46 protein-coding genes (1 of these 46 only partly in view) are annotated in these 57,003 nt (G+C 72.4%); 21 read left to right on the top strand and 25 right to left on the bottom strand.

Annotated elements, in window-relative coordinates:
- Positions 1 to 12: 12 nt before the first annotated feature.
- Positions 13 to 1,374 carry an FAD-dependent oxidoreductase gene (locus QWZ14_RS20850; protein ID WP_290318792.1) on the bottom strand — a complete coding sequence of 454 codons (1,362 nt, stop codon included), beginning with the start codon at positions 1,372 to 1,374 and terminating at the stop codon, positions 13 to 15.
- A gap of 380 nt (positions 1,375 to 1,754) precedes the next feature.
- Here QWZ14_RS20850 and QWZ14_RS20855 point away from each other — a divergent pair, with 380 nt between their 5' ends.
- Complete coding sequence (locus QWZ14_RS20855; protein WP_290318793.1) at positions 1,755 to 2,444, top strand: acyltransferase family protein; 690 nt, start codon at positions 1,755 to 1,757, stop codon at positions 2,442 to 2,444.
- Positions 2,445 to 2,518: 74 nt separating this feature from the next.
- On the opposite strand, the gene QWZ14_RS32105 is transcribed toward QWZ14_RS20855, so the two are convergent.
- On the bottom strand, positions 2,519 to 2,731 hold the full coding sequence (locus tag QWZ14_RS32105) for a hypothetical protein (RefSeq protein ID WP_377753343.1): 213 nt from the start codon (positions 2,729 to 2,731) through the stop codon (positions 2,519 to 2,521).
- On the opposite strand from QWZ14_RS32105, the gene QWZ14_RS20860 reads away from it, so the two are divergent.
- The 5 genes from QWZ14_RS20860 (at position 2,687) to QWZ14_RS20880 (ending at position 7,374) form a co-directional block, all read left to right on the top strand.
- Positions 2,687 to 2,857, top strand: a complete 171-nt coding sequence (locus QWZ14_RS20860; RefSeq protein ID WP_290318794.1) for a hypothetical protein — start codon at positions 2,687 to 2,689, stop codon at positions 2,855 to 2,857. The two genes, QWZ14_RS32105 and QWZ14_RS20860, sit on opposite strands and share 45 nt — an antisense overlap.
- 302 nt (positions 2,858 to 3,159) lie before the next feature.
- Positions 3,160 to 4,509 (top strand): oligosaccharide flippase family protein, encoded by a 1,350-nt coding sequence (locus QWZ14_RS20865; protein ID WP_408903734.1) that lies wholly within the window; start codon positions 3,160 to 3,162, stop codon positions 4,507 to 4,509.
- A gap of 130 nt (positions 4,510 to 4,639) precedes the next feature.
- Positions 4,640 to 5,335 (top strand): transposase, encoded by a 696-nt coding sequence (locus tag QWZ14_RS20870; protein ID WP_290318796.1) that lies wholly within the window; start codon positions 4,640 to 4,642, stop codon positions 5,333 to 5,335.
- Positions 5,336 to 5,400: 65 nt separating this feature from the next.
- A complete protein-coding gene (locus QWZ14_RS20875) occupies positions 5,401 to 6,564 on the top strand; it encodes a DegT/DnrJ/EryC1/StrS family aminotransferase (protein WP_290318797.1) in 1,164 nt (387 codons plus the stop codon).
- 75 nt (positions 6,565 to 6,639) lie between these two features.
- Entirely contained in the window at positions 6,640 to 7,374 is a 735-nt protein-coding gene (locus tag QWZ14_RS20880) for a DUF1194 domain-containing protein (RefSeq protein WP_290318798.1), read from the top strand.
- Here QWZ14_RS20880 and QWZ14_RS20885 read toward each other — a convergent pair whose 3' ends face one another.
- A complete protein-coding gene (locus QWZ14_RS20885; RefSeq protein WP_290318799.1) occupies positions 7,375 to 7,797 on the bottom strand; it encodes a DUF3775 domain-containing protein in 423 nt (140 codons plus the stop codon).
- A 234-nt stretch (positions 7,798 to 8,031) separates the two neighbouring features.
- Here QWZ14_RS20885 and QWZ14_RS20890 point away from each other — a divergent pair, with 234 nt between their 5' ends.
- Together QWZ14_RS20890 and QWZ14_RS20895 are read left to right on the top strand one after the other, a co-directional pair.
- Entirely contained in the window at positions 8,032 to 8,409 is a 378-nt protein-coding gene (locus QWZ14_RS20890) for a hypothetical protein (protein ID WP_290318800.1), read from the top strand.
- A gap of 61 nt (positions 8,410 to 8,470) precedes the next feature.
- Positions 8,471 to 9,196, top strand: coding sequence for an aspartate/glutamate racemase family protein (locus QWZ14_RS20895; protein ID WP_290318801.1), 726 nt, complete (start codon positions 8,471 to 8,473; stop codon positions 9,194 to 9,196).
- 8 nt (positions 9,197 to 9,204) lie between these two features.
- On the opposite strand, the gene QWZ14_RS20900 is transcribed toward QWZ14_RS20895, so the two are convergent.
- The 3 genes from QWZ14_RS20900 to QWZ14_RS20910 are packed head-to-tail and all read right to left on the bottom strand — an operon-like array spanning position 9,205 to position 11,515.
- Positions 9,205 to 9,948 carry an FkbM family methyltransferase gene (locus QWZ14_RS20900; protein WP_290318802.1) on the bottom strand — a complete coding sequence of 248 codons (744 nt, stop codon included), beginning with the start codon at positions 9,946 to 9,948 and terminating at the stop codon, positions 9,205 to 9,207.
- Positions 9,945 to 10,850 (bottom strand): VOC family protein, encoded by a 906-nt coding sequence (locus tag QWZ14_RS20905; protein WP_290318803.1) that lies wholly within the window; start codon positions 10,848 to 10,850, stop codon positions 9,945 to 9,947. The genes QWZ14_RS20900 and QWZ14_RS20905 overlap by 4 nt, the downstream gene beginning before the upstream one ends.
- Entirely contained in the window at positions 10,847 to 11,515 is a 669-nt protein-coding gene (locus tag QWZ14_RS20910) for a glutathione S-transferase (protein ID WP_290318804.1), read from the bottom strand. Before QWZ14_RS20910 ends, QWZ14_RS20905 begins: the two co-directional genes overlap by 4 nt.
- 132 nt (positions 11,516 to 11,647) lie before the next feature.
- Here QWZ14_RS20910 and QWZ14_RS20915 point away from each other — a divergent pair, with 132 nt between their 5' ends.
- From QWZ14_RS20915 to QWZ14_RS20925, 3 genes are all read left to right on the top strand, one after another.
- On the top strand, positions 11,648 to 12,970 hold the full coding sequence (locus QWZ14_RS20915; protein ID WP_290318865.1) for an aspartate aminotransferase family protein: 1,323 nt from the start codon (positions 11,648 to 11,650) through the stop codon (positions 12,968 to 12,970).
- Positions 12,971 to 13,141: 171 nt separating this feature from the next.
- Positions 13,142 to 14,188 carry a CobW family GTP-binding protein gene (locus QWZ14_RS20920; protein WP_290318805.1) on the top strand — a complete coding sequence of 349 codons (1,047 nt, stop codon included), beginning with the start codon at positions 13,142 to 13,144 and terminating at the stop codon, positions 14,186 to 14,188.
- Complete coding sequence (locus QWZ14_RS20925) at positions 14,185 to 15,219, top strand: WD40 repeat domain-containing protein (RefSeq protein ID WP_290318806.1); 1,035 nt, start codon at positions 14,185 to 14,187, stop codon at positions 15,217 to 15,219. Before QWZ14_RS20920 ends, QWZ14_RS20925 begins: the two co-directional genes overlap by 4 nt.
- 99 nt (positions 15,220 to 15,318) lie before the next feature.
- On the opposite strand, the gene QWZ14_RS20930 is transcribed toward QWZ14_RS20925, so the two are convergent.
- Positions 15,319 to 16,497: a mandelate racemase/muconate lactonizing enzyme family protein gene (locus QWZ14_RS20930; protein WP_290318807.1), complete on the bottom strand. Its 1,179-nt coding sequence runs from the start codon at positions 16,495 to 16,497 to the stop codon at positions 15,319 to 15,321.
- A gap of 137 nt (positions 16,498 to 16,634) precedes the next feature.
- Between QWZ14_RS20930 and QWZ14_RS20935 the strand changes: the two genes are divergently transcribed.
- Both QWZ14_RS20935 and QWZ14_RS20940 read left to right on the top strand, forming a co-directional pair.
- Positions 16,635 to 17,411 (top strand): enoyl-CoA hydratase, encoded by a 777-nt coding sequence (locus tag QWZ14_RS20935; protein WP_290318808.1) that lies wholly within the window; start codon positions 16,635 to 16,637, stop codon positions 17,409 to 17,411.
- A gap of 109 nt (positions 17,412 to 17,520) precedes the next feature.
- Entirely contained in the window at positions 17,521 to 17,844 is a 324-nt protein-coding gene (locus QWZ14_RS20940; protein ID WP_290318809.1) for a hypothetical protein, read from the top strand.
- Between the two features lie 30 nt (positions 17,845 to 17,874).
- On the opposite strand, the gene QWZ14_RS20945 is transcribed toward QWZ14_RS20940, so the two are convergent.
- On the bottom strand, positions 17,875 to 18,843 hold the full coding sequence (locus QWZ14_RS20945; RefSeq protein WP_290318810.1) for a Bug family tripartite tricarboxylate transporter substrate binding protein: 969 nt from the start codon (positions 18,841 to 18,843) through the stop codon (positions 17,875 to 17,877).
- Positions 18,844 to 19,103: 260 nt separating this feature from the next.
- On the opposite strand from QWZ14_RS20945, the gene QWZ14_RS20950 reads away from it, so the two are divergent.
- Positions 19,104 to 20,087 (top strand): Bug family tripartite tricarboxylate transporter substrate binding protein, encoded by a 984-nt coding sequence (locus QWZ14_RS20950; RefSeq protein ID WP_290318811.1) that lies wholly within the window; start codon positions 19,104 to 19,106, stop codon positions 20,085 to 20,087.
- 40 nt (positions 20,088 to 20,127) lie between these two features.
- Here QWZ14_RS20950 and QWZ14_RS20955 read toward each other — a convergent pair whose 3' ends face one another.
- A complete protein-coding gene (locus QWZ14_RS20955) occupies positions 20,128 to 21,189 on the bottom strand; it encodes an alpha/beta hydrolase (protein ID WP_290318866.1) in 1,062 nt (353 codons plus the stop codon).
- A gap of 140 nt (positions 21,190 to 21,329) precedes the next feature.
- Between QWZ14_RS20955 and QWZ14_RS20960 the strand changes: the two genes are divergently transcribed.
- Positions 21,330 to 22,295, top strand: a complete 966-nt coding sequence (locus QWZ14_RS20960) for a Bug family tripartite tricarboxylate transporter substrate binding protein (RefSeq protein ID WP_290318813.1) — start codon at positions 21,330 to 21,332, stop codon at positions 22,293 to 22,295.
- A 59-nt stretch (positions 22,296 to 22,354) separates the two neighbouring features.
- On the opposite strand, the gene QWZ14_RS20965 is transcribed toward QWZ14_RS20960, so the two are convergent.
- From QWZ14_RS20965 to QWZ14_RS20975, 3 genes are read right to left on the bottom strand one after another with little or no spacing between them, the layout of a single operon-like run.
- Complete coding sequence (locus QWZ14_RS20965; RefSeq protein ID WP_290318814.1) at positions 22,355 to 22,747, bottom strand: hypothetical protein; 393 nt, start codon at positions 22,745 to 22,747, stop codon at positions 22,355 to 22,357.
- 20 nt (positions 22,748 to 22,767) lie between these two features.
- Positions 22,768 to 24,255: an ATP-binding protein gene (locus QWZ14_RS20970; RefSeq protein WP_377753334.1), complete on the bottom strand. Its 1,488-nt coding sequence runs from the start codon at positions 24,253 to 24,255 to the stop codon at positions 22,768 to 22,770.
- Positions 24,252 to 24,971: a response regulator gene (locus QWZ14_RS20975; protein WP_290318815.1), complete on the bottom strand. Its 720-nt coding sequence runs from the start codon at positions 24,969 to 24,971 to the stop codon at positions 24,252 to 24,254. Before QWZ14_RS20975 ends, QWZ14_RS20970 begins: the two co-directional genes overlap by 4 nt.
- Before the next feature lie 224 nt (positions 24,972 to 25,195).
- On the opposite strand from QWZ14_RS20975, the gene QWZ14_RS20980 reads away from it, so the two are divergent.
- Positions 25,196 to 25,873 (top strand): DNA-3-methyladenine glycosylase family protein, encoded by a 678-nt coding sequence (locus tag QWZ14_RS20980; RefSeq protein WP_290318816.1) that lies wholly within the window; start codon positions 25,196 to 25,198, stop codon positions 25,871 to 25,873.
- A 25-nt stretch (positions 25,874 to 25,898) separates the two neighbouring features.
- On the opposite strand, the gene QWZ14_RS20985 is transcribed toward QWZ14_RS20980, so the two are convergent.
- The 11 genes from QWZ14_RS20985 to QWZ14_RS21035 form a co-directional block, all read right to left on the bottom strand.
- Positions 25,899 to 28,037: a molybdopterin-containing oxidoreductase family protein gene (locus QWZ14_RS20985; protein ID WP_290318817.1), complete on the bottom strand. Its 2,139-nt coding sequence runs from the start codon at positions 28,035 to 28,037 to the stop codon at positions 25,899 to 25,901.
- Between the two features lie 73 nt (positions 28,038 to 28,110).
- The gene (locus tag QWZ14_RS20990; RefSeq protein ID WP_290318819.1) at positions 28,111 to 28,473 is read right to left on the bottom strand and encodes a hypothetical protein; all 363 of its coding nucleotides are present in this window, start codon (positions 28,471 to 28,473) and stop codon (positions 28,111 to 28,113) included.
- 71 nt (positions 28,474 to 28,544) lie between these two features.
- The gene (gene hydA, locus QWZ14_RS20995) at positions 28,545 to 30,035 is read right to left on the bottom strand and encodes a dihydropyrimidinase (protein ID WP_290318820.1); all 1,491 of its coding nucleotides are present in this window, start codon (positions 30,033 to 30,035) and stop codon (positions 28,545 to 28,547) included.
- Between the two features lie 131 nt (positions 30,036 to 30,166).
- The gene (locus QWZ14_RS21000; protein ID WP_290318821.1) at positions 30,167 to 31,573 is read right to left on the bottom strand and encodes an alpha,alpha-trehalose-phosphate synthase (UDP-forming); all 1,407 of its coding nucleotides are present in this window, start codon (positions 31,571 to 31,573) and stop codon (positions 30,167 to 30,169) included.
- Positions 31,570 to 34,353 (bottom strand): malto-oligosyltrehalose synthase, encoded by a 2,784-nt coding sequence (gene treY / locus QWZ14_RS21005; protein ID WP_290318822.1) that lies wholly within the window; start codon positions 34,351 to 34,353, stop codon positions 31,570 to 31,572. The genes QWZ14_RS21000 and treY overlap by 4 nt, the downstream gene beginning before the upstream one ends.
- Positions 34,353 to 36,383, bottom strand: a complete 2,031-nt coding sequence (malQ, locus tag QWZ14_RS21010; RefSeq protein ID WP_290318823.1) for a 4-alpha-glucanotransferase — start codon at positions 36,381 to 36,383, stop codon at positions 34,353 to 34,355. Before malQ ends, treY begins: the two co-directional genes overlap by 1 nt.
- Positions 36,380 to 38,194: a malto-oligosyltrehalose trehalohydrolase gene (gene treZ, locus QWZ14_RS21015; RefSeq protein ID WP_290318824.1), complete on the bottom strand. Its 1,815-nt coding sequence runs from the start codon at positions 38,192 to 38,194 to the stop codon at positions 36,380 to 36,382. The genes malQ and treZ overlap by 4 nt, the downstream gene beginning before the upstream one ends.
- Complete coding sequence (gene glgX, locus QWZ14_RS21020; RefSeq protein ID WP_290318825.1) at positions 38,191 to 40,293, bottom strand: glycogen debranching protein GlgX; 2,103 nt, start codon at positions 40,291 to 40,293, stop codon at positions 38,191 to 38,193. Before glgX ends, treZ begins: the two co-directional genes overlap by 4 nt.
- A gap of 1 nt (position 40,294) precedes the next feature.
- Positions 40,295 to 42,451: a 1,4-alpha-glucan branching protein GlgB gene (gene glgB / locus QWZ14_RS21025; protein ID WP_290318826.1), complete on the bottom strand. Its 2,157-nt coding sequence runs from the start codon at positions 42,449 to 42,451 to the stop codon at positions 40,295 to 40,297.
- Positions 42,448 to 45,699, bottom strand: coding sequence for a maltose alpha-D-glucosyltransferase (gene treS / locus QWZ14_RS21030; RefSeq protein ID WP_290318827.1), 3,252 nt, complete (start codon positions 45,697 to 45,699; stop codon positions 42,448 to 42,450). Before treS ends, glgB begins: the two co-directional genes overlap by 4 nt.
- 1 nt (position 45,700) lies before the next feature.
- Entirely contained in the window at positions 45,701 to 49,126 is a 3,426-nt protein-coding gene (locus tag QWZ14_RS21035) for a maltotransferase domain-containing protein (protein WP_290318828.1), read from the bottom strand.
- A 247-nt stretch (positions 49,127 to 49,373) separates the two neighbouring features.
- Between QWZ14_RS21035 and QWZ14_RS21040 the strand changes: the two genes are divergently transcribed.
- From QWZ14_RS21040 to QWZ14_RS21060, 5 genes are all read left to right on the top strand, one after another.
- On the top strand, positions 49,374 to 49,559 hold the full coding sequence (locus QWZ14_RS21040; RefSeq protein WP_290318829.1) for an AtzG-like protein: 186 nt from the start codon (positions 49,374 to 49,376) through the stop codon (positions 49,557 to 49,559).
- Positions 49,556 to 50,953, top strand: coding sequence for an AtzE family amidohydrolase (locus QWZ14_RS21045; protein WP_290318830.1), 1,398 nt, complete (start codon positions 49,556 to 49,558; stop codon positions 50,951 to 50,953). Before QWZ14_RS21040 ends, QWZ14_RS21045 begins: the two co-directional genes overlap by 4 nt.
- A gap of 92 nt (positions 50,954 to 51,045) precedes the next feature.
- The gene (locus QWZ14_RS21050) at positions 51,046 to 51,285 is read left to right on the top strand and encodes a cupin domain-containing protein (protein WP_290318831.1); all 240 of its coding nucleotides are present in this window, start codon (positions 51,046 to 51,048) and stop codon (positions 51,283 to 51,285) included.
- Positions 51,286 to 51,329: 44 nt separating this feature from the next.
- Positions 51,330 to 52,676, top strand: a complete 1,347-nt coding sequence (hemN, locus tag QWZ14_RS21055; protein WP_290318832.1) for an oxygen-independent coproporphyrinogen III oxidase — start codon at positions 51,330 to 51,332, stop codon at positions 52,674 to 52,676.
- A gap of 95 nt (positions 52,677 to 52,771) precedes the next feature.
- Positions 52,772 to 54,532, top strand: coding sequence for a PAS domain-containing sensor histidine kinase (locus QWZ14_RS21060; RefSeq protein ID WP_290318833.1), 1,761 nt, complete (start codon positions 52,772 to 52,774; stop codon positions 54,530 to 54,532).
- A gap of 16 nt (positions 54,533 to 54,548) precedes the next feature.
- On the opposite strand, the gene QWZ14_RS21065 is transcribed toward QWZ14_RS21060, so the two are convergent.
- The gene (locus tag QWZ14_RS21065) at positions 54,549 to 54,908 is read right to left on the bottom strand and encodes a response regulator (RefSeq protein ID WP_290318834.1); all 360 of its coding nucleotides are present in this window, start codon (positions 54,906 to 54,908) and stop codon (positions 54,549 to 54,551) included.
- 241 nt (positions 54,909 to 55,149) lie between these two features.
- Positions 55,150 to 57,003, bottom strand: partial view of a xanthine dehydrogenase family protein molybdopterin-binding subunit gene (locus QWZ14_RS21070; RefSeq protein WP_290318835.1) — the 3' portion only. The gene runs 516 nt beyond the window's last position; 1,854 of the gene's 2,370 nt are visible here — the last part of the coding sequence; its start codon lies off the right edge, out of view; it ends in the stop codon at positions 55,150 to 55,152.

Here is a 57,003-nt window from a genome sequence, read left to right on the forward strand (position 1 = left end):
GCACCATGCCCGTCAGCCTTCGCGCATAATCCAGGTTAGATGCTCTAAGTGACCTTGACGGCGGACATCAGAGCGTTGCAACGCGGCTTCGGCCTCCAAGGTGGAGACACGCGCCGTGGGTTGATAGTTGAAGCCGCCATGACGGCCAAATGACTCAATCCCCCAGTCTTTAAGCACTTTGATGGCTTTCAATGCCTCCAGGTCCGCCCGCCCTCGATAAATCGGGTAGGCGTTCTCGAGAAATTGGTGTCCCTCAAGAATGAGATCGCCGGTGAAAAGCCGATTAGCGGTCACGTGGTTCCGAAAATCCTGCTCGGCATCGGCGACTATGCCATTAATATGAGTGGAAATTACTTCGACAGCAAAATATTCTCGATTACCTGCACGCCCATAGAAATCCGAGTAGACTGTCAAGCGCTTCCAGGCGCCCTCGTAAGAAAAATTATAGAGTATCGATTCGGCGAAGCCACGGTCGCCGGAAAAGCTAAAATACAAAGTGAGCAGTGTAATCGTCTGCAAGTTGTCTGATGTTGGTAGACCGCAGAGGCCTTCGATCTTCGGGATCGGGATCGTTGAAATGACGCGATCGGCCAGGATGGCTCCATCGTCCAGGCTGAGGCAGAAACCATCGCTGCGTCGTTCGAGGCGCTGCATCCTGGCACTTGTGACAATGGTTGCTCCGCGTGCGGCCAGTTGCGCAGCGGCGATCCCATAGAGTTTGCCGAAGCCCTCGCGTGGACGGGCAAGCTGACGGTTGGATGGCAGGGGGGACGGCTTGGACCGTACGAGGCGCGCCAGAACGGCTCGGAGCGAGCTGTGTTCGCTGATCCAGCCCATTCTTTTCCGGGCAAGTTCTATGCCGATTTGATCGGAGGGGACGCCGTAGAACCGCGTCATGTAGGAGTCGAGTCCGGATCTCTGCAGGAGTCGATCACCGATCCAGTATTGGGCGAATTCCTTGGCGTTCCTCATGGTGCGCCTGAAGAGCCGCGCATACAACACCGACCCGAGTATTCTCGAGATCTCGACGGGCCCCGCTGCCAGGATGTCATCCTTCACTGAGATCGGGTAGTCGGTGACGATCCCCTGCGGGATCAACCTGCTCCAGCTTGGCTCGATCGGGACATAATGCTCCAGCAGTTCGGGGAAATGCTGCAGCAGTGGCGAATCATCCTGAAAAATAAGGCTTCCGATATCGAATGTGTAATCGCCCGAAGACCAGTCGATGTGATTGCCGCCGACGTGGGCATATTCTTCGACAATGATCACGCGGCAACAGCCTTGATTCAACAACACGGAGGCCGATACCAATCCGGAAATCCCCGCGCCCAGCACAATCGCATCGCATCTGTTTGTCGCAGCAGTTGCAGACACGGGCGCAGATCCTTCCCTAATGGAGACCGGTTCGGTCGAATGACGTTCCTGCCTGCCGCCCCAAAGGAACAGCCAGCAGGCTTGCCGAGTTTTTGAGGCTAAGGAAGTGCCTGCCTACGATGTTACTGCCTGTCCTGCATCTCGGCTGGCCATCCGTATGGATATCCGCGCGCCATACCCAGCACCCTGGTGCAGCCCGGCTTGACGGGCTTGCTGTGGCCTGCCGTGCAGGATGGTCACGATCATGTCCTATACATGGTACAGTAAGAACTGATACAGAAAACTTCGGACGCAGCGATGCCCCTTAACTTCTAAAGCGAAAACTGCACAACGTCTACACTTTTAGGTGGCATAATCCACGCCTTGCAGCCAGCAAGGCGTTGAACGGCACGGCCTACGAGTGGGTCACCACTACCCTTTGGTCCGGACAAATACAAATCATGATAGTGCATGCCCGATATGAAATATTGGATGGTTTAAGAGGCGTTGCCGCCGTCGGGGTCATGCTTTTCCACCTATCAATAATCGGTCTTCCGCTCGCGCAACACGGTTATTTGGCCGTGGATTTCTTCTTTATCTTGAGTGGCTTTGTGATGGCCCACGCCTATGAGGCCAAGCTGACAACCATGAGATTTACCGCGTTTCTTCAGTTGAGGCTGATCAGGGTCCTACCGCTGAGCATATTTGGGCTTTTATTTGGAAGCCTGTATTTCGTCTTAAGGAATGCCTCGCAGAACTCTTCGATGTATAGTTTTGGTGATATCCTGTCCGGAACGCTGTTCAACGCTCTGCTTCTGCCAAAGCCCTGGATGACTCCGGCACCCACGGATACGATCTTTCCCTCCAATACGCCTCTCTGGTCTTTGTCTCTCGAGATGCTGGTCAATATTTTCTGGGCTCGCTCCCTTTTCAATGCCCGATCACACACCTTGGTTTTATCATGCTCTGTTCGGCAGCGGCGTTTGCGTTTTTCACCTTCTTTCATGGCACGGCCGACCTTGGAGCCACCTGGCCGACATACCTCGGCGGTCTGTCCAGGGCGGTGTTTGGATTTCTTGCCGGGATCATGATATGGCGCCACCGCGCCCTGACCGATAAACCTGCCCCATATGCCATACTGCCCATCCTGGCACTAATTGGCATCCTATTCGCACCGGACCTGAGCCCGCTTTTCGATATCCTTGCCGTGGTCGTCGTATTTCCGGCGATCGTGTTCTTTGCATCCTGCTCCGATCATGAGTTCAAAAGTTAAGGTTTCAGTTTTCTGGGCAACATCTCCTTTCCGCTTTATGTGGTGCATGTTCCGTTGCTGATGTTCGCAGCCGGCCTGGCGAAGCTGTTCGACATCGGCAACCACGTCACCATGATATCCGCGCTCGTGGTGCTGACCTGCATCGTCAGCGCATTCGTCCTGGATCGGTACTACGATCGCCCGTTGCGCAGATACCTGACCGGAAGGTGGTTGCAGTCCGGCAGGTCGTGATGCGCTTCAAAGGCGCCATCCGGCCTGATCCGCCATGCGGATCGCCGGTGCCGCTCAGCCAGCCGCGGCCGGGGGCGATCGGGCGCTTCGTCCCGCGCCGCCGTCTCACAGAGGATTTTTCGAACCCCGACCGCACGCGGCCCGCAGTCCGCCGCCCCATGATATGAGGGCGGCGCCAGGCCCGCCGACGGGCCCTGACTGAGCCATCGTCAGTGCCGTCACACCCGGGAGTTTGGATGCTAACCGTCAAGACCGTCAGAGGCGCAATGTTCCTTGCGCTGTCGCGCCTGATCGGCCGGCTCATCGACTTTCTCACGCTGCTCGTCCTCGCCAGGCTTCTCACCCCCGCCGACTTCGGCATTGCCGCCCTGGCCATGACGCTCGTCGCCACCATCGACATGGTGCTGGAAGTCCCGGTCACCCAGGCGCTCATACGGCTCAAGCACATCGACAAGTCGCACCTCGATACCGGCTTCACCATCGGCATCCTGCGGAGCTGCCTCCTGACGACGGTCATCCTCGCCCTGGCCTGGCCCTTTGCGATGCTCAACGGCGACCCGCACCTCGCCCTGATCGTGGCGTTCATGGCGGCCGGGCCGGCCGTGCGCGGCTTGGTCAGCCCGACCATGACCCACTTCCTGCGGGATCTCCGGTACTCCCAAACCGTGATCATCGAGGTATCCGGCAAGCTCTTCGGTATGACGGCGGCGATACTCGTCGTCCTGAACGGCGGCATGTACTGGGCCATTGTGGCGAATTATTTGGTGACCTCGGTCGCGGCCGTCGGCATTTCCTACATCGTCTCGCCCTACCGACCGGCCATCAGCCTCGCCCGGCTGTCAGACTTCTCCGGCTTTGTCGGCTGGCTCAGCCTGTCGCAGACCGTCGCTGCGCTGAACTGGCAGGGCGACCGGTTCCTGGTCGGCGTCCTCGCCGGCAAGGAATGGCTCGGCCGCTATGCGATCGCCAACGACCTGGCCGTCCTGCCGACGCAAAGCCTGATCGGTCCCGCCATGCAGCCGGTCATGGCCGCCTTCGCCAGGATCAATGCGGAGCCCGAGCGGCTGCGGCTCGCCTTCGTCAAGACCATGCGCTTCACGATGATGATCTCGACGCCCGCCTGCATTGGCATCGCGCTCACCGCCGACCTGCTGATCGAAACCCTGCTCGGGCCGAACTGGCAGGAAGCGGCGCCGCTGCTGCGCCTCCTGGTGCTGTCGGTGATGCCGGTCCCCTACTACCAGTGCCTCTATTCCCTCGGCCTGGCCCTGAACCGGACCAAGACGATCTTCCGCCTGAACCTCATCGATCTCGGCCTGAAGGGCCTGCTGCTGCCGGTCGGATTCTTCCTCGCCGCGGTCCCGGGGGCCTGCGTGGCCAGGATCCTCGTCTCCACAAGCATGGTCTGCTGCAACGCCCTGGTGGTGCGCCGCCTCCTTGGTCTCGGCATCCGGCAGCAGCTGCGGAGCCTCTGGAAGATCGCGGTGGCGATCACCGCCATGATCGTCGGTGTCATCCTCCTGCGCTACGCCCTCCGCCCGGCCGGGCTGCCGGCACTCGCCGAACTGCTGACGGTCTCGGCCGCGGGCGCGGCGCTCTATGGCGCGACGCTGGCACTGCTCGGGGAACGCTTCCGGCTCAACGCGCTGTAGCGCATCTCCGCCGACCGGCGCCCCGGGGTGCCACCGGCCTCCCGCCCACGGCCGACCGTCATGCCACCGTGGTTGAAATTAGGATATTTTTCCTCTACACTCCGCCCCCCCGGCCGCGGACACCCCACCCATGCCCATCCTCCCCGCCACCTTCCCAACCCGCGCCGACCTCATCCACCGCATCTCCCTCGCCCCCCTGACCAACCTCACCACCCCCACCCCCTGGGCGCCCCTCACCGACGCTGAATGGGACCACATCGCGCCCTTCCTGGCCGCCATGAACTGCGGCCTCAGCCTCTCCCGCCGCCCCGGCCGCCCGCCGGAGGACACCCGCGCCCGGCTCGACGCCATCTTCCGCGCCGTCACCCTGAAGCACCCGAAGGGCGGCCGCGGCTGCTGGTCCCAGCTCCCGGAAGGGCACGGCAAGCCGGATACCGTCAGCCGCACCTATCGCCGCTGGGCCCATGCCGACCTCTGGGCCCGCCTGCTGGTCGAGGTCGCCTGCCCCACCGCCGCCCCCGTCCTGCGGCGCCTCACCTATCTGGTCTGCTGCGCCTACCGCCGCGCCATCCGCCTCATGGGCACGCTCCGCGCCATCCTGCTGGCCCGCCGCGCCGGGCTGCATTCGGCCCTGCCCGGTCCGAGCTGCCTGCTGCCGGACCCGGATTTGTCCGAACACCTCTGGCCCCTCGTCCCTGCCATCCTCGACCGCGTCGTCGCCGAGCCCGGCTGGCGCCCGCCGCCCGGGGCGCTGCGCGGCCTGGCGGCGCTGCACCGCTTCGCCGCCGGCCGCCGCCGCCTCAGCCGCTGGATGGAGCCGGCCTGAGCGATGTTGCAGCGCGAAACCCCGCTTGATTTTGCCCGCAGGCCGCTTGCGCCTAGAACCGCGCGATGAACGCACCGCGCCCCATCGCCTTCTTCGACATGAAGGCCCAGCAGTCCCTCATCCGGGCCGAGATCGACGCCGGCATCGCCCGCATCCTCGACCACGGCCGCTTCATCCAGGGGCCGGAGGTGGATGCGCTGGAAGAACGGCTGGCCGCCTTCTGCGGCGCCAGGCACGCCGTCGGCGTCTCCTCCGGCACCGATGCGCTGCAGATCGCCATGATGGCGGAGGGCATCGGCCCGGGCGACGCCGTCTTCCTGCCGGCCTTCACCTACACGGCGACGGCCGAGGTCCCCCTCGTCCTCGGCGCCACGCCGATCTTCGTCGACGTCGATCCCGGCAGCTACAACATCGACCTCGCCGACCTCGAGCGCCGGCTGGCGCTGGTGCAGCGGGAAGGCCGCCTCCGCCCCCGCGCCGTCATCGGCGTCGACCTCTACGGCCTGCCCGCCGACTGGCCGGCGATCGAGGCGCTCTGCGCGAAGCACGGCATGTTCGCGCTCGACGACGCCGCCCAGGCCTTCGGCGGGGCGCTGGGCAACCGCCGCCTCGGCACCCATGGCCATGCGACGGCCTGCAGCTTCTACCCGACCAAGACGCTGGGCTGCTACGGCGACGGCGGCGCCATCGTCACCGACGACCCGGCCCGCGCCGAGCTGTACCGCTCGCTCCGCACGCACGGAGAGGGCAAGACCCGCTACGAGGTCCAGCGCACCGGCATGAACGGCCGCCTGGACAGCATCCAGGCCGCCATCCTGCTGGCCAAGCTGCCGCTGCTGGAGGGGGAGCTGAAGGCCCGCGCCCGGGCCGCCGCCTGGTACGAGGCGGCGCTCGCCGGCCACCTCCGCACCCCGCAGGTGGCCGAGGGCGCGACCAGCGCCTGGGGCATCTACACCATCGCCCTGCCCGATGCCGCCACCCGCGGCCGCGTCCAGGCCGCCATGCAGGCCGCCGGGGTGCCGGGCGCGATCTACTACCCGAAGCCGCTGCACCACCAGCCCGCCTATGCCGCCGCCCATGCCGGCGGCATCGCCGGCGGCCCGCCGCCGCTGCCGGTCTCGGAACGGCTCTGCGACCAGGTGCTGTCGCTGCCGATGCACCCCTACCTCGGCGAGGCGGATGTCGCCCGGGTCGCCGCCGCGGTGCTGGCCGGGCTGTCATCGCCGTGATCGCCGTGGTTCGCTCTTGAACCCGGGGGCCACGGCGCGCTTCCATGGCCGCTTCGGGTCATGGAGGCTCCAGGCGTGCCGCAGCCCCTTCGCCACCGCCGCCGCCCCCTCCTCGCCGCGGCCGCGGCGGCCCTCGCCGCCGGCCCGGCCCGCGCCGCCGGGGAGCCGGTCGATGTCCTGCTGGTGCTCGCCGTCGACGTCTCCCGCTCGGTCGACGAGGACGAGGCGCGGCTGCAACGGGAGGGCTATCGCAGCGCCGTCGCCGACCCGGCGGTGGTCGAGGCGATTCGCGGCGGCATGATCGGCGCGGTGGGCCTCGCCTATGTCGAATGGGCCGGCGCGGAGTACCAGCGCTTGGTCCTGCCCTGGCTTCGCATCGCCGGCGCCGCGGATGCCGCGGCCTGGGCGGAGCGGCTGGCCGAGGCGCCGCGCGCCTCGCTCTCCTGGACCTCGATCTCGGGGGCGCTCGACTTCTCGCTGAAGGTCCTGGCCGACGCCCCCTTCGAGGCGACGCGCCGGGTCATCGACGTCTCGGGCGACGGGGTGAACAACAGCGGCGGCCCGGTGGATATCGCCCGCGACCGCGTGGTGGCCGAGGGCATCACCATCAACGGCCTGCCCATCGTGAACGACCGCCCGACCTACGGCCGCATGCCCAGCGTACCGCTCGACGACTACTACCGGGACAACGTCATCGGCGGCCCCGGCGCCTTCGTCATCGTCGCCGAGGATTTCCTCAGCTTCGGCCTGGCGGTGAAGCGCAAGCTGATCCGCGAGATCGCCGGGATGCCGGGGCCGGCGGCCGGATGACTAGCGCTCGACATCCTCGATCGACAGCCCGAAGGCCGCCACGCCCTCGGCCAGCATGTCGCCGAGCATGTCCATGCCGACCAGGTACTGCCCGGTGCCACCGCCCTCGTTGCGCTCATGCGCCAGGCGCAGCGCCTCGTCCCATTCGTCCGGCGTGTAGTCGCCCCGTCCCGTCCAGGCGAGCGCAATCAGCGCGGCCTGCTCGTCCTGGTTCAGCCCCTCGATGAAGGCGACCAGGGTTTCCTCGGTCATGTCGTCCGGGTCGTCCTGGAGCAGCGCGGCCTCGCTGTCGTCGTCCTCGTCGAGCTGCTCCGGGTCGCCTTCCTCCAGGCCCTGGATGGCCCGGGCATGGTCCACGATGGTGGCCACGGTCTCCAGGCTGATGCCCAGATCGACATCATCGTCGTCGGTCAGTGGTGCCATGGCCTCGTGCTCCCCCTACAGCCGGCCGCGGATTCAGGCGGCTTGCGGCACTCTAACCCATCGGCCGCGCCGCGCATAAGCCACCGGAACGGCACGGGTTCCCCGCCCGACCGCCGGTCCGGACCGCGCATCCCAGGCCCGTGACACACGGCAGTGGCATGGAACACCCCATTCGCATCGACGTTCGCTGCAGACGGCATCTTCAGACTTCCCCCCAATGAAAGGCCGCAAGCTATGGATTTTCATCGCGGAAATTGGTTTTGCCGAACCCTCGGCGCGGTCGGCCTCGCCCTCGGCGTGGCGCTCCCCGCCGGCGCCGGCGAGCCTCAGCTGGACGTCCAGGCCCCCGCCCTGGTCGCCCCGAGTTTCGGCTGCGGCGCGGCGCCCACCACGGCGGCGCTGTTCAATACGGTTGCCGCCCACCGGCCGACGGCCCAGCGCCGCGCGCGGCGCCAGCACGCCGGGGCCGCGCGACGGGCCCCGCCTGCCCCCCCGCAGGCGGATCCGCAGCCGAGCCTCAGCCAGGCCTATTTCACCTGCTCCAGCACGCCGCTGATCGCCGTGCCGGTGGGCACGGGCTGGCTGGCGGTCGGGCCGCTCCGCCGCAGCTGAGGCGGCCGGTACCGCACCGGCGCGGTCCGCGCCATGCTGGCGGACCCAGAGAGGCCGCTGCATGACCCGCATCCTCGTCGTCAACAGCAACACCACCGAGAGCGTCACCGCTCGCATCGCCACCGCCGCCCGGGCCGTGGCGCCGCCCGGCGTCGTCATCGACTGCGTCTCCGCCCCCTTCGGCCTGCCGCTGATCGTCACCCGCGCGGATTGGCTGGTCGCCGGGCCGGCGACGCTGGCGGCGCTGGCCACCCGGCGCGGCGGCTACGATGCCGCGGTCATCGCCTGCTTCGGCGACCCCGGCCTGGATGCGGCCAAGGAATTGCTGGATGTCCCGGTGCTCGGCATCTCGGAGGCCGCCTTCCATGCCGCCTGCATGCTCGGCCGCCGCTTCGCCGTGGTCAGCTTCACCGCGGCGCTGCGGCCGATGTTCGAGGAATGCCTCGACCACCACGGCCTGCGGTCGCGCTGCTGCGGCTTCCGCATGGGCCCGGCCTTCAGCGGCGACCCCGGCACCGTCGCCGAGGACCGCCGCGCGCTGCTGATAGGCCTCTGCCGTGAGGCGGTGGAGCAGGATGGCGCGGAGGTGCTGATCCTGGCCGGCGGCCCGCTGGCCGGGATGGCGCCGCTGCTGCAGCCGCATGTGGCGGTGCCGCTGGTCGATGGCACCCAGGCGGCGGTGCGGCTCGCCGTGGCGCTCGCCGGCCTGGCGCCCCTGGACCAGCGCCGGCGCGCCCGGCCGCTGACCGGCTATGCGCCCGAGGTCACCAGGCTCTACGGCGGCTGAGGCCGGCTTCAGCCGGTGATCCGCGCCGGCTCCAAGCTGGCATAGACGTCGCCGCTGTTGGCCGCTGCGGCCAGGCCGGCGATCCACTCCGCCATGGCGGCGGCGGCCAGCGGGCCGGCATGGGCGAATTCCATGCCCTCGCCGAGGCAGGCGTTGAAGTGCCGGTAGCCCAGCGCCGCCAGGCGCTCGAGGCAGTCCCGCGCCACGCCGCGCTGGATGGTGGTGAACTCGAAGGACAGGGCCCGCGGCGCCGCCGAGAGCCCGGCCAGCGCCGCCGCCTCGTAGCCCTCGACGTCGATCTTGATGAACTCCGGCGGGCCATGCGCCGCCGCCAGCGCATCCAGCGTCACCACCGGCAGGACCAGCGCGGCGTCCCAGCGCTGGCCCTCCCAGCCCGGGGCGCCATCGGCGGCGGCGATGAACGCCGGGCTCGCCGTCGCCACGGTGGGGTTGGCGGTATTCAGCCGCAGCACCGCCTCCCCGGCGCCGGCGCCGACCAGGGCGGCGATGCGGGTGACGCCGGGGTCGCGGCCGAACATCAGCCGCAGCGCCCGGGCCAGCCGCGGCTGCGGCTCGACCGCCACCACCCGGGCGCCCAGCCGGCGGAAGCTGGCGCTGCGGTCGCCGACATGGGCGCCGATGTCGAAGGCCAGCTCGCCGGGGCCGAGGAAGCGGCGGTGGAAGGCATCCAGCGCCGCCGCCCGGCCCGGGGCGTAGTAGGTCCGCAGGCTCTGCCCGATGGCCGTCCTCACGCGGCGAAGACCAGCGCGGCGCCGCCGGCATGCTCCGGCGGCACCAGCAGCCCCTCGCCCCAGAGCCCGGGGGCCGGCAGGGCGGGAATCCCCTCGGCGGCCAGCAGGGCGGTGACGGCGGCATTGGCATCCCCGGTGCGGACCACCATCCCGGCGATGCAGGGCGAGGCCGGCGCCCGCACCCCCGGCAGCACGGCGGGCAGCGCCTCGGCGGGCAGGATCCGGAGGCTGGTCGGCAGCAGCGGCGCCTCCGGCCCGGCGGCGCCGGCGAGGCCGGGCAGCGCCAGCAGGTAGCCGCCGGCCGGGTCCGGCTCCAGCGGCAGGCCGGCGAGGCGGGAGAGGCGGGCGGCGGTCTCGGCCGGGGTGTCGCTGGCGAGGATGACCGATTCCAGCGCCACGGCGCCGTTGCGGTGGCCCATCCAGCGGGGGTCCCAGACCAGCTCCGCGGTCAGGTGGCGGATCAGCTGCAGCCGGCCCTCCGGCGCATCCGGCAGCGGCAGGCGGGCGAAGCGGGCGGTCGGGCCGCCGGCCTCGACCGGGCGTTCGAGCATGGAGATGCCGGGGATGGGGATGCCGGCCTGGCGCAGGCGGGCGAGGTTGGCGGCCTCGTCCTCCATGGCGAGGGCGATGATGTGGAGGCCGGCATAGCGGGCGAGGAAGCCGTCCAGCCCGTTGGCGAAGCGCCCGGCATCGAGGATGGCGATGAGTTCGATGTAGCCGTGCCGGAGGAAGGCGCAGCGGTTGCCGCTGCCGAAGAGCTCCACCGGCCCATCGGGGCTCCGCCGGCCGGACTGCTGGGCGACGGGCGAGAGGGCGAAGCCGAGCCGCTCATAGGCGGCGGTCAGCGGCCCGAGGTCGCGGGCGGCGACGCCGACGTGGTCCAGGGCGACGGCGGTGGTCATGCGCGGGGCGCCCCCGGCGGGTTCTCGTACTTGTCGAGCCGCCAGGCGGCGGGCTCGGCCGCGGCCTCGGCGTACCAGCGCGCGAGCAGCGGATGCGCGCGGACGGCGGCCATGTAGGCACGGGTCTCCGCCGCCAGCTCCGGCGCCCAGGTGAGGAAGCGCGTCACCACCGGGGCGTACATGGCATCCGCCAGGGTGAAGGCGGCGCCGCAGAGGAAGGGGCCGCCGGAAAGGGAGATCGCCTCCCGCCAGATGGCCTCGATCCGGGCGATATCGGCCAGCGCCTCGGGGCTGCGGCCGCCGCCGGCGAAGTCCCGGCCGAGGTTCATCGGCATGGCCACCCGCAGCCCGCGGAAGCCCGCATGCATCTCGGCCGCGATCGCCCGGGCATGGGCGCGGCGGGCGGGATCGGCCGGCCAGAGGCCGGGAGCCTGCTCGGCGCAGTATTCGGCGATGGCGATGGTCTCCCAGACCTTCACCCCGCGATGCTCGAGATAGGGGACGAGGCCCGCCGGGGTCGCCGCCCGGATCGCCGGGGACGGGCCCTCGCCCATCTCCAGCACCACTTCCTCCACGTCCAGGCCCGCCAGGTGGACGGCCAGCCAGCCGCGCAGGCTCCAGGAGGAATAGCGCTTGCTGCCGATGAAAAGGCGTCCGTCAGGCATGGCTCGGGGCTTCCGGGGCGAAGGTTGCGGCGATTTCCCTATCACGCCCCGCCCGCCGGGGCACCGCCCGCTTGCCCCCCGCGGCCTGCGGGTGTTTTTTAGGGCATCGGCCGGAGCCCCGCGATGAACGAGATGAACGTGCCGCGTCCCAATAACCTGGACGCGTACTGGATGCCCTATTCCGACAACAAGTACTTCAAGGCCAATCCGCGAATGATCGCGCGGGCCGAGGGCATGTCCTACTTCACCGCCGATGGGGCCGAGATCCTGGACGGCACCGCGGGCCTCTGGTGCTGCAACGCCGGGCATGGCCGGGTGCAGATCAAGGAGGCGATCCAGAAGCAGGCCGCCATCCTCGACTACGCCCCGACCTTCCAGCTCGGCCACCCCATCGCCTTCGAGGCCGCGGCGCGGATCGCCGAGCTGACGCCCGACGGCATGGACAAGGTCTTCTTCACCAACTCCGGGTCCGAGAGCGCCGACACCGCGCTGAAGATCGCCCTCGCCTACCACAAGGCCCGCGGCGAGAGCAGCCGCGTCCGCCTCATCGGGCGGGAGCGGGGCTACCACGGGGTCGGCTTCGGCGGCATGTCGGTCGGCGGCATCGGCGGCAACCGCAAGCAGTTCGGCGCCCTGCTGCCCTATGTGGACCACCTGCCGCATACCCATGGGATCGAGGCCAACCGCTTCGCCCGCGGGATGCCGGAGGAAGGCGCCCATCTCGCCGACGCGCTGGAGAACCTGGTCGCGCTGCACGGCGCCGAGACCATCGCCGCCGTCATGGTCGAGCCGATCGCGGGCTCGACCGGCGTGCTGGTGCCGCCCAGGGGCTATCTGGAACGGCTGCGGGCGCTCTGCACCAAGCACGGCATCCTGCTCATTTTCGACGAGGTCATCACCGGCTTCGGCCGCATCGGCACCAATTTCGGCGCCGAGCGGCTGGGCGTGACCCCGGACATCATGACCATGGCCAAGGGGCTGACCAATGCCGCGGTGCCGATGGGCGCGGTCGCGGTGCGGAACGGGGTCTACGACGCCATCGTGGAGGGGGCGCCCGGGGGCATCGAGCTGTTCCACGGCTATACCTATTCGGGGCATCCGCTGGCCGCCGCCGCCGCCATCGCCACCATGGAGCTGCACCGCGAGGAGGACCTGCCCGGCCGGGCGCGGGCCATCGAGCCGCTGTGGCAGGAGGCGACCCATAGCCTGCGCGACCTGCCGAACGTCATCGACATCCGCGACTACGGGCTGATCGCCGGCATCGAGCTGGCGCCGCGCGCCGGCAAGCCGGGGCACCGGGCGATGGAGGTCTTCCGCCGCTGCTTCGATGCCGGTGTGCTGATCCGGGTCACCGGCGACATCATCGCCCTCTCGCCGCCGCTGATCATCGAGCCGAAGCACATCGACCGGCTCTACGGCACCCTCGGCGAGGCGATCCGCGCCGAGGCGGCCTGAGGCGCCGGGGCCGCCGCACCGGGGCGCGGCGGCCCCTTCCCAGGCCCGTCCGGCGGCGGTGGCGCTCCGGGGCGGGGCCCGGCGGTCGCAAGGCGGCCACCCTTTGCCCTTCCGGCCCGGCCGCCCCATATTCCCGCCCGACCCGATCCACCCCCCCTTGCGGAGCCCCCGATGAGCGACGCCACCCCTGCCCCGACCCCTGCCGCGACCCCTGCCCCCGTTCCCGTCACCGTGCTGACCGGCTATCTCGGCGCCGGCAAGACCACCCTGCTGAACCGCATCCTCAGCGAGAACCACGGCAAGAAATTCGCCGTGGTCATCAACGAGTTCGGCGAGCTCGGCGTGGACAATGACCTCGTCGTCGATACCGACGAGGAGGTCTTCGAGATGAACAACGGCTGCATCTGCTGCACCGTGCGCGGCGACCTGATCCGCATCATCAACGGGCTGATGAAGCGGCGCGGCCGGTTCGACGGCATCATCGTCGAGACCACCGGCCTCGCCGACCCGGCCCCGGTGGCGCAGACCTTCTTCGCCGATGAGGACGTGAAGCGCTCGACCAAGCTCGACGCCATCGTGACCCTGGTGGATGCGAAGAACCTGCCGGCGCGGCTGGCCGACAGCAAGGAGGCGGTCGAGCAGATCGCCTTCGCCGACATCATCATCGTCAACAAGATGGACCTGGTGACGGATGCCGAGGCGACGGCGCTGGAAGCCCGGATCCGCGCCATCAACCCCTATGCCGAAATCCGCCGCAGCACCAAGTCCGAGGTGCCGATCGAGGCGGTGATCGGCCGCGACGCCTTCAGCCTGGAGCGCATCCTGGAGCGGGAGCCGGAATTCCTCTCGGGCGAGAACGAGCACGACCACGACGGGGACATCAACTCCGTCAGCTTCGAGGTCTCCCGCCCGATCGACCCCGAGCGCTTCAACGCCTGGATCAGCCAGCTGCTGGCCCAGAAGGGCCAGGACCTGCTGCGGACCAAGGGCATCCTCAGCTACGAGGGCGACGACCGCCGCTTCGCCTTCCAGGCGGTGCATATGATCGCCGACGGCGACTACATCGGCCACTGGAAGGACGGCGACCCGCGGAGGTCGAAGCTGGTCTTCATCGGCCGCGACCTGAACCGCCCGGTGCTGCGCCGCGGCTTCGAGGCCTGCCAGGTCGGGGACCCGGCGAAGGCGCCGGCCGAGGTCGAGGGCTGGAGCCCGGTATGAGCGAGAGCGAATACGCCGAGGCCGATTTCCTGCTGGCCGCGCGCGGCCATACCCAGGAGCTCGGCGCCTGGGTGGTGGACCTCGCCTTCAGCAAGGACGGCACCTGCGGCCTCGGCCTCGGCGACGGCACGGTGCGCATCGTGGCACCCGGCGGCACCGACTGGGCGACGGCCGCGGCGCATGACGGCGCGGTGCTGTCGCTGGTCGCCGATGCCAAGGACGGCTTCCTCAGCGGCGGCGACGACGGGCGGCTGGTGCGGACCGCGGCCGATGGGACGGTCAGCGAGATCGCCAGTCTCGGCACGATGAAATGGGTGGAGCATGTCGCGGCGCACGAGAGCGGCCTGCGCGCCGCCAGCGTCGGCAAGCTGCTGCATGTCTTCGACGCCAGGGGCGAGAAGCTCAAGACCCTGACGCACCCCAGTTCGGTCGGCGGCATCGCCATCGATGCCAAGGGCAAGCGCATCGCCGCCAGCCACTACAACGGGGCGAGCCTGTGGTTCGTCGCCGCCAGGGAGGACAAGCCGCGGGTGCTGGAGTGGAAGGGCAGCCACGCCGGCATCGTCCTCAGCCCGGACGGCACCCATGTGGTGACCGCGATGCAGGAGAATGCGCTGCACGGCTGGCGGCTGGCCGACAACCAGCACATGCGGATGTCGGGCTATCCCTCGAAGACGCGGTCCATGGCCTTCACCGCGCGCGGCCGCTGGCTGGCGACCAGCGGCGCCGACAGCGTGGTGATCTGGCCCTTCTTCGGCGGCGGCCCGATGGGCAAGGCGCCGACGGAACTCGCCGGCGGCGACGGCGTGCTGTGTTCGGCCGTCGCCTGCCATCCGCAGCATGAGGTGGTGGCCGCCGGCTTCGCCGACGGGCTGCTGCTGCTGGCCGAGATCGGCTCCGGCAAGATCGTGCCGGTGGCGCCGCCGGGCCATGGCGGGATCTCGGCCCTGGCCTGGAATGCCGCCGGCAGCCAGCTCGCCTTCGGGACCGAGACGGGCTTCGCCGGCATCGTGGACCTGGCGCGGCGCTAGAGCAGACCCCGGACGGGTGCCATCACCCGGAAGGGGTGATCTGCCCGCCAAAACAAAACCTAGCGCAGGTCCTGTGAGCCTTGGCGAACGGGACCTGCGCTAGACGTCCTTGAGGACGTCCCAGAGGTCGGCCTTCTGCTCGAAGCCGATCCCCGGGACGTCCGGCATGCGGATGCGGCTGTCCTCGACCGGCGTCGCATCGGCGAAGCCGCCGAAGGGGGCGAAGACCTCCGGGTAGCTCTCGTTGCCGCCGAGGCCGAGGCCGATGGCGATGTTCAGCGCGAACTGGTGCCCGCCGTGGGGGACGCAGCGGCGCGGCGACCAGCCGTGCTCCTGCAGCATCGCCAGGGTGCGGAGGTACTCGACCAGGCCGTAAGAGAGCGCGGGGTCGAATTGCAGAATGTCGCGGTCCGGGCGCAGCCCGCCGTGGCGGATCAGGTTGCGGGCATCGAGCATGGAGAAGAGGTTCTCCCCGGTGGCGAGCGGCCCGCTGTAGTGCTCGGCCAGGGTCGCATGCGTCGCGTAGTCGAGCGGGTCCAGCGGCTCCTCGTACCAGCGCAGCTTGTAGGGCTCGAGCGCGGCGCCATAGGCCAGCGCCGCATGCAGGCCGAAGCGGCCGTTGACGTCGACGCAAAGGCGGGAGCCGTCGCCGCCGAGCAGCTTGAGCACCGCCTCGATCCGGCCGACGTCCTCCTTCAGCGCGGCGCGCAGCGGCGTGCCGGGGGCGCCGCCGATCTTCATCTTCACCACGCTGTAGCCGAGGTCGAGGTAGCGTTGCATCTCCTCGACCAGCGCATCCTCGCCCTTGCCGGGGTAGTAGTAGCCGCCGGCGGCGTAGATCCAGGCGGTGTCGTCGGCCTCGCCGCCGCGGTAGCGATCGGCCAGCAGCCGCCAGAGCGGCTTGCCCGCGAGCTTGGCCGCGGCATCCCAGAGCGCCATGTCCAGCACGCCGACCGCGACGCTGCGGTCGCCATGGCCGCCGGGCTTCTCGTTCTTCATCATGCTCGCCCAGGCGCCGGCCGGCTCCAGCCCGCCGTCGGCATGGGACAACGCGGCCTCCGGCGTCTCCAGCAGGCGCGGGATGAAGCGTTCGCGAAGCAGGCCCGGCTGGGCGTAGCGGCCGTTGGAGTTGAAGCCGTAGCCGGTGGCGCTGCGCCCCGCGCCGTCCTCCACCGTCACCGCGACGACCGAGGCGGTCATCTTGGAGAAGTCGATGTAGGCATTGGCGATGGCGGAGGCGATCGGCACGACGCCGTCGCGGACCGAGGCGATACGCATGGCGTCGTGTCCCTTTGCTGCAGGGCCTGGTTGCTGGCCCAGCGGCGCCTCCTGGTCAAGGCCTCCGCGGCCGGGTCGTTTGGCGGCAGCTCCGAAGCCGGTCTACCCTTGCCGCGAACCGCCGGGAGGGCACGACCATGGACGAGCTGCTGTACGAGATCCGCGACGGGATCGGCTTCATCACCCTGAACCGCCCGGCGTCCCGCAATGCCCTGACCTTCCCGATGTATGCCCGGCTGCGCGAGATCGCCGAGGGCGCGGCGGCGGATGACGCGCTGAAGGTGCTGGTCATCACCGGCGCCGGCGAGAAGGCCTTCGCCGCCGGCACCGACATCAGCCAGTTCTCCCACTTCAAGACGCCCGAGGATGCGCTGGCCTACGAGGAGCGCATCGACGGCGTGCTCGTCGCGCTGGAGAGCTGCCCGAAGCCGACCATCGCCGCCATCTCCGGCGCGGCGACCGGGGGCGGCGCCGCCATCGCCGCGGTCTGCGACCTGCGGATCGCGGCCGCCAATGCCCGCATCGGCTTCCCCATCGCCAAGACGCTGGGCAACTGCCTGTCCATGGCCAACTACGGGCGGCTGGCCGCGCTGATCGGCCCCGCCCGGGTGCTGGACCTGGTCTATACCGCCCGGCTGATCGAGGCGGAGGAAGCCAAGGCGATCGGCCTGGTCTCCGAGATCCTGCCCGACCACGCCGCGCTGCAGGCCCGGGCCGAGGCGCTGGCGCGGACCATCGCCGGCCATGCGCCGCTGACGCTGCGCGCCACCAAGGAGGCGATGCGCCGGCTGCGGCTGGCCGCCCGGCAGGTGGAGGGCGACGACCTGGTGGCCATGTGCTTCACCAGCAACGACTTCCGCGAGGGCGTGGCTAGCTTCCTCGCCCGCAAGCCGGCGGTCTGGACCGGCACCTGAACCGGCCGCCTGCCCGTCCTCGCGAGATTGCACCGGCCTGCGGCGCTCCCGGTAACGAACCTGTCGCGTCCGTGGGCGCTGTGGCTATGCACGGACGGAGTTCAAACCTATGCGAAATGCAATCATCGCCACGGCCCTGGTCGGCCTGCTCGGCAGCGGGGCCGCCATTGCCCAGACCGCCGGCACCGGCATGCCGGGCCCGAATGCCCGCGGCACCCAGAACCAGCCCGGCGGTGGCGTCAACACTGGCCCCGGCGCGCCGACCTCGGCCACCCAGGGCGTCGGCCCTGGTGGCCGCGGCGCCCCGCCGGCCGGCAGCGCCAGCCCGTCCGGCCTCGGCTCCGGCACCGGCGGCAGCGCGCTGACCCCGGGCGGCGCCATTCGCCCCGGCAACCCGACGCTCGGCGGCCAGAACAACAGCGGCGGCGGCTGAGTCCCCGGGGGGGAAGGCCATCCTTCCCCCTCAACTCCCGGCGCGGATCCGCGCGGCGGCGATCACCCCGCCCCAGACCCGCCGGTCGGTGAGGATTTCCTCCCGATAGGCGGCGGCTGTCCCGGGCGTCGGCCGCCAGAACAGCGACGCCATCCGCGCCTGGACCTCGGGCCGGGCCATGACCCGGTTGATCTCCGCATTCCAGAAGGCGAGCCATGCCGGCGGCGTCCCGGCCGCGGCGACCAGCCCGTAGCCCACATCCCCGGTGAAGCCGTCGAGCGTCTCACGCACCAGCGGCACCTCCGGCAGCACCGGGTTGCGGGCCGGCGAGGCGAAGGCGATCGGCCGCAGCCGCCCGTCCCGGATGAAGGGCAGCGATTCCGGCAGCAGGCTGAAATAGAGGTCGGCATGGCCGGCCATGACATCCAGCAGCGCCGGCGTGCCGCCGCGGTACTGCACCGCCTCCATGCTGATCCCGGCCTCATGCGCCAGCCGCGCCGCCAGCAGGTGGGTCTGTCCGCCCGTGCCGGCATTGCCGATGTTGAGCCGGCCCGGATGCGCCTTCGCATGGGCGATCAACTCGGCCAGGCTGGCATAGGGCGCATCCGGCCGGCCGACCAGCACCATCGGCACCCGGATCAGGCTGGTCACCGGCGCCAGGGCGCGGTCGGGGTCGAGCGGCGGGACGAAGCCCGGCATCACCGGCGCCGTCGCCAGCACCGCGGTGGCCGCCAGCGCCAGGGCATGGCCATCGGCCGGAGTCTGGGCCACCGCCTGCAGGGCGATGAAGGTCCCGGCGCCGCTGCGGTTCTCGACCACCACGGCACGGCCCCCGAGCCTGGGGGCCAGCCCCTCGGCCAGCAGCCGCCCCAGCAGGTCCACCGTGCCGCCGGGGGCATAGGGGACGATCAGCCGGACGTCGTGGGCGATGGTCTGGGCTGGCGCGGTCCCGGCCAGGCCGGCCAGCAGCAGGGCAAGGGCGAGGCGAAGACGGCGCATCCGGCGGCTCCCGATCGCAGCATCGTCTAAGCTTACGAGAGCAACGCAGCCGGGCAAGGCGTGAATTGCCTTACATATCGGCACATCGAGGCCATTTGGCATGTATTAGACTATTTGTTGTTCTTTTTGCTGAAAATTTCGCCAGATCGAGCCCCGGCACGGCCTGCCGATTCTTCCGGCGTGAGGCAGGCGCCCTGCCCCGCTTTGCGCTATGCCGGAACAGCCGGGACCGACCGGCCAAAGAGACCGGAGGAAACCCCATGCCCAGCCGCCGCGCCCTGCTGGCCAAAGCCCTGATGGCGCCCGCCCTCATGGCCCCCGCCCTCGTCCGCGCCCAGCCCGCCTGGTCGCCCGGCCGCCCGGTCACCCTGCTGGTCGGCTTCGCCCCCGGCGGCGGCACCGACATCATCGCCCGGCTGCTCGCCCCGGCGCTGCAGGCCGAACTCGGCCAGCCCATCGCGGTGGAGAACCGCCCCGGCGCCAGCGGCACCATCGCCGCGCTGGCCGGCACCCGGGCGCCGCCGGATGGCCACACCGTCTACATGTCGACCGTCAGCGCCTCCGCCGTGGTGCCGCCGCTGATGGCGCCGCCGCCCTTCGACATCCACCGCGACCAGACCGCCATCGGCCTCGCCGCCACCGTGCCGCTGGTGGCGGTCGTGCCGCTTTCCTCCCCGGCGCGCGACCTGGCGGGGCTGATCGCCCAGGCCCGGGCCAATCCGGGGGCGCTGAACTACTCCTCCTCCGGCGTCGCCACCCAGCAGCATCTGGCGGCCGAGCTGCTGGCGCGCGCGGCCGGGGTGCAGATGACGCACGTGCCCTTCCGCGGCACCGGCCAGGCGGTGACGGAGATCCTCGCCGGGCGCATCGACCTCGCGATCGACACCTTCCCCACCTACCTGCCGCATATCCGCGGCGAGCGGGTGCGGGCGCTGGCGACCACCATGCCCGGGCGGATCGACTGGCTGCCGGATCTGCCGACCGTCGCCGAGAGCGGCTTCCCCGGCTTCGACGCCAATGTCTGGTACATGCTGATGGGCCCGCCCAACCTGCCGCCGGCGATCCGCGACCGCTGGTCCGCGGCGCTGAACAAGGCGCTGGCCGAGGCCACCCTGCGCCCGCGCATCCGCGATGCCGGCTTCATCCCCGGCGGCGGCACCAGCGCCGAGGCCGCGGCGCTGCTCGGCCGCGATGCGGAACGCTACGCCGCGCTGATCCGCGAGGCCGGCATCCGCATCGAGTAGCCTCCGGCCCGCCGCGCGGGGGCGGGCCGGGGCGGTGCCGCTAGGCCCGGCCGGCGAAGACCTCGCGCAGCCGCGCGCCGGCATAGGATTGCGCGACCACCGCATCCTGCAGCACCGGCGCCGCGCCGAAGAACTCATGCGTCGCGCCGGGGAAGCTGCGGGCATCCGTCTGCACCCCGGCGGCGCGGAGCTTGCCCACCAGCCGCTCGCCGCCCGAGCGCAGCGGGTCGATTCCGGCGATCACCACAGTGCAGCGCGGCAGGCCGGCGAGGTCGGCGGCGCGGCCCACGTCCAGCCGCGGGTCCTGCAGGTCGCTCGGCCCGCGGGTGTAGTTCTGCACGAACCACAGCACCGCGGCGCGGCTCAGCGGCTTGGCATTCTCCTGGTCGCGCATGGAAGGCGCGTTCACGTCGGTATCGGCCACCGGATAGATCAGCAGCAGATGCGCCGGCCGCCCCGCCGGGCTGGCCCGCAGCGCCATGCCGACGGTCAGCGCCAGGTTGCCGCCGGCGCTCTCGCCGGCGACGGCGATGCGGTTCGGGTCGCCGCCGAGGGTGCGGCTATTGGCCACCAGCCACTGGTAGGCGGCGACCGCATCCTCATGCGCCGCCGGGAAGCGGTGCTCCGGCCCCTGGCGGTAATGCACCGAGACGACGATGGCGCCGGTCTCGGCCGCCAGCGCCCGGGCCGAGGCGTCGTAGGTGTCGAGGTCGGCGATCACCCAGCCGCCGCCGTGGAAATAGAGGATCATCGGCGCCGCGCCATTGGCCCGGCGCTCGCCGTAGATGCGCGCCGGCAGCGGCCCGGCGGCGCCCTGCACCTGGATGTCCTGCACCATCGCCACCGGCCGCGGCGCGAGGTCCATCCCGCGGCGGCGCTGCACCGCCTTCACCGCATCGGCCATGCTCGGCTGCCGCCGCGCCTCGGCCGGGGTGAGGCTCTCGAGGGGCTTCGGGCCGAGCGCGGCATAGGCCTGCAACAGCTCCGCCATGTCGCCCGCCGCCAGGCCGGTCGGGTCGGGCATCCGCGCGATCGGGCTCTGGCAGGCGGCGAGGCCGAGCAGGGAGCCGGCGAAGGCGCGGCGGGACCAGGGAAGCATCATCGTCACAGGCTGTTCTCCGATGGATATTATCCCGCAACGCGGCGCCGCCGGGCCGGTTCGCGGCCTCGGCCGCGGCGGTGGAGGCTCGCCTCCGGCCGCGCTGCGGTGCAGCATGACGCCGACCCACCGGAGATCCCGCGATGCTGCGCCGCGCCCTGCTGCTCTCCCCCCTCCCCGGCGCCCTGGCCTTCCGCCCGGCCGCGGCGCAGGGCTTCCCGGGCCGGCCGGTGCGGCTGGTGGTGCCCTTCGCCGCCGGCGGCATCATCGACCTGGCCGCCCGCATCCTGGCCGAGCCGCTGGCCCGCCGGCTCGGGCAGCCGGTCGTGGTCGAGAACCTGCCGGGCGCCGGCTCCGGCATCGGCGCCCGCGCCGTCGCCCGGGCGGCGCCCGACGGCCATACGCTGCTGCTCTCGGGCGCGGCGCATGCGGTGCTCGCCGCGCTCTACCCCGACCTCGGCTTCGACCCGCTGGCGGATTTCGCCCCGGTCGCCCTGCTCGGCGACCAGCCCTTCGTCGTCGCCGTGCATCCCGGCGTCCCGGCGACGGACGTGCCCGGGCTGCTCGCCTGGCTGCGCGCGAAGGGCGACGGCGCCAACTTCGCCACGACGGGCATCGGCGCCGCCTCGCACCTGGCGGGAGAGCTGCTGAAGGTGCTGGCCGGGGTGGATTTCACCGTGGTGACCTATCGCGGCACGCCGCAGGCGGTGACCGACCTGGTCGCCGGCCGCGCCGAGCTGATGATCGACAGCCAGACCCTGCTGGCGCCGATGGCCCGCGACGGCCGGGTGCGGGCGCTGGCGGTGACCACCGCCCGGCGGTCCCGGCTGCTGCCGGAGTTGCCAACCCTGGCCGAGGCCGGGGTGCCCGGCTATGCCGCCTCCTCCTGGCAGTCGCTGCAGGCGCCGGCCGGGACGCCGCCGGCGGTCCTGGCGCTGCTCGCCGCGGCGGTGGAGGCCGCGCTGGCCGAGCCGACGCTGCAGGCGCGCTACGCCGAGGCCGGGATCGAGCCGCTGGCCGGCGGCCCGGCCGAGGCGGCCCGCTTCATCCGGGCGGAGGCGGCGAAATGGGCGCCGATCCTCAAGGCCGGCGGGATCCGGGCGGGTTAGCGCGTGATCGTCCGAGGCGGAAGCGCCGAAGAACGCCAACCACGCGATAAAACAACAGGCTACCGCCTGCCCTTGCCGACCTGCCGGACGGCGCCGGCTTCCGGCTCCGGCCCCGCCAGCCTGCGGGCGATCAGCACCACCGCGGCGCGGGTCGGCAGGTCCAGCCGGCGATAGGCGCGCAGCAGGGCTTCCTCGTCCCCCGCCAGCAGGCCGAGCGTCGCCTGGTCCTCCTCCAGCACGTCGGGCGGCGGCGCCACGTCGGGGTCGAGGCCGACCAGGTAGGAGACCGAGGTGGCCAGCACCTCGGCCAGGGCCACCAGCTTCTGGCCGCGCGGCGGCGGCCGGCCGGCGCGCAGCCGGTCGAGGAAGTCGGCCGGCAGCCCGGCCTGCTTCGCCGCCTCGGCCGGCTCGAGGCCGAGCCGGTCCAGCCGGCTCTCGATCCGCTCGGCCATGGGGGAGGCCTCCGGGGGGGTCATCCCGGCAGCGTCGCCAGGGCGACCAGCCCGCCGCCCGGGCGGTTGCGCAGCACCACGTCGCCGCCATGCGCCCGCAGGATGTTGCGGGCGATCGGCAGGCCGAGCCCGGTGCCGCCGGTCTCGCGGTTGCGGCTCGCCTCCAGCCGGCGGAAGGGCTGGAAGACCGCCTCCAGCGCATCGGCCGGGATCCCCGGCCCGTCGTCCTCGACCGCGAGCCGGACCGGCCGGCCCGGCCCCTCCGGCACCGCCAGCACCAGCCGCGCCGAGCTGCCGTAGAGCAGGGCATTGCCGATGAGGTTGGCCAGCGCCCGCTTCAGCGCCACCGGCCGGGCCTGGACCACCAGCCGCTCCGGCCCGGCATAGGCGATCGCCTCGGCCAGGTCGGGCCGGGCATCCGCCGCCTCGTCGAGCACGGTGCGGCAGAGCGCGGCGAGATCGAGCGAGACGGTCGGCTCGCCGGTGGAATCGTCGCGGGCGAAGGCGAGCGTCGCCGCCACCATCGCCTCCATCTCGTCGAGGTCGGAGAGCATCTTCCGCCGCTGCTCGTCGTCGTCCATGAACTCGGCGCGCAGCCGCAGCCGGGTGATCGGCGTCCGCAGGTCGTGGCCGATGGCGGCCAGCATCTGGGTGCGGTCGCCGACGAAGCGGCGGATGCGCTCGGCCATGGTGTTGAAGGCGTGCGCGGCCTTGGCGACCTCGGTCGGCCCGGCCTCGGGCATCGGCGGGGCGTTGACGTCGCGGCCCAGCCGTTCCGCCGCCTCCGCCAGGGTCCGCACCGGCCGGGTCAGCCGCCGCACCGCCCAGAGGATGAGCAGCCCGGCCGCCAGGGTCATGGCCGCGAAGGCGATCAGGAAGGTCTCGGAATGCCAGGGCCGCGGCGGCGGCAGCGCGATCCGCAGGTTCAGCCATTCCCCGCTCGGCAGCCGCAGGCTGACCAGGAAGCCCGGCCCGTCGCCGCCGAACAGGCCGAAGCCGGGCAGCGCGCCTTCGGGCGGCGACTGCGGCCGCATCCCCGGCGGCGGCGGCGGTCCCCAGGGGGCCCGCCGGTCCCAGGAGGTGATGACCTCGCGCGGGCGGAAGCGCGGCGGGCCGCCGCTCAGCAGGTCGAGCCGCAGCATCCGGGCGATCGGCGGCGGCACCGGCGGGTGGTCCAGCCGCGCCAGCGGGTGCTCGTCCAGCGTCACCGAGAGCTCGTTCGGCAGTTCCAGCTCGGCCAGCATCTGCCCGCGGCGGTCGGCCGGCGCCAGGATGACGGTGCGCCAGGCGCTGATGGCCCGGGCCGAGATCTCCCGCGCCTGGGCGAAGCGCTGCAGGTCCACCCGGTCCAGCGCGTGGATGGTGAGGCCGGCGGCCTGCACCACGGTCAGCGCCAGCAGCAGCACCAGCGCGGTGCGCCCGGCCAGGCTGCGCGGCCAGACCCGCCAGACCGGCCAGTGGGGCTGCGGCGCGGGCTGGGCTGGCGGCGGCGTGGCGGAGCCGCTCAACTGCGCTCCACCGTCGCGGCCAGCACGTAGCCGCCGCCGCGCACGGTCTTGATCAGGCTGGGGTTGCGGCCGTCGTCCTCCAGCTTGCGGCGGAGGCGGGAGACGGCGACGTCGATGGCGCGGTCGAAGGGCCCGGCCTGGCGGCCGCGCAGCAGGTCCATCAGCATGTCCCGGGTCAGCACCCGGTTCGGCCGCTCGACCAGCACCTGCAGCAGCTCGTACTCGCCGCCCGTCAGCGGGATCTCGGCGCCATCCGGGTTCAGTAGCCGGCGTCGCGCCGGCTCCAGCACCCAGCCGCCGAAGCGGATCGCCTTGGCGGGCGTCGCCGCGGGCGCCCCGGCCTCGCCGGAGGCGCGGCGCAGCACGGCGCGGACCCGGGCCAGCAGCTCGCGCGGATTGAAGGGCTTGCTGAGGTAGTCGTCGGCGCCGAGCTCGAGCCCGACGATGCGGTCGGTCTCGTCGCCCATGGCGGTCAGCATCACGATCGGCACGTCGCCCTGGCTGCGCAGCCACTTGGCGAATTCGAGCCCGCTTTCCCCGGGCAGCATCAGGTCGAGCACCACCAGGTGGTAGCGGCCGAGCGGCCAGAGCCGCCGGGCCTCCTTCGCGTCGCGGGCGGCGGCGACGCGCATGCCCTGGCGCTCGAGGAATTTCGAGAGGAGATCGCGGATCTCGCGGTCGTCGTCGACGACCAGGATATGGGGCTGAGGTTCCATGGCGATTGTAACATAGGGCATTGCCGGCGCCGGCGCGCAGGGAGTTGTTGCGCCCTGTTGCAGCAGGCCCCGCGGTTGCAGGCCGTTGCAATTCGCCATGCCCTGGGGCTTCGCCCGGCAACATCCCGGGCCCATCCTGGGCCATGGCCGCATCCCCCCATGCGGCCCCGGGGACCGGGCCGGCGATTCCGCGTTTTCGGATCGCCCGCTATAAGGCGGCGGGGATGACCCCACCCTCCCCGCCGCCTTCGGTCCCCGCCTTCCCCCTGCCGCCGCCCTGGGCCGTCGCCGGGCTGGCCGCGCTGGTGGAACAGGACCCCCGCCTCGGCGCCATCGAGCCCGCCGCCGGGCCGCTGCCCTGGCGCAGCCGCGCCCCCGGCTTCCCCGGCCTGCTCAGGACCATCTGCGGCCAGCAGATCAGCAACCAGGCGGCCGGGGCGATCTGGCGGCGGCTGGCCGCCCTGCCCGGAGCGCTGGAGCCGGCCGGGCTGCTGGCGCTCGACGACGCGATGCTCTGCGGCGTCGCCGGGCTGTCGCGGCCGAAGGCGGCGCATGCCCGGTCGCTGGCCGCCGCCTGCCTCGACGGCCGGCTGGACTTCGCCGGGCTGGCCGCGCTGGGCGATGCCGCGGCCGTCGCGCATATCGCGGCGGTGAAGGGGCTCGGCCCCTGGACCGCCGAGGTGCACCTGCTCTTCGCCGAGCAGCGGCCGGACATCTTCCCGAGCGGCGACCTGGCGCTGGCCGCCAGCGCGGCGCAGCTCCTGGGGCTGGAGGCCCGGCCGCCGCCCAGGGCGCTGGCGGCGCTGGCGCTGGGCTGGGCGCCCTGGCGGTCGCTGGCGGCGCGGCTGCTCTGGCACCACTGGCGGCACGTGACCGGGCGGCCGGCGGTGGAGGATCCGTGACGCCGGACCGGCGCCCACCCTCGCCTCAGGCCGGCACCCGGCAGACCCGGCAGGGGATGGCGCCGGTATCGACCGAGCCGCTCACCGGGTCGGTCGGGCCGGTATAGGAGAGCGCGGCGTTGACGTTGACGTCGAGCGCGCCGAACTCCGGCCCCGGCGCCTCCGGCCGCCACCAGCCGACGCCGGTGGTCAGCACGCCGGGACGGGTGCGGTCGGTGATGGCCGCCTTCAGCCGCACCGGGCCGGCGCCGCCCGGTGTCTCGACCCGTACCCAGTCGCCCTCGCCGATGCCGTAATCGGCAGCGGTCTCGGGATGCACATGCACCCTGGGGTCGGGCGAGACCTTCCGCGCCCAGGCCTGCTCGCGGAAGCGGGAATGGTGGTAGGTCTTCTCCCGGATGCCGGTCTGCAGCCGCAGCGGGAAGCCCGGCGCCGGCGCGGCTCGGTCGAGCGGCGGGACGTAGTCCGGCAGCGGGTCCTGCCCGGCGCGTTCCAGCAGCACCGAATGCAGCTCGACCTTGCCGGTCGGGGTGGCGAAGACCTGCCGGTCGAAATCGCCCATGGTGTAGTCGAACTGGGCGAAGCCGTCGCGCCGCAGCGCCTCCAGCGAGACGCCGGAGTCGCCGATCAGGAAGGCGTTGAACGCCGCCTTGTCCCGCCAGGGCAGCAGCTCGGCGGTGACCGCGCCGCGCGCCCGCATCCGGTCGAGCAGGCCGACGGCGATGGTGAGGTCGCAGCGCGCCTCCCCCACCGGCGGGGCGACGGCGGCGGTATAGGTGATGCACGGCCCCTTCGGGCTCAGCGCGACCTCCTCCTCCTCCAGCCCGGTGGTCTTCGGCAGCACCAGGTCGGCCACGGCGGCGGTCGGCGTCATGGTCTGGGCCGCGACGCAGAGGAAGTCGAGCGAGGCCAGCGCCCGCAGGGTCCGCCGGGTATCCGGGTACATGACGGCGATGTTCACGCCGCTGGCGACCATCGCCCGCACCGGATAGGGCGTGCCGGTCAGCATCGCCTCCAGCACCGAGGAATTGTGGCAGGCGGTCTGCCAGCCGCCCGGCCCGGCCCAGAGGGGAAAGCGGTCGGCGCCGATGGTCCGCCGCTCGACCGCTTCGGGCAGCCGGAAGCGGGGGTCGTGCAGCAGGTCCATCCAGGTGCGGAAGCCGGGCGGGCGCTTCGAGCGGCGGTTGCCGCCGGGCCGGTCGAGGTTGCCGCTGATGGCGACCAGCGCGTGGAAGGCGCGGAAGGTCTGCACCCCGTTGCTGGCGGCATCGATGCCATGGCCGGAGACGAAGCAGGCGGGCCCGGCGGCGTAGTATTCTGCCGCCCGGCGGATATCGGCCGCCGGCACGCCGGTGATCGCGGCCGCGACCTCGGGCGTGTAGCGGGCGGCGCGTTCGGCGAGCGCCGCGAAGCCATGGGTGTGGCGGGCGACGAAGTCGCGGTCCCAGGCGCCCTCGACGACCAGGTGCCGGATCATCGCCAGGGCGATGGCGGCATCGGTGCCCGGCTCCGGCCGCAGCCAGAGGTCGGCGAGCTCGGCCGCCTGGGTGCGGAAGGGGTCGATCACCACCACCCGGGCGCCGCGCGCCTTGGCCCGCTTCAGCTCGATCCATTGCGGCGGGTCGGCAGCGGCCGGATTGCGCCCGACCAGCAGGACGCAGGCGGCATTGGGGATGTCCTCGCCGCCGGTGATGGCGAGGCCGGTGACCTTGTCGCTGACCCCGCGGCAGCCGCCGCAGAGGTCCTGGTTGATCATCCAGTTGGGCGAGCCGAGCGAGCGCATGAGCAGCGCCATGACCGCGCCGCGGCTGAAGGCGGCGCCGCTGACCGCGCCCACCAGGGAGGGCGCGCCGTAGCGCGCCCGGGTCTCGGCGAAGCGGTCCGCCATCTCGTCGAGGGCGCTGTCCCAGCTCACCCGCTCCCATTGGCCGGAGCCGCGGGGGCCGATGCGGCGGAGCGGATGGGTCAGGCGGGCGTCCTGGTAGGTCGCCTCCGGCAGCGCCCGGATGCCCTTGACGCAGAAGGCGCCGGCCGAGACCGGGCTGGCCGGGTTGGGCGCCACCTTCAGCACCCGCCCGTCGGCGCCGAGGCTGACCAGGGAGCCGCAATAGGCCGAGCATTCCCAGCAGGTGCTCGGCAGGATCCGGTGGGTCGCCTCGTTCATGCGCCGTGCTCCGCTCCGCCGGCCCCATCGGGGCATGGCGGCGGCCGGGGCACAAGGCCCTCGGCGCCGGGGCTCAGGGCTCCATCAGGATGGATTCGAGCGGCCAGGGGATGGTCTCGCCCTCGACGATGAAGTCGACCTCGCCCTCATCCTCGCCGTCCCAGGCCCGGGCCAGCGCCAGGCCGATCACCGGCAGCCAGGAGGAGGCGCCGAGCGCGGCGGTGACATGGGCATTCAGCGTCCCCCGCTCGTCGTGCAGGCGGCGGACGTGGCGCGCCCAGATGCGCTCGCCCATGGTGCCCTCGCCGTCCGAGACCTCGGCGGTGATGATCCGCAGCACCTCCCGCACCCGGCCGTCGGTGCGGATCAGCCGGGCGATGCGCCAGGGCTCGTCGGCGGTGTTGTAGGCGGTGTACTCCGGCTCGATCGGGATCATGGCAACCTCTCTCAATCCTGACGGCCGGTTCGGACCGCGGCGCCTCCCGGCGCCGCGGCCACCGGGCCGCCCTATTCCAGCCGTGGCGCGGCGTCGAACCCATCCGGCAGCAGCCCGCGCGGGGCGATGAAGTCGTAGGGGCCGCGGGCGAGGAAGCGGCCGGTGCCGGGCTCGGCCTGGACCACCCCGTCCCGCATCACCACCGTGCCGCGGCGGACCGTGGCGACCGGCCAGCCGGTGACCTCCAGCCCCTCGTAGGGCGTGTAGTCGATGGCGTGCTGCATCAGCGCGTTGGTGATGGTGACCTTCTTCTTCGGGTCCCAGAGCGCGAGGTCGGCATCGCCGCCGATGGCGATGGCGCCCTTGCGCGGTGCCAGCCCCATCAGCCGGGCCGGGTTGGTCGCGGTCAGCCGGACGAAGTGGTCGAGGCTGATGCGGCCCTTCGAGACCCCCTCGCTGAACAGGATCGGCAGCCGGGCGGCGAGGCCGGGGATGCCGTTCGGGATGTCGCGGAAGGGCACCGCCGTCCCGCCCGCCTGCTTGCCCGCGCCGGGCCGGTGCATGCTGAAGCCGCAATGGTCGGAGGAGACCACGTCGAGCGTCCCGCGCCGGATCATCTCCCAGACCCGGCCCTGCTCCTCGGCGGAGCGCGGGCTCGGGCTGCACATGTAGGCGGCGCCGTCGAAGCCGGGCCGGTCCATGTCCGCGGCGGCCAGCGCCAGGTACTGCGGGCAGGTCTCGCCCCAGACCTTCACGCCGCGGTGCTGGGCGCGGGCGATCTCCTCGGCCGCCTCGGCGCAGCTCACGTGGAAGACCTGGATCGGCTGGTCCACCAGCTCGGCGAGCGCGATGGCGCGGTGCGTCGCCTCCCGCTCCACCACGGGCGGGCGCGACCAGGCATGGTATTTCGGCGCGGTGAGGCCCGCCTTGAGCAGGGCCTCGGTCCGCCAATTGATCGCGGCGTAATTCTCGCAATGCACCGTCACCAGGCAACCATGGCGCCGGGCTGTGACCAGAACCTTAAGGAAGGCCTCATCGCTGAGGTGCAGCGGCTCATAGGTGAGGAATACCTTGAGGCTGCGGATGCCGCGGGCGACGACCTCGGGCACTTCGCGCTCCAGCACGTCGTCGGTCGCGTCGCTGATGATCTGGTGGAAGCTGTAGTCCACCATGCCGCGCGCCGCCCGCGCCTCGTAGTCGGCCAGCCGCGGCAGGATCCCCTCGCCCTTCCACTGCGGCACGAAGCAGACCACGCTGGTGGTGCCGCCGGCGAAGGCGGAGACGCTGGCGGAGCCGAAGCTCTCCTCCTGCACCGTCACCTCGGTCGCGGGCGCGCCGCCGGCGCTGGTATAGCCGCCGCGGGACGGCTCCTCGATGTGGCAATGGGTGTCGACGCCGCCCGGCAGCACCAGCAGCCCACCGGCATCGAGCGTCGCGGCGCCGCCCGGGATGCTTTCGGCCAGGGCGACGATCCGCCCGCCGCGGATGCCGATGTCGCAGCGCATGGTGCCGAGCCCGCTGGCCACCGTGCCGCCGCGCACCACGAGGTCGTAGTCCGCCATGTCCCATCCTCCACGAAACCGTGCGGATGATGCGGCCGGGACCGCCATGGCGTCCATCCGCCCGGCCCGACCGCCGGGCGGGGCGGAAGCCCGGGGTCATGGCCCGCGCCGCGGGGGCGCGGGCCGCGGCCTCAGGCCATGCCGGCGACCGGCAGCCGTTCAAGCCCATCCGGGGTCAGCGCCCGGAGGAAGTCCTCGCCCCAGCCCTCCGGCGTCGCCCCGGCGATCGCCTGCCAGCTCGCCCACCAGCGCTCCTGCCGCTCGGCCAGCGGCATGTCGAGCGCCCGGTGGATCGCCTCGGCCATGCCCTCGGCGTCATGCGGGTTGACCAGCAGGGCGGAGCCGAGCTGCGCCGCCGCGCCGGCGAAGCGCGACAGCACCAGCACGCCCGGGTCGGCCGGGTCCTGCGCGGCGACGTATTCCTTGGCGACCAGGTTCATGCCGTCGCGCAGCGGCGTCACCAGCCCGACCTTGGCCAGCCGCATGAAGCCCGCGATGGTGTCGCGGCTCTGCGGCCGCGCTAGCAGGCGGAGCGGCAGCCAGTCGGGCTCGCCGAACTCGCTGTTGATGCTGCCCGCGGCACTGTCCACCTCGGCCCGCAGCCGGCGATAGGCCAGCACGTCCTCGCGCGAGGGGGCGGCGATCTGCAGCATGGTCGCGCTGCGGGCCGGCCGGCGGGAGATGACCCGGCGGAAGGCCTCCAGCCGCTCCGGCAGGCCCTTGGTCGGGTCCAGCCGGTCGATGCCGAGCAGCAGGGCCTGGCCGCGCAGCGACTGCGCCAACAGCCGGGTCGGCTCCAGCCCGACCTGGGCCGCTGCGGTGGCGGCGAATTCGCTGGCGGCGATCTCGGCCGGGAAGACGCCGAGATGGACCTCGCGGCCGCCCATCTCCATCGTCTGGTCGCCGGTCCGCATGGCGCCGGCCAGCTCGGTCGCGGTGGCGGCGAAATTGTCGCGGTCGGTCGCGGTCTGGAAGCCGATGAGGTCGGAGGCGAGCACGTCCTGCACCAGGCCGCGGATCCCCGGGGCGACCGCGACCGCTTCCGGCCCCGGGAAGGGCACGTGCAGGAAGAAGCCGGTCGGGTTGTCGACGCCCTGGGCCCGCAGCGCCCCGGGCAGGGACATCAGATGGTAGTCGTGCACCCAGATGCGGTCGTCGTCGCGCAGCAGCGGCACCAGGTTGTCGGCGAAGCGGTGGTTGACCTTGCGGTAGGTCTCGAGGTCCTGCCGGCGGAAGACCATCAGGTGCGGCAGGGCATGCAGCATCGGCCAGAGCACGCCGTTGGAATAGCCGGTGTAGTAGCCCCGGTGCTCGGCCTCGGTCAGGTCGAGGGTGGCATAGCCCACCGCCCCGCGCTGGGCGAAGGCGGGCGGCGCATGGTCCCCGCCGGCGGTCTCGGTGACCGCCCCGCTCCAGCCGAACCACAATCCGCCACGGCGCTGCATCAGCCCGAGCAGCGCCACCGCCAGCCCACCGGCATGCCCGGCATTGCCGGCCGGCACGGGAACCCGGTTGGAGACGACGACGATACGGCTCATCCCACCTCCAGCAGCGCCACCGGCAGGCGGGCCAGAAGGTCGGCCAGGGGCAGGCGATCCGCCCCTTCACTCCCTTCGTGGGTTATGCCGCTCAAGACGTCCCGCCAACGTTGCGCCATGATACCACGCGGCAGGACGAGTTCGGTTCCGCCCCATTCCGCGGCCGGGACAAGCGGCAGCGGTGCGTCGCCGACCAGCGCGGCCGGCAGGCGGGTGGCGACGGCGATGACCACGCCGTCCTTGTGGACCCGGGCGAAGGCCAGGACATGGGCGGCCTGGGGGCCTTCGGCCACCAGCGGCAGGTAGTCCCCCTCGACGAAGATCGCCGGTCTCGCGGCCCGCAGCGCCAGCGCCCGTGCCAGGATGGCCTGCTTGATGCGGCCGTCCCGCCAGGACTGCAGCAGCTCGGCCGGCGCCGCCGCCGCCTCCACCGCGACCCGGCGGGCGTCCCAGTCCACCGGGCGGCGGTTGTCGGGGTCGACCAGGCTGAGGTCCCAGAACTCGGTCCCCTGGTACAGGTCGGGCACCCCGGGCGCGGCGCAGCGGAGCAGCGTCTGCGCCAGGCCGTTCACCGCGCCGGCGACGGCGATGCGGCCGGCGAAGGCCGCCACCTCCCCGCGCAGGTGGCTGGCGCGGTCGGCCGCCATGCAGGTGAAGACGAAGTCGCGGCAGGCGGTCTCGTACTCGGCATTGGGCACCGCCCATTCGGTGCGGCGCTTGGCCTCGCGCAGCGCCTTCTCCTGCCAGGCGACCACCCGCTCGAGGAACTCATTCACCCCGGCCTCGTCCTCGGGGTCGAGGTCCAGAGGCCAGGCGCCGACCAGGGTCTGGTAGAGCATGAGCTGGGCGCTCATCCCCGGCGCGGCGCCGTCGCTCAGCTCCTTGCGGAGCTGCGAGTTCAGCCGGGTCCAGCGATGCACCGCGGTCGCCCATTCCTCCGGGATCTCCGACAGCACCGCGAGCCGGGCGCGGACATCCTCGCCGCGCTTGTGGTCATGCGTCGCGGTCGCCAGCAGGGCGCGGGGGAAGTTCTTGGCCCGCGCCTTGGCGGCGCCGTGGAAGCCAGCTGGGGTCACCGCGAAGCGGGCGGGGTCGGAGCCGACCTCGTTGCGCGAGATCAGCCGGCCGTAGCGGTAGAAGGCGGTGTCCTCGACGCTTTTCGCCGCGACCGGGGCCGAGAGCTGCTGGAACCGCACCGCGGCCGAGAGCCGCTCCCGCCGCAGGCTTGGCGCCAGGCTGCGCGGCGGCTCGCCGCCGAGCCAGCCGTCGAGCAGGTCGATCAGCGGCCGGTCGGCGGCGCGGATGGTCCGCCGGGCGCCGGCCAGCGCCCAGTCGAGGATGCGCTTGTCGTCCTCGCTGCGGCCGCCGGTCGAGATGTACAGGCGATAGATCGGGAAATGCACCAGCACCTCCACCAGGGCGCGGCGCAGCGCGGTCAGGGTGAAGTCCCGCGTCACTAGGTCGCGGCCGGCGACCCGCTTCAGCGCCGCCGCGGTGGCGTTCAGCTCGGAGGCGAGGTTGTCCCGCAGGATCTGCCGCCGGGCCTCGCGCGCCTCGGCCTCGAAATGCGGCGAGCGGCCGGTGCTCTCGGTCCAGAGCGTGGTCAGCGGCGCCTCGCCGGCGGGGTCGTGCAGCACGCCGCTGGCCTCGTCCATGAAGTCGTAGCCGGTGGTGCCGTCGACCAGCCAGTCGGTCCGGAGCGATTCGAAGGGCGCCAGGATCTTCTCGACCCAGACCAGCGGCGCCTGGTCCGGCCGCACCGTCTGCATGCGGCGATAGAGCTTGCGGCAATAGCTGCGGGGGTCGGCGAGGCCGTCGATATGGTCGATCCGCACGCCGTCGATGTCGCCATCGGCATAGAGCTTCAGGATCAGCTCATGCGTCGCGTCGAAGACCTCCGGCAGCTCGACCCTGAGGCCGGCGAGCGAGGTGATGTCGAAGAAGCGGCGCCAGTTGATCTCGTCGGCCGCGGCGCGCCACCAGACCAAGCGGTAATGCTGGCGCTCCAGCAGCCGGTGCAGGCGATCGCGCCCGGCCTCCTCCAGGGGGTCGAAGGCGGCGATCGCCGCCTCGATCCGGGTGGCGCCGGCGCGGGTGCTGGCGAGCTCGACCAGGGCCTGCTGCCCCTGGGCGGCGGCGCTGCGGGCGGCGCTGCGGTCGCGGAGATGCAGCCCGATGCGGCCGAATTCCTGCGCCAGATCCTCGAGCGCCGGATCGCCGCCGCCGCGCAGCACGTGGGTGTAGTGCTGCGGCGCGATCGGGAAGCGGTGCTCGTAGTACTGCACGAAGAACTGGCCGGTGGCGGTATCGAATTGCAGGGTCAGCGCGCCGGAGGCGAGTGCCTCGCCATAGGGGGCACCGAGGAAGGGCGCCAGCATCCGGTTGTGCAGGGCGCGATCCGGCGGCTCCCAGTCGATGTCGAAGAAGCCGGCGTAGGGGCTCTGCCGGCCCCATTCGAGCACGTCGAGCCACCAGGCGTTGTCGGCGCCGCCGACCCCCATGTGGTTCGGCACGATGTCGAGGATGAGGCCGAGGTTCGCCGCCTTCAGCGCCGCGACGAGCCGGGCGAGCGCCGCCTCGCCGCCCAGCTCCGGGTTGATCCGGCCATGGTCGACGATGTCGTAGCCATGGGTCGAGCCGGGCCGCGCCTTCAGGATCGGCGAGGCATAGAGGTGGCTGATCCCGAGCCGGGCGAAATAGGGGACGAGGGGGACGGCATCGTCGAGGGTGAAGCCCGCATGGAACTGGAGGCGGGCGGTCGCGGTCAGCGGCAGGGACATCAGTTTCCTCGGGGCCGGGCTTCGGCGAAGGCATTGATGCGGCGCGCCACGTCGGGCGCGTCGAGCAGGGTCGCGGCATCGCCGGGCAGGCGGCGGCGCCAGTTCGGATGGCCCTCCACCGTGCCCGGCAGGTTGGGCTGCTCGGGCAGCGCGAGCGCGTCCTCGAGCGGCAGGATCGCCAGGGCGCAGGCGGCGCTGGCCACCTGGGCGATGGCGGCGTCCACCACGCGCTCGCCCTCGGCCGCGCCGGGCTCGGGCCCCTGGGCGGTGCCGTTGTCGCGGCAGGCCTGCCACAGGGCGCTGCGGTCCCTGGCGCGGCGGGCCTTCTCCTCCTCGACCGTCGCCGCATCCGGAAACAGCGAGAGCCGGTCGCGCCAGCCGATGTCGAGGCCACGCCACCAGCCGACCACCGTCGGCAGGTCATGCGTCGTGGTCATCGCCGCGGCATCGGGCGTCCAGCCGTGCGGCGGGCGGAAGCCGCCGTTCTGCTCCTGCTCGAACCACAGCACGCGCATGCCGAGGATGCCGGCGGTCGCCATCTGGTCGTGGAAGCCCTCCGGCAGGGTGCCGAGGTCCTCGCCGATGACGATGGCCCGGTGGCGATGGGACTCGAGCGCCAGCAGCCGCAGCAGGTCCGGCATCGGATAGCGGAGGTAGGCGCCCTCCGCGGCCCCCATGCCCTCCGGCACCACCCAGAGCCGGGCGAGGCCCATGGCATGGTCGACCCGCACGCCGCCGGAATGGCGGAAGGCCGAGCGCAGCAGCTCGCGGAAGGCGCCGAAGCCGCCCGCCCGCATCTCCAGCGGCGAGAAGGCGGTCAGCCCCCAATCCTGGCCGAGCGGGGAGAAGATGTCCGGCGGCGCGCCGACGGTGACGCCGGGCAGGATCTCCCGCTGGCGGGACCAGGCATGGCTGCCGCCGCCGTCGGTGCCGACCGCGAGGTCGGTGATGAGGCCGACCGGCATCCCGGCCTCCCGCGCCGCCTGCTGCGCCGCGCCGCGCGAGGCGTCGGTCAGCCACTGGCAGAAGGCGTGGAAGGCGACCTCGGGGGCGTGGTCGCGGGCGAAGCGCTGCACGCCCGGGCTCTGCGGCGTGCGGTATTCCTCCGGCCACTGGCGCCAGTGCCAGAGGCCGGGATCGCCGCCGTAGAGATGCGCATGCAGCGCCTCGAAGCGGGCGTGGTCCTCGAGCGCCGGGCCGGCCTCGCTGCGGAACTCGACGAAGCCGAGATGGTCGGCATGGTCGCGGAACAGGCGCCGCAGCCGGGCCAGCTTGCGGACGGTCGCCGCCGGCCAGTCGATCAGCTCGCCGTCATCCTCGTGCTGCGCCGCCTGGACGCCGAGCGCCACGGCGGGGTCGGCATGCAGCACGTTCAGCATGATGCGGGAGGAGGGCGAATAGGGCCCGTACTTGTTCGGGTCGGCGGCGAAGAGCGCATGCGCCGGGCTGACGGCCAGCGCGGTCGCACCGCGCCGGCCCGCGGCCCGGGCCAGGTCGGCGACGCCGCCGAAGTCGCCGATGCCGTCGTCGCCCCGGCGCCGCAGCGAGTAGATCTGCGCCGCCAGCGCCCAGGCGGCGCCGCCGCGATGCACCTCGGCGCCGAGGTCGTTGAGGGTGACGCAGCGCCGCGGCGCGGCGGCGATGGTGGTATGGCCCTCATCGAGCGTCAGCCGGTGGTAGCCCGGCGTCGAGACCGCGGGCAGCCGCGCCTCGCGGTTCCAGCCCTCCTCGAGGTGGCCCTCGATGCGGTCGCCGCCCTCGATGTCGAGCCGGTAGCGGTGCCCGGGCGAGGCGCCGGGGATGGCGACGCCATCGGGGCCGATGGTCATGGTCAGCAGCGGCGGCAGCCGGTCGTCCAGCCGCAGCAGCAGCGACCGCGCCGCGTCGACCTCGGCCGGCAGCCCCTGCGCCGCCAGCACCGCGCGCAGCGTATCGATTCCAACGTGGTGCACTTCCCCATGGACGTCGCGCCAGTCGGTGGCGATGCCGGCCGTTTCGGCCAGCCCGCGCAATGCCTCGTCCGAACTCATCCCGGCCCCTTCATCATCGGCCCGTCCTCGACACCGGGCGCAGTGGCCGGGGCGATCAGGGCAATGGTGCAACGCGCCGGCAGCGAACCGGTGCCCAGCGCACCGGCGGCACCGGCCAGGCTTTCGAAGATCATCTCGCCCTCGGCCGTTGCCGCAACGGCCTCGGCACCGAGGTTGCAGGCGATGGCCAGCACGCTGCCGTCGCCGAGCCGCCAGCGGGCCAGCACCGCCGCCTCGCCGATGGCATGGGCGCCGAGCGACGCCGACCCGGGGAGGTGCGGGATGATGCGCGCATGGCGCAGCGCCAGCAGCCGGCGGTGCAGGGCGAGGATGGCATCATGCGGCGGCCGCGCCGCCTCACCTGGGTCGGCGATGGAGGCGGTGAAGGTGGTCGCTGCATTCGGGTCGGGAATGCGCGCGCGCCGCTCCGGGTCCTGGAAGGCGGCGAATTTGGCGAATTCCTTCCGCCTGCCGTCACGGACCAGCGGGGCGAGTTCGTCGTTGTGGTCGGTGAAGAACAGGAAGGGTGCCGTCGCGCCCCACTCCTCCCCCATGAAGAGCATCGGGATCTGCGGCGAGAGCAGCAGCAGCGCGGTCGCCGCCGCCAGCGCATCGGGGTCGGCCAGCGCCGCCAGCCGCTCGCCGAAGGCGCGGTTGCCGACCTGGTCGTGGTTCTGCAGGAAGAGCACGAAGGCGGTCGGCGGCAGGTGCCCCGAGGGCTCGCCGCGCGGCGCGCCGAGGTGCGGCGACTGCTGGCCCTGGAACAGGAAGCCCTGGGCCAGCACGGTCGCCAGCTTCTCGGCGCCCTGGCCGGCGAAATCCTCGTAGTAGCCCTCGCGCTCACCGGTCAGCAGCGGGTGCAGGACGTTGTGGCCGTCGTCGTTCCACTGCGCGTCGAAGCCGCCGACCGGGCGGAGGTGCCGGGCCGCGTTCTCCTCGTTCTCCAGCACCAAGTGGACGTGGCGGTCGGTGATGCTGCCGCGGACCCGGCGGGCCAGGGTGTCGAGCCAGGCCGATTCGGCGATGGCGTGCACCGCGTCGAAGCGCAGCCCGTCGATGCGGTACTCCTGCAGCCAGAAGAGCGCGTTCTCCTCGAAGTAGTCGCGCACCGCGGCCTGGCGGAAGTCGATGGCGGCGCCCCAGGGGGTATGCACACCCTCGTTGAAGAAGCGCTTGGCATAGGCATGCAGGTAGGCTCCGTCGGGGCCGAAATGGTTGTAGACCACGTCGAGGAAGACCATGAGCCCGAGGCCATGCGCCGCATCGACCAGCGACTTCAGCTCCTCGGGCGTGCCGAAGGCGGTGTCCGGCGCATAGGGCAGCACGCCGTCGTAGCCCCAGTTGTGCGCGCCCGGGAAGTCCGCGATCGGCATCAGCTCGATGGCGGTGACGCCGAGGTCGCGCAGCCGTGGCAGCGCCGCCTCCACCCCGGTGAAGCCGCCCATGGCGCCGACATGCACTTCGTACAGCACCGTCTCGTGCCAGGGCCGGCCGGCCCAGTCCGCGTGCCGCCAGGCGAAGGCGCGCGGGTCGACCACGACCGAGGGGTCGCTGACGTCGCCCGCCTGCAGCCGCGAGGCCGGGTCGGGCACCGCGAGGTCGGGCGAGACGCGGAAGCGGTAGCGCGCCCCGGCGCCGACCGGGGCCTCGAGGCCGAACCAGCCGTCGCCTTCGGGCTGCATCGGCCGCGGCGCCTCGCCCTCCACCTCCAGCCCGACGGCGTCGCAATCCGGCGCCCAGAGCCGGAAGCGGGTGCGGTCCGGGGCCAGCAGGGTGGCGCCCCAACGGGTGTCCTGCGCGAAGCGGGTCATGCCGGCAACCGCACGGCCAGCAGCAGCACGGAATGCGCGCCCACGGTCACCGATGTGCCGGAAACAGGATATTCTTCCACTTCAGGCTCCGCCGAATCGAGCACCACCGACCAGTCGAACGCGGGCGGCGGCAGGTTGAAGGTATGGGCCGCGCCATCGGCGTTCAGCAGCAGCAGCGTCGCATCGACGCTGCCATCCGCCGCCGCCGTGGCCCGGCGCAGTGTGAGCGTGCGGGCCTCGGGCTCGTTCCAGGCATCCGGCGTCATCGTCTGGCCATGCTGGTCGAACCAGGCGATGTCGCTGAGGCCGGGCCGCACCTCGGCGCCGCCATGCAGGAAGACCGCCGGCCGCAGCGGCGGCAGGCGGTGGCGGAGCGCGATCATCCGGGCGGTGAAGCGCTGCAGCAGCTGCGCCTCCGGCCCCGCCGCCCGCGCCCAGTCCACCCAGCTGATGTCGTTGTCCTGGCAATAGGCGTTGTTGTTGCCGCGCTGGGTGCGGGCCATCTCGTCGCCGCCGAGCAGCATCGGCGTCCCGGCCGAGGCGAAGAGGGTGGCGAGCATGGCCCGGGTCACCGCCGCGCGGGTGGCGTTGACCGCCGCGTCGTCGGTCTCGCCCTCGACCCCCCAGTTGTTGCTGTGGTTGTCGGCGTGGCCGTCGCGGTTGTCCTCGCCATTGGCGGCGTTGTGGCGCTGCTCGTAGGCGTTGGTGTCGTGCAGCGTGTAGCCGTCGTGGCTGGCCACGAAATTCACGCTGGCCCAGGGGCGGCGCCGGCGGCGGTCGAAGAGCTCGGCCGAGCCGGTCAGCCGCGCCGCCAGGTCGCTGCGCATGCCGCTGTCGCCGCGCCAGAAGCGGCGGACGCCGTCGCGGTAGCGGTCGTTCCATTCGGCGAAGCCGGGCGGGTGGTTGCCGACCTGGTAGCCGCCGGGGCCGAGGTCCCAGGGCTCCGAGATCAGCTTCACCCGGGACAGCACCGGGTCCTGGCGGATGGCGTCGAAGAAGCCGCTGCCCTGGTCGAAGCCGCCGGGCTCGCGGCCGAGGATGGTGCCGAGGTCGAAGCGGAAGCCGTCGACGTGGTACTGCTCGACCCAGTAGCGCAGGCTGTCCATGACCATCTGCAGGACGCGGGGATGGCTGATGTTCAGCGTGTTGCCGGTGCCGGTGTCGTTGATGTGGTGGCGCTCCTCCCCCGGCATGAGCCGGTAGTAGGAGGCATTGTCGAAGCCGCGCCAGGACAACGTCGGCCCCATCTCGCTGCCCTCGCAGGTGTGGTTGTAGACCACGTCGAGGATCACCTCGATGCCCGCCGCGTGCAGCCGGCGCACCGCCACCTTCAGCTCGTTCCGCATCCAGGGCTCGATGAGGTAGCGCGGCTCGGGGGCGAAGAAGCCGAGGCTGGAATAGCCCCAGTAGTTCCTGAGGCCCTTCGAGACCAGGAAGCGGTCCTGCAGGTAGGCGTGGATCGGCAGCAGCTCGATCGCGGTGACGCCCAGCGTCTGCAGGTGGTCGACCACCCGGGGGTCGGCCAGGGCGGCGAAGGTGCCGCGCTCGCGCGGGGCGATGTCCTGGCGCAGCATGGTCAGGCCGCGGACATGCGCCTCGTAGATTACGGTGCGGTCCCAGGGCACGCAGGGCGCCCGGTCGTCGCCCCAGTGGAAGCTGTCGTCGACCACGACGGATTTCGGCATGGCCGGGGCGCTGTCCCGCCGGTCGAAGGTCAGGTCGGCGCGGCCGGCGCCGACGCGGTAGCCGAACAGCACGTCGGACCAGCGCACCTCGCCCGAGAGCTGCCGCGCATAGGGATCGAGCAGCAGCTTGTGCGGGTTGAAGCGATGGCCGTGGCGCGGCTCGTAGGGGCCATAGACGCGGTAGCCGTAGAGCTGGCCCGGCCGCGCCTCCGGCAGGTAGCCGTGCCAGACCTCGTCGGTGCATTCCGGCATCGGCAGCCGGGCAATCTCGCGCCGCCCGGCCGCATCGAAGAGGCACAGCTCGATGCGCTCGGCATGCGCCGAGAACACCGCGAAATTGACCCCGAGGCCATCCCAATTCGCGCCCAAGGTGGCCGAGCGGCCGGGCAGCAGACGCGTCGGGACAGGCGGCATGTTACCCTTGTGGCGTGAGGATCAGCACCGCAAGCGGTGGCAGCAGCAGCGAGAGGCTCTGCGCGAAGCCATGGCTCGCAATCGCGTCAGCCGCTACCGAACCACCGTTCCCGCTGTTTGTTCCACCGTAGGCCGCCCCATCGGAGTTCACGACTTCGTGCCAGGCGCCGCCGTTGGGAACGCCGATCCGGTAGCCCGGCCGCGGCATCGGGGTGAGGTTGCAGACCACCAGCGCCGGCGCATCCCCCGGCCCGCCGAAGCGCAGGTAGGCGAAGACGCTGCGGGCGCTGTCGTCGCCGACCACCCACTGGAAGCCCTCCGGCGTGGCATCGCCCCGGTGCAGCGCCGGGATGCCGCGGTAGGCGCCGTTCAGGTCGTGCACCAGCTGCTGCATGCCGCGGTGGCGCGGATCGTCGAGCAGCGCCCAGGACACCGTCCCGTCGTGGTTCCATTCCTCCGGCTGGGCGATCTCGATGCCCATGAAGACCAGCTTGCGGCCGGGATGGCTCCACATGAAGGCGAGGTAGGCCCGCAGGTTGGCGTATTTCTGCCAGTCGTCGCCGGGCATCTTCCCGAGCAGCGAGCCCTTGCCATAGACCACCTCGTCATGGCTGAGCGGCAGGACGAACTGCTCGCTCCAGGCATAGACCAGGCCGAAGGTGAGCTGGCCGTGGTGGTACTGGCGGTGGATGGGATCCTGCTCGATATAGGCCAGGGTGTCGTGCATCCAGCCCATGTTCCACTTGTAGGAGAAGCCGAGGCCCCCCTCGGGCACGGGCCGGGTGACGCCGGGCCAGGCGGTGCTCTCCTCCGCCACCACCATCGCCCCCGGGCAGCGTTCCCCGACGACGGTGTTCAGCTCCTTCAGGAAGGCGACGGCCTCGAGGTTCTCCCGGCCGCCGTAGCGGTTCGGGATCCACTCGCCGGCCGGGCGGGAGTAGTCGCGGTAGAGCATCGAGGCGACGGCATCGACCCGCAGCCCGTCGACGTGGAAATGCTCCAGCCAGAACATGGCGCCGGCCAGCAGGAAGCCGCGCACCTCGTTGCGGCCGAAGTTGTAGATGGCGGTGTTCCAGTCGAGGTGGAAGCCCTCCCGCGGGTCGGCATGCTCGTAGAGCGCGGTGCCGTCGAAGCGGTAGAGCCCGTGCGCGTCGGTCGGGAAATGCGCCGGCACCCAGTCGAGGATGACGCCGATGCCGGCGGCATGCGCCCGGTCGACGAAGCGGGCGAAGCCGGCCGGCGAGCCGAAGCGGGCGCTCGGCGCGAACTGGCCGAGCGGCTGGTAGCCCCAGGAGCCGCCGAAGGGATGCTCCATGATCGGCATGAATTCGAGATGGGTGAAGCCCAGGCCCTGCACGTAGGGGATCAGCCGGTCCGCCAGGCGGTCCCAGTCCGGCGCCTCGCCGGTCGCATCCCGCCACCAGGACCCCGCATGCACCTCGTAGATGGACATCGGCGCATCCGGCGCATGCCGGGCGACGCGCCCGGCCATCCAGGCCTCGTCGCTCCAGGGGAAGGGCGTGGGGTCGGCGATGCGGGAGGCGGTCGCGGGCGGCAGCTCGGTGGCCAGCGCCAGGGGGTCCGCCTTCAGCGGCAGCGTGCCGCCGTCGGGGCCGACCAGCTCGTACTTGTAGGCCATCCCCGGGCGCAGGCCGGGGATGAACAGCTCCCAGACGCCGGCCTCGCGCCGCGCCCGCATCGGGTGGCGGCGGCCGTCCCAGTTGTTGAAGCCGCCGACCACCGAGACCCGCCGCGCATTCGGCGCCCAGAGGGCGAAGCGCACGCCGGCGACGCCGTCGACCGCCATGGCCTGCGCCCCGAAGACCTTGGCCAGCTCGAAGTGCCGGCCCTCGGCGAAGAGATGCAGGTCGAGCGGGCCGAGCAGCAGGCCGAAGCTGTAGGGATCCTCCGTCTCCTGCACCGAGCCGGGCCAGTCGATGCGCAGGCGATAGGGCACCTGGCGCGAGACCCGCCCGGCGAAGAGCCCGCCGCTGTGGATCTGCTCCAGCCCGCCGATCACCTCGCCGCTGTCGCGCGCCAGCACCGTCACGGCGCGGGCGCCGGGCTGCAGGGTGCGGATCTCCCCGCCATGCGGGCCGAGGATGGCGAAGGGGTCGCCGTGCTGCCCGGCGACGAGGGCTTCCATGCCGTCGATCATGGCGCAATCCGATCAGCGAGGGCGGCGAGGCCGCGCAGGGGGATTCCGATCCAGGCGGGACGGTTGGCCGCCTCGTAGCGGATCTCGTAGCCCGCCTTCTCCAGCAGGAAGAGGTCGAGCAGCGCCGCCTCGGCACCCGCGGGCACCCAGGCGTTCTCGGCGGCGGTCTCGACCACGCGATAGGCCTCGAGGAAGGCCGCGGAGGCTTCGCGCTGCCAGCGCTGGATCAGCCCGGCACGGCGTTCCGTCGGCGCCGCGGTCGCGGCACCGGAGGCCTCGGTCGCCACCGCCACGGCGGCGGCATAGTCGAGGCTCCGCAGCAGCCCGGCGACGTCACGCAGGGGGCTGCCCTTGGCGCGGCGTTCGTCGAGCGACCGCGCCGGCTCGCCCTCGAAGTCGACGATGACGGCATCGCCCTGGGCGACCAGCACTTGGCCCAGGTGGAAGTCGCCATGCACGCGGGTCTTCAAGGCGCCATCGGCCGAGAGCGCCAGGCGATGCGCCGCATCGCGCAGGGCATCGCGCTTGGCCAGCAGCCGTGCCGCCAGCGGTGCGATATCCTCCGGCAGGTCCTTGCGTGCCGCGAGCAGGTCGAGCGCCGGCTCGAGCTGTTCCAGCGCGCCCTTGGCCCAGGCGAGGCGGTCGGCCTCGGTCGCCACCTCGGGCGCGAAGTCGGCGTTGTCGGTCGGCCGGGCCAGCGCGGCATGCAGCTCGGCGAGCCGCTGCCCGAGCGCGCTGGCGAAGGCGAGATAGCCGGCGAAGGCATCCTCCGCCGCGTCCTCGGCCAGCACCGCCTCGTCGACCGCGCGTTGCAGCCAGTCCTGGGTCCAGCCCCAGCCGTCGCCCTGGTTGCGGACGAAGGCCTGGGCCAGCATCAGGGTGAAGGGCGTGCCGTCGGCGGCGACGCGCACCACCTCGCCGAGCAGCGGCGCGATGTTGGCGAAGCCCGCCTCGGTGAGGTATCGCGTCACCTCGGCTTCCGGGTGGATGCCGGGGTTGATGCGGCGGATGATCTTCAGCACCACCTGCTCGCCGTAGATGAGCGAGGAGTTGGACTGCTCGGCCGAGAGGCGGCGGATCTCCGGCGCCTCGGGCAAGGCGACCTCGCCGAGGCGCGAGGTGGCGACGAAGCGGATCTCGCCGTCCTCGGTCGGCAGCGTCGCGCCGGCCTGGAGCGCATGCAGCACGGCGGGCGGCATGCGGTCGTCGGCGAAGGCATCGGTCAGGAAGCCGACGCGGCGGACCTGGCGCAGCCGCGCCAGGGCGAGCTGCGAGGACAGCGGGCCGATGCCCTCGGCATCCTCCACGCCGGCCAGCGGCAGGGCGTAGCGCTCGGTGCGGCCGGCGAGCTGCACCTCCACCTCGGCCATGACGACGGCGCCCTTGGCCTCGGGCAGGGTGGCGATGGCGCCGATGCGCAGCGCCTCGATCTTCTCCCCCTTGGAGGCGAACCAGCGCCGCTTCGGCAGGTATTCCGGCAGCACCAGCTGTTCGAGTTCGCGGCGCACGGCCGCTCCGAGAAGTTCTTTCACGTCGGCCTTCAGCACCAGGGTGCGCAGGTCGGGCAGCGGCTCCGGCGAGGGCGCATGCCAGGGCGGCAGGGCCTTCTCGGTCGCCAGCACGAACCAGTAGAAACCATAGGGAGGCAGGGTCAGCAGGTAGGGCAGCTGGCCCACCGGGGGGAAGCTGGTGCCGCCGAGCATCTCGATCGGCACCCGGCCGGCACAGGCCGAGAGGTCGAGCTCCACCGCCTGGGCCGAGCGCGACAGGTTGAAGACGCAGAGGATGGTGTCGTCGTCATGCTCGCGCAGGTAGGCGAGCACCTTGCGGTTGGCCGGATAGAGCAGCTTCATGGCGCCGCGGCCGAAGGCCCGGCTGCGCTTGCGCACCGCCAGCATCCGCCGCATCCAGTTTAGCAGCGAATGCGGGTCGCGCGCCTGCACCTCGACGTTCACGGCCTGGAAGCCGTACATCGGGTCCTGCAGGGTCGGCAGCACCAGCGCCGCCGGGTCGGCCTTGCTGAAGCCCCCGTTGCGGTCGGGCGACCACTGCATCGGGGTGCGGACGCCGTCGCGGTCGCGCAGGAAGATGTTGTCCCCCATGCCGATCTCGTCGCCGTAGTAGATCACCGGGGTGCCCGGCATCGACAGCAGCAGGCCGTTCATCAGCTCGATCCGCCGGCGGTCGCGCTGCAGCAGCGGCGCCAGGCGGCGGCGGATGCCGAGGTTGATGCGGGCGCGCTTGTCGGCGGCATAGGTGGACCAGAGGTAGTCGCGTTCCTTGTCGGTCACCATCTCGAGCGTCAGCTCGTCGTGGTTGCGCAGGAACACCGCCCACTGGCAGCCCTCGGGGATGTCCGGGGTCTGGCGCAGGATGTCGGTGATGGGGAAGCGGTCTTCCTGGGCGATGCCCATGTACATCCGCGGCATCAGCGGGAAGTGGAAGGCCATGTGGCATTCGTCGCCCTGGCCGAAGTACTGCTGGGTGTCCTCCGGCCACTGGTTGGCCTCGGCGAGCAGCATCTTGCCGGGGAAGGACTGGTCCACCTTGGCGCGGATGGTCTTCAGGACCGCATGGGTCTCGTCGAGGTTCTCGTTGTTGGTGCCGTCACGCTCGACCAGGTAGGGCACGGCGTCGAGGCGCAGGCCGTCGACGCCGATGTCGAGCCAGAACTTCATCACCCCGAGCACTTCCGCGATCACCCGCGGGTTGTCGAAGTTCAGGTCGGGCTGGTGGCTGTAGAAGCGGTGCCAGAAATAGGCCTTGGCCTCGGGGTCCCAGGTCCAGTTGGACTTCTCGGTGTCGACGAAGATGACCCGGGTGTCCTGGTACTTCTGGTCGGTGTCCGACCAGACGTAGTAGTCGCGGGCGGCCGAGCCGGGCTTGGCCGCGCGGGCGCGCTTGAACCAGGGATGCTGGTCGCTGGTGTGGTTGATGACCAGTTCGGTGATGACCCGGAGCCCCCGCGCATGGGCCTCCCGCACGAAGCGCTTGGCGTCGTGCAGCGAGCCGTAGCTGGCGTTCACCGCGCGGTACTCGGCGATGTCGTAGCCGTCGTCGCGCAGCGGGCTCGGGTAGAAGGGCAGCAGCCACAGCGTGTCGACGCCGAGCTCGGCGATGTAGTCGAGCTTCTGCAGCAGGCCGGCGAAGTCGCCGACGCCGTCGTCGTTCGCGTCGAAGAAGCTCTTGATGTGGAGCTGGTAGATGACCGCGTCGCGGTACCAGTGGGGATCCTGCGGAAGGGTCATGTCAGTGCCTCCCCGCCGGGCGCACGCGCCAGATGCCGAAGGGCAGCTCCGCCGGGTCGAGCCGGATCTGCTGGGTCTTGCCCTGCCAGGTGAAGCGGCTGCCGCGCATCAGGTCCTCGGCCTCCAGCGCCCCGCTGTCGGGCAAATCCCATTCCCACAAGGGCAGCTCGACCGTCGCGGCCTGCGCCGCCCTGGGGTCCAGGCTGACCGCGACCAGCAGGACGTTGCTGCGGTCCGGGCTTTCCTTGCGGTACCAGAGCACCTGATCGTTGGAGGCGTTGTGGAAGGCAAGGCCCAGGTGGCTCTGCAGGGCGGGGTTGGCGCGACGGATGGCGTTCAGGCGGGTGATCTCCTCGACGATGTCGCCCGGGGCCCGATCGGGCCAGGCGCGCAGCTGGTACTTCTCGGAATCCAGGAATTCCTCCTTGCCGGGGATGGCGCGGGCCTCGCAGAGCTCGAAGCCCTGGGTCATGCCCCAGAGGCCCGAGAGCGTGGTCGCCAGCGCGGCGCGGATCAGGAAGCCGGGGCGGCCGGAGTTCTGCAGGAAGGGCGGGTTGATGTCAGGCGTGTTGACGAAGAAATGCGGCCGGAAGAAATCCTTGGGCGCCGTCGTGGTCAGCTCCGTCAGGTATTCCTCGATCTCCGCCTTCTCGTTGCGCCAGGTGAAGTAGGTATAGGACTGGCCGAAGCCGCTTTTCGCCAGGCGGTACATCACCTTCGGCCGGGTGAAGGCCTCGGCGAGGAAGACGGCATCCGGGTGCTGGGCACGGATCTCGGCGATCAGCCATTCCCAGAAGGGGAAGGGCTTGGTGTGCGGGTTATCCACGCGGAACAGCCGCACCCCCTCCTCGCACCAGAAGCGTACCACATCCCGCAGCGCGATCCAAAGGTCGGGCACCGCGCCCGGCTTGTAGAAGTCGACGTTGACGATGTCCTCGTACTTCTTCGGCGGATTCTCGGCGTAGCGGATGGTGCCGTCCGGCCGCCAGTCGAACCAGTCCTTGTGCTCGCGCAGCCAGGGATGGTCCGGGCTGCACTGGATGGCGAAGTCGAGCGCCAGCTCCAGCCCCTGCCCGGCCGCGGCCGCGACCAGCCGGCGGAAATCCTCGAGCGTGCCGAGTTCCGGATGGATGGCGTCATGGCCGCCCGCCTCGGAGCCGATGGCATAGGGGCTGCCGGGATCGTCCGGCCCCGGCGTCAGGCTGTTGTTGCGGCCCTTGCGGTTCTTCAGCCCGATCGGGTGGATCGGCGGGAAGTACAGCACGTCGAAGCCCATGCGCCGGATCCGCGGCAGCTGGCGGATGACGTCGTCGAAGGTGCCGTGCCTGGCCGGGTCGGCCGCCTGGCTGCGGGGAAACAGCTCGTACCAGCTGGCGAAGCCGGCGCCGGTGCGCTCAGCCTCGACCGGGATCTCGGCGCTGCGGGCGCGGAAGGGGCGCGGGTCGGCGGCGGCCATCAGCGTGGCGGTCTGCGGCGCCAGCAGCAGCGACAGCCGCTCCTCCTCCGATCCGGCGGCGATGCGGGCGGCCAGCTCGGCCAGCGTCGGGCCGGCGCCGGCGACCAGCTGGCGGCCTTCCTCCAGCTCCAGCGCGATGGGCACCCTGGCCTTGTGCTTCTTCTCCAGCTCGTCGCGGAAGGTGGCGAAGGCGTCGCGCCAGGTCTCGACGGCGAAGAAGTACCGGCCCATCCGCTCCAGCGGGAAGCTGGCGGCCCAGCGGTCGTTGCCGAGCGGCCGCAGCCGCAGCTCCTGCCAGGTATCCTCGTCGGCGGCGCGCCAGAGCAGCACGGCGCCCAGCTTGTCGTGGCCGTCGCAGATCAGGTCGCAGCCGACCTGGACGATCTCGCCGACCGTCCGCTTCACCGGGAAGCGGCCGTCGTCGACCATCGGGTCGATCGCCTCGATCCCGATGCGCGGCGCCGCCGCGGCGGCCCGGGCACCGGCATCGCCGGCCGGCTCCGCCAGGCGGATCGGCGCCGGCGGCGCGGCCTCGAGCAGGCGCACCTCGCCGGGCTGCAGCAGCAGCGCGGCGCCGGGCGCCAGGGCGCCGCCGGAATCCGGCAGGGCGGGGGTGAAACGGGTGAAGGCCCCGCCGGCGCCCGGCAGCAGCGCGGTCGCATCGGCGGTCGCGGTGCGGTGCAGGTCGGCATTGGCCAGCACCAGGGTGGCGGCCCGGGCATGGCGGGCATCGCCGCCCTCGCAGCGCAGCAGGGCGACCACCGGGGCGCCCGGGCCGCTCAGCGGGCGCAGCTCGGCCGCGCCCATTCGCCGGTCAGCCAGCGCCGCATTGGCGCCGCGGATGGCGGCCGAGAGGTCGTAGGGCGCATGGGTGACCAGCCAGTCCCAGTCGGCCGGCTTGTCCCGTGCCGGATCCAGCGGCCGCCGGCTGCCGTATTCGAAGCCCATCGGCACCAGCATCCCGGCGCCGATTCCGGCGGCGAGGCGGAGGTGGCGGCGGGCGAAGGCCTCGGCGAGGCCGGGGTCGATCGCCGGGTCGGGGTCCTGCGCCGAAAGCCGGCGGCCGAAGGGCGCCTCCAGCGTGGCGATGGCCGGGGCGAGGCTGGCAAGCCGCGCCGCCTCCTCCACCAGCCAGTCCGCCCGCAGATCCCACCAGGCGAGGCTGTCGAAGACCGCGGCGAAGCCGGCGCCGGCCAGGCCCGGCAGGGCATCGGCGGGCAGGCCGGCGGTCCAGGCGAGGAAGCGGGCCCCGGGCGCGGCCTCGATGAGCTGCCGCCAGATCGCGGCCGGCAGCCGGGCCGGCGCGTCGCAGCGGAAGCCGGCGACGCCGGCGGCGGCGAAGCGGGCCAGCCGCGGCGCCCAGTACTGCGTCAGCGCGGCGGCGCTGCCCGGCTCGTCCCAGCGGGCGGCGCGGGTGTTGCGGTCGGGCGGCTCCCGCCGCGGGTCGGGCAGGCCGGCGGCCTGTTCCGGAGCGAACCAGCCGGGCTGCTCGGCGGCCAGGCGGCCATCGGCCGCCACCCGGTCCAGCACCAGGTCGACATAGAGCTCCAGCCCCTGCGCCCGGGCCTTGCCGGCCAGGGTCTCGAGCAGGGCCAGGCTGTCGCCCGCGGCCTCGAAGATCGGATGCGGCGCATCCGGGTCGCTCAGTTGATAGAGGTTGCCGGTGCCGCCCGGGGCGAAGGGCGGCGGCAGCAGCACGGTATTGAAGCCGAGCCCGGCCACCCGCTCCAGCGCCGCGTCCCAGGCCGGCAGCGGGCCGACCATCAGCGGATGCAGCAGATAGATGCGCGGCACCGGCGCGCCCGCGGCGGCGGCGGGCGCGGCTGGGGCCTCCGCCGGCGGCTGCACCACCGGCGCGGCGGCCGGCGCCTTGGCCTTGGCCCGGGGCGGTGGCGGCGCTCCGGAGGCGCGGGCCGCGGGGGGCGGGGCGGCAGGCCTGGCTGCGGCGGCGGGGGCGGCTACCTCAGGCACCGGCGCATCCGCGCGCTTCGCCTGTTTCGTCTTACTGCCGCGCCGCTCCGCCATCCGGTCCCCCAATTCCATGCTTGCGGCGCAACGCCGGGGGAATGGATCGGTCAGCATCGAAAACCTTCACGCATGCGTGAGGCGTGATGTGTCCTTCCCCCCCGGGACGGCCAGGGGCCCTGTACCCAGCCGGCCCGGTGGGCGGCATGAAATCGGCATGACACTCTCAGCCACCGCCGAAGGAGCCGCCCCGATGCCCGTGCCGATCGATCCCGCCGCCCATGTGGCCGCCGCCGCGCCCCTGGTCGGGCTGACGCTGGATGCCGCGCGCCAGGCCCGGGTCGCCGCCGCCTTCGCCCTGGTGGCGCAGATCGCCGCCCCGGCCCTGGCGGTGCCGCTGGCCCCGGCGGACGAGCCGGCCCCGGTGTTCCGGCCATGACCGCCCTCGGCATCGCGGCCCGGGTCCGCAGCGGCCAAGCCTCCGCCCGGGCGGTCGCCGAGGCGGCGCTGGCCCGCGTCGCGGCGCGCGGTCCGGCGGTGAATGCCTTCACCGCCGTGCTCGAGGCGCGGGCACTGGCCAGCGCCGATGCCGTCGATGCGCGCATCGCGGCCGGGCAGGACCCGGGACCGCTGGCCGGCGTGCCCTATGCGGCGAAGAACCTCTTCGACCTCGCCGGCCTGCCCACCCTCGCCGGCAGCCGGATCCGCCGCACCGCGCCCCCCGCCGGCGCGGACGCCTTCCTGGTCCGGCGGCTGGACGCGGCCGGGGCGGTCTGCCTCGGCGCGCTGAACATGGACGAGTTCGCCTATGGCTTCACCACCGAGAACAGCCACGACGGGCCGGCGCGCAACCCGCACGACCTCGGGCGCATCGCCGGGGGCTCCTCCGGCGGCTCGGGCGCGGCGGTCGCGGCGGGGCTGGTGCCGCTCAGCCTCGGGACCGATACCAACGGCTCCATCCGGGTGCCGGCGTCGCTCTGCGGCATCTTCGGGGTGAAGCCGACCTATGGCCGGCTGTCGCGGCACGGCGCCTTCCCCTTCGTTTATGCGCTGGACCACGTCGGGCCCTTCGCCCGCGGCACCGCCGACCTCGCCGCCGCCTACGACGCGCTGCAGGGGATCGACCCGGCCGACAGCCACCAGGCGCCGCGGCCGCCGGAATTGGTCACGCCGCTGCTCGGCGCCGGTCTCGGCGGGCTGCGCGTGGCGCGGCTCGGCGGCTGGTTCGGCCGGATGCAGTCGGCCGCGGCGCGCGGCGCGGTGGAGGCGGTGGCGGCCGGGCTCGGCGCCCGCCGCACGGTCGAATGGGACTTGGCCGAGGCCACCCGCTCGGCGGCCTTCGTCATCACCGCCTCCGAGGGCGCGGCGCTGCACCTGCCGGACTTGCGGACCCGGCTCGAGGAGTACGAGCCGCTGATCCAGGACCGGCTGCTGGCCGGCGCGCTGATCCCGGCCGCCTGGCTGCACCATGCCCAGCGGGTGCGCGCCCTGGCGCGGGACCAGATGCGGGCGCTGCTGGCGGAGTGGGACGTGCTGCTGGCCCCCGCCACGCCGGTGCCGGCGACGCCGATCGGCCAGGAGACGCTGGAGCTGGACGGCCATTCCGTGCCGCTGCGGCCCTCCATGGGCCTCTTCACCCAGCCGGTCAGCGGCATCGGCCTGCCGGTGGTGACCGTGCCGGTGCAGCGGGCGGACGGGCGGCTGCCGATCGGCGTGCAGCTGATCGGCGCGCCCTGGACCGAGGCGCTGCTCTTCCGGGCCGCGGCGGCGCTGGAGGCGGCGGGGATCTGCGCCGCCCCGGCGGCGGCCGATTTCGCCGCGGGCGCCATCTGAGCCCGCGCTTCGGCCGGATCGGCGAAGGCCCCCCTGCCCCGGCCGCCGGCGGCGAGGCCTTCGCCACCCTGCTCGCGGCCGGCGGCGGCCGGGTGGAGCGCATCGCCTCCCGCGCCCAGGCGGATCCGCCGGGGCAGTGGTACGACCAGGCGGGGGATGAATTCGTCCTGCTGCTGGCCGGCGCCGCGCGGCTCGCCTTCGCCGACGGCACGGAGCGGGCGCTGGCGCCGGGCGACTGGGCGGTGATCCCGGCGCGCTGCCGCCACCGGGTCGCCTGGACCGATCCGGCGCGGGACACCCTCTGGCTGGCGGTGCATCTGCCGCCCGCTTGATCCGGCGCAAGGCGGCCGCCCGGCGGCCGCGGCATCATCCCGGCATGAGCGCGACGACGATCCCCGCCAGCTACGGCCTGGCCAACCTGCCCCGCTACACCAGCTACCCGACCGCGCCGCATTTCGGCGCCCTGGAGGAGGCGGAGTACCGCGGCTGGCTGGCCGGCATCGCCCCGGACGACCGGCTCTCGCTCTATGTGCACATCCCCTTCTGCCAGGCGCTCTGCTGGTATTGCGGCTGCCACACCGCGGTCACCCGCAACGCCGGGCGCATCGCCCGCTACGGCGCGGCGCTGCGCCAGGAGGCGGCGCTGCTGGCCGGGGCGCTGCCGCCGCATGCCGGGGTCGCCGCGCTGCACCTCGGCGGCGGCACCCCGAGCACCCTGGGCGCCGCCGGGCTGCGGGCCCTGTTCGCCGCGCTGCGCGCCAGCTTCGGCTTCCGCCCCGGGGCCGAGATCGCGGTGGAGCTCGACCCGCGGCTGCTGGACGCGGCCATCGTCGAGGCCCTGGCCGAGGCCGGCGTCACCCGCGTCTCGCTCGGGGTGCAGGACATCGCCGCGGCGGTGCAGCAGCGCATCGGCCGGCCGCAGCCCGAGGATTGCGTCGCCGCGGCGGTGGGGCTGCTGCGCGGCGCCGGCATCCGCGCCATCAACCTCGACCTGATGTACGGCCTGCCCGGCCAGACCCGGGCCCATGTCGCCGCCAGCGCCCGCTTCGCCACCGCGCTCCGGGCCGACCGGATCGCGGTCTTCGGCTATGCCCATGTGCCCTGGATGAAGCCGCAGCAGGCGGCCATCAAGGTGGCGGAGCTGCCCGGCGCCCAGGAGCGGCTGCGCCAGGCCGAGACGGCGGAGGAGACGCTGGCGGCGGATGGCTACCAGGCCATCGGCCTCGACCACTATGCCCGGCCGGAGGACCCGCTGGCGGTCGCCGCCCGCGCCGGCACGCTGCGGCGGAATTTCCAGGGCTACACGACGGATGACGCGCCGGTGCTGCTCGGCCTCGGCGCCTCCGCCATCGGCGCCGTCACCACCGCCACCCGGGCCGGCTATGCCCAGAACGAGCCGGACGAGCGGCGCTACGTCGCCGCAGTGGAGCGGGGCGAATTGCCGGTGCGCCGCGGCCGGCTGCTGACCGAGGAGGACCGGCTGCGGCGGCGGTGCATCGAGCAGGTGATGTGCGGCTTCGCCCTGGACCTGGAGGCGCTGCCGCCGCCGCTGCTGGCCGCGGCGCAGCCGGCGCTGGAGCGGCTGGCGGCCGACGGGGTGGTGCGGCTGGAGCCGGGCCGGCTGCAGGTGACCCGGGCCGGGGAACGCCATGCCCGGCACGTCGCCGCCTGCTTCGATGCCTATCTCGGCCAGGGGAGCGGGCGGCACAGCCTGGCGGTCTAGGCGCCCTGGCGCGGGGATGGCCGGGCCTCCTGACGGTCCTGTGACTTCGCAACGTTCGGCCGGCGAGTAGAACCGGCGGCATCAAATCGCCGGTCATGGTCCTACCCACCCTGTCCCTCCGGATACCCTTCGCCGCCGGCCTGGCCGGCTTCGCCCTGCTCGCGGTGCTGGCGCAGGCTGTCCTCGGCGGGGCGGCGGCGCTGATCCTGGCGGCGGCGCTGGCCTGGCCGGCCGCGGGCTGGCTCTGCCGGCCGCCCGGCCGGCAGCGGGAGGACGAGGCGCCGCGGCAGGCGACGGCGGCGCTGGAGGCGCGGGTCGCCGAGCGTACCGCCAGCCTGGCGGAGCGCTCGGCGGAGCTCCGCCGCATCTACGACCGCACCCCCGCCGCCTTCCATTCCTGCGACAACGAGGGCCGGCTGATCGAGGTCAGCGCCGAATGGCTCGGCTTCCTCGGCTACCGGCGGGAGGAGGTGCTGGGCCGCCGGCCCGCCGAATTCATGGCCCCCGAAAGCGCCGCCCGCTGGGAGCTTGCCCGGGCCGCGCTGCTCCGCGGCGAGGACGAGGTGCAGGAGGTGGAGTACCGCATGCGCCGCCGCGACGGCGCGCTGGTCGAGGTGTTGCTGCGGGCCCGGGCGGACCGCGATGCCGCCGGCCGCTTCCGCCGCAGCTTCGCCGTGCTGCTCGACATCACCGCGCGCAACCGGTCGGAGGCGCGGCTGCGCGAGGCGCAGAAGCTGGAGGCGCTGGGCCGGATCGCCGGCGGGGTGGCGCATGACTTCAACAACATGCTGCAGGTGATGAACGGCGCCCTGCGGCTGGTGGAAAGCCGGCCGGACGACCCGGCGCGGGTGCGCCGCTACGCCGGCGCCGCCCTGGCCGCGGCCGAGCGCGGCGCCGATATCACCCGGCGGATGCTGGCCTTCGCCCGGCAGGACCGGCTGCAGTCCGGCCCGGTGGCGCCGGCGGCGGTGCTGGAAGGCCTGGCGACCCTGCTGCATGGCGCGCTCGGCCCGGACATCCGCCTCGAGGTCGCGGCGCCGCCGGGGCTGCCGCCGCTGCGGGCGGACCGGATGCAGCTCGACCTCGTGCTGTTCAACCTCGCGCTCAATGCCCGGGACGCCATGCCGGGCGGCGGCGTGCTGCGGCTCGGCGTGACGCCGGAGGAGGTGGCGGCGGAGCCGGGCGGCGCCGCCGGCCTGCCGCCCGGCCGCTACCTGCGGCTGACCGTCGGTGATACCGGCGCGGGGATGGATGCGCCGACCCTGGCGCGGGCCACCGAGCCCTTCTTCACCACCAAGGAGGTCGGCCAGGGCACCGGCCTCGGCCTTGCCATGGCGCATGGCTTCGCCCTGCAGTCGGGCGGGGCCCTGGCGATCGAGAGCGCCCCGGGCCAGGGCACCAGGGTCAGCCTCTGGCTGCCGGAGGCCGGGCCGCAGGAGGCCGGCTCCCCCCTGGCCGCGGCCGGGCCGGCCACCGGCCTCGGCCGGCCGCTGCGCCTGCTGCTGGTGGAGGACGAGGCGCCGCTGCGCCAGGTGATGGCGGCGGCGCTGCGCGAGGAAGGGCTGGTGGTGACCGAGGCGGCCGATGCCCCGGCGGCGCTGCGGCTGCTGGACACCGGCCTGGGCTGCGACGTGGTGCTGACCGACCAGGCGATGCCGGGGATGACCGGCGGCGCGCTGGCGGCGGCGTTGGCGCGGCGCCGCCCCGGCCTGCCGGTGGCGCTCCTCAGCGGGCACGCGGACCCGCCGCCGCCGGAGCTGCCGCCCGGGGTGCCGGTGCTGCTGAAACCGCTCGGGACGGCGGCGCTCGCCGCCCGGCTCAGGCAGATGGTCCCGGAGCCCGGGCCCGGCGGGTGACCCCGCCGGCGGGCGTTCAGCCGCAGAGGCGGCCCAGGGCGGTCGTCAGATCGTCGGGATCGTAGGGCTTGGCCAGCACCGGGACCGTGGCATGGCCGGGCGGCAGGCCGTCGGCGCCATAGCCGGTCGCCACCACGAAGGGCACGCCCATGGTCACCAGCCGGTCGGCGACCGGGGTCGAGGTCTCTCCCGCCAGGTTCAGGTCCAGCACCGCGACATCGGGAATGTCCTGCTGCAGCAGGGCCAGGGCCTCGGCCACCGTGGCGACCGGGCCGAGCACGATGGCACCGGCATCCAGCAGGGCATCCTCCACCAGCATCGCCACCAGCGCCTCATCCTCCACCACCAGAATGCGCCGCCCGGTCAGCTTGGTCATGCCGCTACTCCCCACGCCCGATGCCCCATGTCAATTCGCGCCAGCCGCCACCGGCCATCGCGCATCATACCCTGCTTCTGCACGCGACGGGATAGCCGCGGCGCCCAGCCCCCGCCGGGACGCACGCGAACAGGCGGCCGGCACCCCCAGGGCGCCGCCGCGCTGCTCTTGGCGCCACTTCATGGCAATTTCGTGGGAGATGGGCCCGGCCGGCGGGAAGTCCACCGGCCGGGCTGCGGCGTCAGGCGCGGGCCGCGCTGATCGCCCGCCAGATCGTCTCGGGCGTGGCCGGCATGTCGATGTGGCTGATGCCGAAGCCCGAGAGCGCATCGACCAGCGCATTCATCACCGCCGGCAGCGAGCCGGCGCAGCCCGCCTCGCCGCAGCCCTTGGCGCCGAGCGGATTGGTCTTGCAGACCGAGGCATGGCTCTCGAAGCCGAAGTCCGGCAGGTCCCCGGCGCGCGGCAGGCAGTAGTCCTGGTAGCTGCCCGAGAGAAGCTGGCCTTCCTCGGAGTAGGAGACCCGCTCGTACAGCGCCTGGCCGATGCCCTGGACGATGCCGCCATGCGCCTGGCCCGCGACCAGCAGCGGGTTGACCATGACGCCGAAGTCGTTGACCGACATGTAGCGGACCACCTCGGCATGGCCGGTCTCCGGCTCGACCTCGACCTCGGCGATGTGGCAGCCGTTGGGATAGGCCTGCGGCGCCTCGCCGAAGACGTGGCGGACGTTGAGGTCGGTGGGCAGGTCGGGCGGCGGATTGTTGGCGGTGCGGATGCGCTCGGCCAGCTCCATGATGCCGATCGAGCGGTCGGTGCCGGCGATGGTGAAGCGGCCGAGCCCCTCGCCGTCGCGGGTGAACTCGATGTCGCCGACCGCGGCTTCCAGCATATGCGCCGAGGCGAGCTTGCCCTTCTCGATCACCAGCTGCGCCGCCTCGACGATGGCGGCGCCCGAGGCCATGAGCGACTTGGAGCCGCCGGTGCCGCCGCCGGCGATCAGCAGGTCGCTGTCGCCCTGCATCAGCCGGATCGCCTCGAAGGGCACCCCGAGATGGGTATGCAGCACCTGGGCGAAGGCCGACCAATGGCCCTGGCCGTAGTCCAGCGTGCCGGTGATGATGGTGACGGTGCCATCCGCCTCGAAGCGGATCTCGCCCTGCTCCTTCATCGGCGGGGCGGTGCATTCGAGGAAATTGCCGATCCCCCGGCCTCGCAGCAGGCCCTTCTTCGCGCTCTCGGCCTTGCGGGCCTCGAAGCCGTCCCAGTCGGCCTTCTCCAGCGCTTCCTCGAGCAGGGCGGAGAAATCGCCGCTGTCGTAGACGCTGCCGTTGGAGGAGGTGAAGGGCAGCTCTGCATCGGTGATGTGGTTCAGCTTGCGCAGCGCGATCGGGTCGCGCCCGGTCTCATGCGCCGCCTGTTCCAGCAGCCGCTCGAAGAAGTAGTTGCCCTCGGGCCGGCCGGCGCCGCGATAGGCCGAGACCGGGCTGGTATTGGTGACGACGCAGACCGTGTTCACCTCGATCAGCGGCGTCGCGTAGTTGGACTGCACGTTCTTGACGAAATTGCCGGTGCCCATCAGCGGCGCCACGGTGGCGAGGTAGCCGCCCATGTTGGCGAAGCTGGTGAGCCGCACGGCGAGCGCGCGGCCTTCGGCATCCAGCGCCAGCTCGGCCTCGACCTCATGGTCGCGGCCGTGCTGGTCCGAGAGGAAGGAGCCGGTGCGCTCGTCGGTCCACTTGACCGGGCGGCCGAGGACCTTCGCCGCATGCAGCAGGCAGAGGTATTCCGGATAGGCGCTGGCCTTCATGCCGAAGGAGCCGCCGACGTTGCCGGTGAGGATGCGGACCTTGTCCACCGGCACCTTCAGGATGTCGTTCGCCATCTGGCCGCGCAGGCCGAAGACGCCCTGGCTGCCGACATGGAGCGTGTAGCGGCCGGTCTCGGCATCGTATTCGCCGATGGCGCTGCGCGGCTCCATCGCGCAGACCACGACGCGGTTGTTGCGGATCGAGAGCTTCGTGACATGCGCGGCCTGGCCGAAGGCCTCGGCGACCTTGGCGCTGTCGCCGAAATGGAAGTCGAGCACGACGTT

This window comes from Paeniroseomonas aquatica (genome assembly GCF_030409335.1).
Lineage (GTDB): Bacteria > Pseudomonadota > Alphaproteobacteria > Acetobacterales > Acetobacteraceae > Belnapia > Belnapia aquatica.

Coding starts and splice junctions, on each gene's coding strand:
- QWZ14_RS20860 (WP_290318794.1), top strand. CDS start 2,687: ATGTTCGCAGCCGGCCTGGCGAAGCTGTTCGACATCGGCAACCACGTC.
- QWZ14_RS21060 (WP_290318833.1), top strand. CDS start 52,772: ATGGTCCTACCCACCCTGTCCCTCCGGATACCCTTCGCCGCCGGCCTG.
- QWZ14_RS20930 (WP_290318807.1), bottom strand. CDS start 16,497: ATGCGTATCGCCTCGGTCCGCGACGGCGTCGTGCCGATCGCCTCCGCC.
- QWZ14_RS21065 (WP_290318834.1), bottom strand. CDS start 54,908: ATGACCAAGCTGACCGGGCGGCGCATTCTGGTGGTGGAGGATGAGGCG.
- QWZ14_RS20960 (WP_290318813.1), top strand. CDS start 21,330: ATGCTGCGCCGCGCCCTGCTGCTCTCCCCCCTCCCCGGCGCCCTGGCC.
- QWZ14_RS20925 (WP_290318806.1), top strand. CDS start 14,185: ATGAGCGAGAGCGAATACGCCGAGGCCGATTTCCTGCTGGCCGCGCGC.
- QWZ14_RS20890 (WP_290318800.1), top strand. CDS start 8,032: ATGGATTTTCATCGCGGAAATTGGTTTTGCCGAACCCTCGGCGCGGTC.
- QWZ14_RS20885 (WP_290318799.1), bottom strand. CDS start 7,797: ATGGCACCACTGACCGACGACGATGATGTCGATCTGGGCATCAGCCTG.
- QWZ14_RS20870 (WP_290318796.1), top strand. CDS start 4,640: ATGCCCATCCTCCCCGCCACCTTCCCAACCCGCGCCGACCTCATCCAC.
- QWZ14_RS20985 (WP_290318817.1), bottom strand. CDS start 28,037: ATGAACGAGGCGACCCACCGGATCCTGCCGAGCACCTGCTGGGAATGC.
- QWZ14_RS20915 (WP_290318865.1), top strand. CDS start 11,648: ATGAACGTGCCGCGTCCCAATAACCTGGACGCGTACTGGATGCCCTAT.
- QWZ14_RS20980 (WP_290318816.1), top strand. CDS start 25,196: ATGACCCCACCCTCCCCGCCGCCTTCGGTCCCCGCCTTCCCCCTGCCG.
- treS (WP_290318827.1), bottom strand. CDS start 45,699: ATGACCCTTCCGCAGGATCCCCACTGGTACCGCGACGCGGTCATCTAC.
- glgB (WP_290318826.1), bottom strand. CDS start 42,451: ATGATCGACGGCATGGAAGCCCTCGTCGCCGGGCAGCACGGCGACCCC.
- treZ (WP_290318824.1), bottom strand. CDS start 38,194: ATGACCCGCTTCGCGCAGGACACCCGTTGGGGCGCCACCCTGCTGGCC.
- QWZ14_RS20910 (WP_290318804.1), bottom strand. CDS start 11,515: ATGCCTGACGGACGCCTTTTCATCGGCAGCAAGCGCTATTCCTCCTGG.
- QWZ14_RS20950 (WP_290318811.1), top strand. CDS start 19,104: ATGCCCAGCCGCCGCGCCCTGCTGGCCAAAGCCCTGATGGCGCCCGCC.
- treY (WP_290318822.1), bottom strand. CDS start 34,353: ATGTCCCTGCCGCTGACCGCGACCGCCCGCCTCCAGTTCCATGCGGGC.
- QWZ14_RS20955 (WP_290318866.1), bottom strand. CDS start 21,189: ATGATGCTTCCCTGGTCCCGCCGCGCCTTCGCCGGCTCCCTGCTCGGC.
- QWZ14_RS20990 (WP_290318819.1), bottom strand. CDS start 28,473: ATGATCCCGATCGAGCCGGAGTACACCGCCTACAACACCGCCGACGAG.
- glgX (WP_290318825.1), bottom strand. CDS start 40,293: ATGCCGCCTGTCCCGACGCGTCTGCTGCCCGGCCGCTCGGCCACCTTG.
- QWZ14_RS20945 (WP_290318810.1), bottom strand. CDS start 18,843: ATGCGCCGTCTTCGCCTCGCCCTTGCCCTGCTGCTGGCCGGCCTGGCC.
- hydA (WP_290318820.1), bottom strand. CDS start 30,035: ATGGCGGACTACGACCTCGTGGTGCGCGGCGGCACGGTGGCCAGCGGG.
- QWZ14_RS21040 (WP_290318829.1), top strand. CDS start 49,374: ATGCCCGTGCCGATCGATCCCGCCGCCCATGTGGCCGCCGCCGCGCCC.
- QWZ14_RS20875 (WP_290318797.1), top strand. CDS start 5,401: ATGAACGCACCGCGCCCCATCGCCTTCTTCGACATGAAGGCCCAGCAG.
- QWZ14_RS21045 (WP_290318830.1), top strand. CDS start 49,556: ATGACCGCCCTCGGCATCGCGGCCCGGGTCCGCAGCGGCCAAGCCTCC.
- QWZ14_RS20975 (WP_290318815.1), bottom strand. CDS start 24,971: ATGGAACCTCAGCCCCATATCCTGGTCGTCGACGACGACCGCGAGATC.
- QWZ14_RS20905 (WP_290318803.1), bottom strand. CDS start 10,850: ATGACCACCGCCGTCGCCCTGGACCACGTCGGCGTCGCCGCCCGCGAC.
- QWZ14_RS20965 (WP_290318814.1), bottom strand. CDS start 22,747: ATGGCCGAGCGGATCGAGAGCCGGCTGGACCGGCTCGGCCTCGAGCCG.
- QWZ14_RS20940 (WP_290318809.1), top strand. CDS start 17,521: ATGCGAAATGCAATCATCGCCACGGCCCTGGTCGGCCTGCTCGGCAGC.
- malQ (WP_290318823.1), bottom strand. CDS start 36,383: ATGAGTTCGGACGAGGCATTGCGCGGGCTGGCCGAAACGGCCGGCATC.
- QWZ14_RS20920 (WP_290318805.1), top strand. CDS start 13,142: ATGAGCGACGCCACCCCTGCCCCGACCCCTGCCGCGACCCCTGCCCCC.
- QWZ14_RS20935 (WP_290318808.1), top strand. CDS start 16,635: ATGGACGAGCTGCTGTACGAGATCCGCGACGGGATCGGCTTCATCACC.
- QWZ14_RS20895 (WP_290318801.1), top strand. CDS start 8,471: ATGACCCGCATCCTCGTCGTCAACAGCAACACCACCGAGAGCGTCACC.
- QWZ14_RS21000 (WP_290318821.1), bottom strand. CDS start 31,573: ATGAGCCGTATCGTCGTCGTCTCCAACCGGGTTCCCGTGCCGGCCGGC.
- hemN (WP_290318832.1), top strand. CDS start 51,330: ATGAGCGCGACGACGATCCCCGCCAGCTACGGCCTGGCCAACCTGCCC.